The sequence below is a fragment of the Citrobacter sp. CK189 genome, assembly GCF_030333505.1.
Lineage (GTDB): Bacteria > Pseudomonadota > Gammaproteobacteria > Enterobacterales > Enterobacteriaceae > Citrobacter_B > Citrobacter_B koseri.
Map to the genome: position 1 here is coordinate 241,206 of NZ_JAOWFV010000036.1, position 57,671 is coordinate 298,876.

The following is a 57,671-nucleotide window of genomic DNA, read 5'->3' on the forward strand; positions in this document are numbered from 1 at the left end:
GAAGAACAAAAAGGGCAGAACGCACCGCAACTGGCGACCAAAGTGGTGGCGGATGAGGAGACGAATAGCCTGGTCATTAGCGGCAGTGAAGAAGCGCGGGCGCGTACCCGCACGCTGATAGCGCAGCTTGATCGCGAGCAGAATAACGAGGGGAATACCCGCGTCTTCTACCTGAAATATGCTAATGCCGCCAAAGTGGTGCCGGTGTTAACGGGCATTGGGGAGCAGATGAAGGACAAGCCGGGCACGGCGAAAAGTAAATCGCCGGTTGCCGCGACCGATCTGAATATTACTGCCGACGAGTCGACAAACTCGCTGGTGATCACCGCGCAGCCGAACGTGATGAACTCGCTTGAGAAGGTGATCGACAAGCTGGACATTCGCCGTCCCCAGGTACTGGTGGAAGCCATTATCGCTGAAGTGCAGGATGGTGCCGGAACCGATCTCGGCGTGCAGTGGACGAGTAAACACGGCGGCGTACAGTTTGGCGCAACCGGTCTGCCGATCGGCCAGGTTAAGAACGGGACGATAAAAGGCGTGAATTTTACCGGTATGGCGACAGGTTTCTTTAACGGCGATTTCGGCGCGCTGATGACGGCGCTGTCGACCAACGGCAAAAACGACATTCTCTCCACGCCGAGCGTGGTGACGCTGGATAACAAAGAAGCGTCGTTTAACGTTGGTCAGGATGTGCCGGTGCTTTCTGGTTCGCAGACGACGACGGGCGACAACGTCTTTAACACCGTTGAGCGTAAGACGGTGGGGACGAAGTTGAAGATCCTGCCGCAGATTAATGATGGCGACATGATCCACATGAAGATCGAGCAGGAAGTTTCCAGCGTGGACGCCAGTTCGACGGAGGATTCGTCTTTAGGCCCAACCTTTAACACCCGCACGATCAATAACGAAGTGATGGTTCACAGCGGGCAGACGGTAGTGCTGGGAGGGCTTATCGAAAATGTCACCAAACAGAATGTGTCGAAAGTGCCGCTGCTTGGCGATATTCCTCTGGTGGGGCAACTGTTCCGCTACACCTCGCAGGATACCACCAAGCGAAACCTGATGGTCTTTATCCATACCACCGTTCTGCGCGATGACGACAACTACAGCGCCGCGTCGAAAGAGAAATACGACCAGGTGCGCGCGCGCCAGCAGCAGCGTATGGAGGAGAAAAAAATGGGCATCCTGGAGCCGGGTGATAACGCCATTCTGCCCGCGTTCCCGTCGCCCGTAAACACCAGCACTGCTGCGCCAGCCACGGCGTCGCGCAATCCGTTTAAAGAGTAAGCCGGGGTGTCGCGTGGATGAATTAAGCAAAAACTTGTGCAGCAGCAGCTTCGCAAAAGACAACGGTGTGCTGCTTTATCACAACGACGTATATATCCGTGAGGATGCGCCCGCGTTTGCCCTGCTGGAGATGCGTCGCGTGCTGGGGCGTGCCTTTACGCCGGTAACATTAACGCCAGAAGCGTTTGAAGAGATGCTGGCTAAAATCTGGCAGCAGAATAGCGGTGTTTCGCAGCAGCTGGTTGATGATATGGATGCCAATATCGATCTGATGGCGTTAACCGAGGAGATCCCCGATAACGAGGATTTGCTGGATAACGATGAAAACTCGCCGGTTATCCGTCTGATTAACGCCATTCTTGGCGAGGCGGTGAAGGATGGCGCGTCGGATATCCATATCGAAACCTTTGAGCGCACGCTGAGTATCCGTTTTCGCGTTGACGGCGTGCTGCGTCCTGTATTGCAGCCCGCGCGTAAGCTGGCGCCGCTGCTGGTATCGAGGATTAAGGTGATGTCTAAACTGGATATCGCCGAAAAACGCCTGCCGCAGGACGGTCGCATCTCCCTGCGCATTGGGCGTAAGGCGGTGGATGTGCGTGTCTCAACCATCCCGTCGCAGTATGGCGAGCGGGTGGTCATGCGTCTGCTGGATAAAAGCAACCTGAAGCCGGATATCAATAAGCTGGGGCTGATCGACGAAGAACTGGAACAGCTCAAAGGACTGATTGGCCGCCCGCATGGGATTATCCTGGTGACCGGGCCGACCGGGTCCGGTAAGAGCACGACGCTTTACGCCATCCTCTCGGCGCTAAACGGCCATGAACGCAATATTCTTACCGTTGAAGATCCGATCGAATATGAACTGGAAGGCGTGGGGCAGACGCAGGTTAACCCGCGAGTGGATATGACGTTTGCCCGAGGCCTGCGCGCGATCCTCCGTCAGGACCCGGATGTGGTGATGATCGGTGAAATTCGTGACGGCGAAACCGCGCAGATTGCGGTTCAGGCGTCGCTTACCGGCCATCTGGTTATGTCTACGCTGCATACCAACAGCGCGGCGGGAGCGATTACCCGGTTGCGCGATATGGGGCTGGAGTCGTTTTTAATTGGTTCATCGCTGCTTGGCGTCATTGCCCAGCGTCTGGTTCGTCGGCTGTGTCCTCACTGCCGTGCCGTCAGTCCGCTGGATGATAATGAAAAACCGCTGTTCAGCTTTATGGAGAGCCCCCCCGACGTGATTTATCGCGCCGTGGGGTGTGAACAGTGCCGCCAGAGCGGTTACCAGGGACGCGCCGGTATTCATGAGTTTCTGCTGGTGGACAGCGCGATGCGCCGCGCTATTCATGAAGATAAAGACGAAATGTCGATTGAAACTCAGTTGTTTAAGCAGGCATACAGCCTGCGGGAAAATGGTTTGTTGAAGGTGATCTCCGGCGTTACCTCGCTGGAGGAAGTGATGCGTGTTACCGCCGAGCGCGGAGGTGACGAATAATGGCCTGGTTCGCATGGACGGCTACGGATGCCGCCGGGAAAACCCGGCGCGGCGCTTTGCAGGCTGAAGGCCCAAAGCAGGTGCGTCAGACGCTACGCGAACAGAAGCTGATACCGATCAGCATTACGCTCACCCGCGAGCGCGCCGCCGGAAAGGGGGCTCAGAAAGGCGCAAAACTTTCGACACCGGTGCTCTCAATGTTTACCCGCCAGCTGTCGACGTTGGTTAATGCCGCACTGCCGCTGGAGAGTGCGCTGAAGGCGATTTCTAAGCAGACGGAAGACAAAAAGCTGGCGGTGATGGTCGGTGAGATCCGCGATAAAGTGGTGGAAGGGCACACGCTTTTCGACGCTTTCAGCCAGTTTCCGCGTACTTTCGACAAGCTCTATTGCACGCTGGTGATGGCAGGGGAAAAGACCGGGCATCTCGGCGGCGTGCTGGAAAAGCTGGCTGAATACAACGAACAGCGACAGAAAATGAAAAGCAAGCTGTCGCAGGCGATGGTCTATCCCATCACCCTGACGGTGGTGGCGATTGCGGTTATCTCCATTCTGCTGGTGGCGGTGGTGCCGCAGGTCATCGAACAGTTTGTGCATATGAAGCAGCAGTTGCCCGTCACCACCCGTACCCTGATTGCGGTCAGCGATTTTTTGCAGGCTTACGGAATGGTTATCGGCGGCGGCCTTGTCGGATCGTTTATCGCTTTTAACGCCTGGCTTAAAAAAGAGCGTCATCGTTTTGCATATCACCGCTGGCTGGTGAACCGTTCGCCGCTGAAAAAACTGGTCTGTGCAATAAACAGCGCCCGTTACATCCGCACCCTGAGCATTTTACAGGCCAGTAGCGTGCCGCTGCTGGAAGGTATGTATATCGCGATGGACGGTATTGAGAATCTGTATGCGCGTCAGGTGCTGGAACAGGCGGCGGATACCGTGCGTCAGGGCGCGTCATTATATAACGCACTGGAGCAGGCCAGGTTATTTCCGCCAACCATGCTTTATATGATTGCTTCTGGCGAAGAGAGTGGCGAACTCGGTTCATTAATGGATCGTGCCGCCGAAAACCAGGAGTCGGCATTACAACATCGCATTACATTAACGCTGTCGGTATTTGAACCGGCGCTGGTGGTGACGATGGCGACGGTCGTTTTATTTATCGTACTGTCAATATTACAACCGCTTCTTCAGCTCAATAATATGGTGGGTTAATTATGTCTGTGAAAAAAAATAGCCTGAAAGGTCAGGCCGGGTTTACTTTGCTCGAATTAATGGTGGTCATCGTTATTCTTGGCGTTCTGGCCAGTATGGTGGTGCCGAATCTGATGGGGAATAAAGAGAAAGCGGATGCGCAAAAAGCGACCAGCGATATTGTCGCACTGGAAGGCTCGCTGGATATGTATAAGCTCGATAACCATCGCTACCCAACCACCGAACAGGGGTTGCAGGCGTTGGTGACGAAGCCGGAGATCGCGCCGATTCCCAACGGCTATCGTGCTGACGGTTATATTCGCCGTCTGCCGCAGGACCCGTGGGGAAATGATTACATTCTGGTTAGCCCTGGCGAACATGGCGCGGTAGATGTTTTCTCCTCCGGCCCGGATGGTGAAGCGAATACCGCCGATGATATAACGAACTGGTCTTTAGATAAAAAAGATAAGTAATGAATAAGCAACGTGGATTTACATTGCTGGAAATTATTCTGGCGCTGGTTATTTTTGCCAGCTGCGCCATGATGGTGGTTTCGACAATACCCTCACGCAGCGGCGCAGATATATTAGGCCAGCAATTACAATCCCTCGTTGAATATGGTTCTGATCGGGCAGTGATGGACGGAAATATAGTCGGGCTGGTGATGACGCCAACGGAATATCAGCTGGTGAAGTGGGCCGGGGAAAACGGCGGGCGTCATTGGGCGCCGCTGACAGCCGGGCGTATTTTCACCCACGGACAGTTTCCTGAAGAGATGCACGTTTCGCTCGCTCCCCAGCGTCTGGCGGCCACGCCTGATGCCGATCCGCAGGTGCTCTTTTTACCGGATGGGGAAATTAGCCGATTCACGCTGACGTTGCAGAGCTATGACAAACAGCACCATTTCCGCGTGGTGTCGCAGGGCGCTTCACCCGTTTTGGTAGAGAATAATGACTAAACCGGAAGCGAAAGAACAGGGCATGACGCTGTTGGAAGTCATGGTGGCGCTGGTGATCTTTTCTACCGCAGCGCTGGCGTTGATGAATTCCGTCTCGCTGAATGTGCGTTTTACGCACGGTCTTGCCGATACGCTACAGGCCAGTTGGATTGCGGAAAACCAGCTCGCGCAAGCGCAGCTTGCAAAAAGCGTTTTTCCCGATGTCGCTGAAGAAGGCAGTGAAACGATGGGCGGACGCAGCTGGAACTGGCGCAAACAGAGGGTGAAAACCGATGACAAGGCGTTTGCCGATGAAGTCCAGGTGTATGCCGAAGGCGAAGAGAGCCAGCCGGTCATCACGCTGCGGGTTGTCCCGCCGAAGGAGCGCAAATGAATACGCCACTCCGTCGCCAGCAAGGTTTTACGCTGCTGGAGATCATGATTGCGCTGACGATTTTTGCCGTGATCAGCACCCTTGCCTGGCAAATCCTTGACGGCGCGATGCGCACCACCACGGCAACGGATGCTGCGGCGACGACGCTTAATCAGCTTCAGCGAGCCTGTAACCTGCTGGAGCGCGATTTCTCTCAGCTCCAGCCGCGCGCGCCGCGCAATGAAACGGATGTGTTCCGTCTGGATCAACATGCCGTTGAGCTGACGACGGTAAGCGGCGTCAGTGGGCAAATTCAGCTGGAACGCGTGCGCTGGCGGCTGGAGGCGCATCGCCTGTGGCGTGATATCTGGCCTGACATTGATAGCCCGGCTGACGTGAGTCCAGAAGAAGTACCGATTTTAAGCAACGTTAAAGCGATGAAGTGGCGATTCTGGCGACAGGGCTGGCAGACGACATGGCTTGAAACCGCCCATCAGCCGGAAGGCGCCGAACTGACGCTGACGATGGAAAACGGGGATACCTGGCGCTGGGTGTTTATGACGCCGGGAGACATGCCGGAAATCCAGGGAGAAAAGAAAGATGAAAACGCTGAGGCTGCACAACCCACGCCTGCTGACGTTACGGCATCGGTTCCGCCAGCACGCGGTGGAGAACAGCAATGAATACGCAATCGGCGCAAAAACAGCGCGGCGTCGCGCTGCTGGTGGTGTTGATTTTGCTGGTGATGATGTCAGCGCTGGCGGCAAAGATCGGTCAGCAGTTTTGCCGAAATTTGCAGAAAACCCGCTATCAGGTCAGTCAGCAGCAGCTGCGTTGGGCGATGCAAGGCCAGGCTGCGGCGATAAAAGATCGTCTGCAAACCGACGCCAGCGGTGAGAGCAATGGATTATCGCCAGAAGGCGCGTGGCACGAACCGCTGGAAACTCAGGGTGAGAACTATACCGTCGTGAGCCAGATTGAGGACGCCCAGACCTGCTTTAACGTGAACAGTCTGCTGGCCATTGACCCTGCGCCTCCTGCGGATAGCGCCGCCGCGCAGCCGACAAAGCCGGTGAAAGAGCCGATCGTTGAACAGTTGCTGATCGACAGCGGCATCAGTACGGCAGCGGCGGAAGAGGTTTATCAACAACTGGTGGATTATCTGGACGCTGACAGCACAACCGCAAAAGAGGCTCTGGAAAGCGACGCCTGGGCGGGTGTGACGCCGCAGCGCCTTCCTGCGAATCAGATGATGCGCACCATCAGCGAGATAAAACGGTTGCCGGGTTTTCCGGTGGCGGCTTATCCCCGCGCCAGCAGGGTGCTGTGCGCGCTGCCTGATACGGAGAGCAAAGTGGATGTGAATACCCTGAAGCCCGGGCAGGCGCCGCTGTTGTCTGCGCTGTCTGCGGGGACGTTAAGTGAGGATGACGCAGCACGGCTGATTGCCTCGCGCCCGGAAGAAGGGTGGGCGTCGGTTGACGCGTTCAGTAAAACGCTCGAAACAAACTATCCGCAGAGCAAAGCGATCCTCGCGCAGATGCAGGCGTTTGTTGCGGTGAACAGTCACTATTTCCGGGTCGAGAGTACCGGTAATACTGATGATTTAACGCTGCGCGTTGTCAGCCAGATTCATGTCGATCGTGACTCTGGCGAGGTGAGAACCTGGCAACGCCGTTACCGAATGATTGAATAAGAAAAGTCATAGTCTATGAAACAGGTACTTTTTATTCGTCCCGATGCAAACGTGGACGGGAAAATCGAGTGGTGCGTCTCCGGTAGCCAGCAGGTAGCAACGCTGGAAAGTCGGGATGCGCTGAAAACGCTTGCCGTACATCCCCTGGCGACACGCGTTTGTTTGCTGTTGCCCGCCAGTGAGATGGTGTTCCGTCATTTTACCCTGCCCAAAAAAGGGTTATCGACGGCCTCCACACCGTTTTCATGGCTGGCGGAAGAGACGCTGATCGGCGATGTGGACTCGCTGCACTGGACGGTATTGCGGAAAAAAGGGCGGGAAGTGGATGCCGTGGCCATTGACGCCACCGGCTTTGAGCGCTGGCTTGCGCTGTGCGAAGAGGCCGGACTGAAGGTGATTCAGGTATTGCCAGACGCCATTCTGCTGCCGGTAAACGAAGGCGGCAGTACGCTGGTTTCCTGTGACGAAAGCTGGTGGCTGCGCTTTCCGCCGTTCGGCGCCTGCGAAGCGGATGCTACGCTGCTGCCGCTGTTGCTGGCGCAAGGCGGCGATGGCGAAGTGCGCTGCTACGGCGAAGCGCCTGCGGGTATCGATGTCGCTGAACAACTGCCGTGGCAGCATCCGCTGGTGTTGATTCAGCCGCAATGGAAAGCGTGTCGCGCCAATATGCTGCATGGCGCATTTGCCGCCTGCGGCAAAGAGGTGGGGCGATTTCGTCATCTGAGGACAGCAATGGCGGTGTCTGCGCTGCTGTCGATGGGGTTGCTGATTGGCCCGCGCGTGGCAATGGCATGGATGTTGGTTCAGCAGGAAAATCAGGTACAGGCCGAGATTGCCCAGGTCGCTCAACACTATTTCCCGAGTCTGCGGCAGAAAACCAATATCAAATACCATTTTGGTCAGAATATTAAAAAACAGAGCAAAGGTATTTTTCTGCAACTTGAGGCGCTGGAGCAGGTTAAACAGTCTGTGCCTGCTATTGAGATAAATGAAGTGGAATATGACAACGCGCAGAATGTGTTGACGCTGAACGCGGCCTCGCCGAACGCGCAGGCGCTACAGGATTTCGTTACACAGGCCACTCCCCATTTTGACTTTGCGTTACAACCGGTTTCGGACCAGTCACCCTATACGGCGATCGTGACGGGGAAATATAAATGAAAGAGCGAATTGCACAATTAAAAGCGCGCTATCAAAACTACAGCGATCGCGAGCGTGGTCTTATTACGCTATGTGCGGCGGCGATGTGCTGCGCGGTAATTTATTACGGCGGCATTATTCCGCTGGATCATATGATTCAAAACAGTCAGTCCACGTTAATGCGGCAAAAAGAGACGCTGCGCTGGATGCGGGACGAAATCGATAAAAATCATTTACAGGCGAAAGTCTTAAAAACGAACAACCCGCGAACGGTTATTGAAGAGAGTGCGAAAGAGATCCATCTCGCGTTGTCTGATATTCGTCAGGATGAACGCTCACTCTCTTTTGTTGTTGAACAGGTCAATATTTATGAACTGAAAAACTGGCTACGTGAAGTGAATGTCACGTCCGGCGTTCAGTTGCAAAAAATGGATTTGCAGCCGGTCGATCGTCAAAGCGACGTGAAAGCCAATATTACGCTGAGCTGGAATAAAAACGCATGAATACGATCATGTTGTTTCGGGAAAGCTGGCCGATTGGGTTTTGCATAATGAGCGCCTGCCTGGGCGGAATCCTCGGCAGTTTTCTTGGCGTAGTCAGCGAGCGCGTTCCCGCAATGGTGATGGAAAAGGAAGGGGCGGGGAATTTACTTTTTCCTGCCTCGCACTGCGCGGACTGCGGGCATCAACTGGCCTGGTGGGAAAATATTCCGTTATTGAGCTGGTGCTGCCTGCGCGGTCGCTGCCGTCATTGCCAGTCTGTGATTCCCCTGCGCTTGCTGTTGGTGGAGTTAGCCAGTGCGCTTTTTTTTGCGGCAACGGCGGCGGCGCTCCCTTCCTTTGTCACGCTGATCGCGCTGTGGGTTTTATGGTGCGGTTTGCTGCCGCTCACGATGATTGATGCGAAATATATGCTGTTGCCGGATTGTCTCACGCAGCCGCTGCTGTGGGCTGGGCTGCTGCTGCATTGCGTTTTCCACACGATGCCGTTGGCGAGCGCGCTATATGGCGCCGTTGCGGGGTATCTCATTCTGTGGCTGGTGTACTGGAGTTTTCGCCTGCTGACGGGGCGGGAAGGCCTTGGACAGGGCGATTTTAAGCTACTGGCGGCGCTGGGGGCGTGGTGCGGCTGGCAGGCGTTACCGTTATTAATTCTGGTTGCGGCATTAAGCGGTATTGTTCTGTATGGACTTTTTTACTCTGGCGTAAATAAAGCGGGGCAAATTCCTTTTGGTCCCTGTCTGGCCTTTTCGGGAATGGCGATGTTTATCTTCCAGACATTGCAATTCACATTCTGACGCGGCTGGTCAAGTGTTTTTTTAAATTCTTTCGCCGAGGGAATAAAGGGAACTTATTTATTTTCCAGATTATCATTGTCGCATAAGTTAATAGAATTAATGCTTATGCCATTTTAGGGAGGAGAGTAAAGCGAAATAGATTATTTCATTTTTATAATGGGTTGGTTTCCGTTGTCTTAAATAAATTACTGTTTGCAATTCGTCCATGCTCTAAGGAATGCATGGCTGTTAAATATTCACGAATAAAATTATCAGGAATTAATAATGAAATTTATGAAGCCTAAATATCTGGCACTTTTTGTGGCAGCAGCGACAAGTCCGGTTTTTGCCGCTGCGCCGGGTACGCCGTCTATTACCAGCGGCAATGATAAATTCGCCATTGTGGAAGTGGATCAGGCTGCGCAGGATTATAACAACCTGGTGAAAGTTCATAACGATGGCGTGGACGTCAAGGTGGAATGGAACGTCTGGAGCGGCGATGCGCCGACCTCCGCGAAAGTGCTGTTGGATGGTAAGACCGTATGGTCTGGCGCAGGTAGCGCTGCCGGTTCTGCGACCTTCAAAGTCAAAAAAGGCGGTCGTTATCAGGAGCAGGTTGAGTTATGTAATACCAGCGGGTGTACGAAAAGCGCCAGCAAGCTGATTATTGTGGCGGATACCGACGGTAGCCATCTGCTGCCGCTGAATACCACCATGAAGGAAAACAATAAAACGTTTGCTCAGCATACCGATAAAGTGGTGGGCGCGTACTTCCCGGAATGGGGCGTGTATGGACGTAATTTCCCGGTAGATAAAATCCCGGCGGCTAATCTGAACCATATCCTGTACGGCTTTATTCCCATTTGCGGCGGCGACGGCATCAATGACAGCCTGAAATCCATCGAAGGCGGCAACAGTTTTGAAGCGCTGAAACGCGCCTGCAATGGCCGACAGGACTATACCGTGGCGATCCACGATCCGTGGGCGGCGCTGCAAAAACCGCAGGCTGGCGTCTCTAACTGGGATGACCCGTATAAAGGCAACTTCGGTCAATTGATGGCGCTGAAAAAAGCGCACCCGGATCTGAAAATCCTGCCATCGGTTGGGGGATGGACGCTTTCCGATCCGTTCTTCCAGATGCATGACAGCGCGATTCGCGCGCGGTTTGTTGCTTCCGTTAAGGATTTCCTGAAGACCTGGAAATTCTTCGACGGCGTAGATATTGACTGGGAATTCCCGGGCGGCGGCGGTCAGAATGAAACGCTGGGCAACCCGCAGCAGGATAAAGCGACCTACACGGCACTGATGCACGATCTGCGCACCATGCTCAACGAACTGTCTGCCGAAACCGGTCGGACTTACGAGTTGACCTCCGCTATCGGTTCCGGTCAGGACAAAATTGAAGACGTGGACTACGCCCAGGCGCAGCAGTATATGGATCACATCTTCCTGATGAGCTACGACTTCTACGGCGGCTGGAGCAACACCGATCTGGGGCACCAGGCGGCGCTGCACGGCGCAGAGTGGAAACCGGACACCAAATACACCACGGAAAATGGCGTCAATGCGTTGCTGGCGCAGGGCGTGCAGCCAGGCAAGATCGTGGTGGGCGCAGGGATGTATGGCCGTGGCTGGACTGGCGTGCATGGCTATACCGGCGACAATCCGTTTACCGGTACGGCTACCGGCCCGGTGAAAGGCACCTGGGAGCCGGGCGTGGTTGATTATCGTCAGATTGTTAACGAATACAAAGGCAAACCAGGCTGGGAATACCGTTACGACGCTGCGGCGGAAGCGCCGTATATTTTCAATAAATCCACCGGCGACCTGATTACCTATGAAGACGCCCGCTCTGCGGCGGCGAAAGGTAAATACGTCCTGGCTAACAACCTCGGCGGCCTGTTCTCCTGGTCTATCGACTCTGATAACGGCGACATTCTGAACGCGATGAACGAAAGTTTGCTGGGTGGGGGTTCTACGCCGGTTGAGCCGGTTGTGACCAACCATGCGCCAGTCGCGACCGCAGTTGATCAGGTCGTAACCGGCCCGGCGACGGTCACGCTGGACGGTTCTGCCTCTACCGACCCGGATGGCGATGCGATCACCTATAAGTGGACGCAGATCTCCGGTCCGTCCGTAACGCTGAACAAGAGCACCAGCGCGAAAGCGAGCTTTAACGTCGCCGCCGTCTCCAGCAATCAGAATCTGGCGTTCCGTCTGACCGTTACCGATGCGAAAGGTCTGAGTAACGCCATTGACGTTCAGGTCGTGAACAAAGCGCCAAAAGCGAACCAGGCTCCGGTTGTGAATCCGCTGGAAACGGTGTCGCTTGAAGCAGGCGCAACCTACACGCTGAATGCGCAGGCTGCCGATCCTGATGGCGACGCGTTGACCTACGCCTGGAGCGTGCCGGGCGACATGAACGCGACGGGGACGGACACCTCCAGCGTGACCATCACCGCGCCGGAAGTGAGCTCCGCCTCGACTTACACCGTCAGCGTCGTGGTCAGCGATGGTAAAACCAGCGTGCAGTCCAACGTGCAGATTAACGTTACGCCAAAAGCAGCGCCGGTGCCGTCCGACGAAGGGACGACACCGCCTGATGAAGGCACTACGCCATCCGATGAGGGGACGACGCCGTCTGATGAAGGCGCGGCAACCGGCGGCTGCGACAGCCCGGTTGATGCCAATGCCAGCCACTACGCGGCATGGGACGCCAGCAAAATCTACAACAATGGCGATACCGTCAGTTTTGATCACCTGGTGTGGAAAGCGAAGTACTGGACGCAGGGCAATCAGCCAGGCTTTGGCGTGGACGCGTGGGAACTGGTCAGCCAGGTGAAATTCAACTGGCGTTCCGATGTGGTTTACAACGGCGGTGAGACTACCACCTATCAGGGGTCTGTATACCGCGCTAAATGGTGGACGCAGGGTGATAAACCCGGCAACAGCGACGTGTGGGTGAAAGAAGGCGCCGCCGCAGACTGTCAATAATCCTCTTACCTTAATAATGCGGATACGTTATCTATCCGCGAAGGGTAGCCGCCCCTGTCTGGGGGCGGCCATCTCTAAAAAATAATGTGCATAACGGACAAGGAGCAGATCACCCCGACAACCGGATGAAAATATGAAACGTTTAATTTTGTTATTATTGATGTTAAGCCAAAGTGCGTTTGCCAACTGCTGGGACAGAGCCGCAAATTATTATCATGTTGACCCTTATTTATTATTTGCCATTGCGCAAGTCGAGTCTGGCATGAATCCCTATGCGGTAGGACGAAATCACGACGGGACGAGAGATGTCGGGTTGATGCAAATAAATAGTTCGCATTTTTCAGCGCTGGAACGCCGTGGCATTGATGAGTATCGACTGATGCTGGAACCCTGTACATCTATTATGGTCGGCGCGTCGATCTTATCCGATATGATCAAAGTATATGGTTATAACTGGGAGGCGGTAGGCGCATATAACGCCGGGGTTAAAAAAGAGAATTACCCGCAGCGCATGATTTACGCGCATAAAGTCTGGGAAACATACCAGCGTATAAAAATGACCACGTAATATAAATAAATCCAGCCGCTTTTATTTTTTGAAGAATTCCTGCTGGTGTTCTTCGAAAAGTAAAACCCCAGGTTCTGACGTTTGTTTATTCGTGTTGTTAATGGACAACGCAGAATTTGAATTAATCACTATTGTACATAAAGGAAAAATTGAAATGAGCAAAAGGACATTATTGAGTGTACTCATTGCGGGTGCCTGTGCGGTGCCGTTTATGGCGCAAGCAAATACATTGCAGGCCAGCAGCAGTGAGCCTTACACCATAAAAGCCAGCGATCTGGCGAAAAAGGAGCAGGAGCTGACAAATTTCCCGTTGATGGCTTCGGTGAAAGAGACGATCCAGACGCTGGATAATGCCCAGGTAGAACTCATTGAACCCGGTCGCGCCGCCAACCCGGAAAACGTCAAACGCGTTGAGGGAATCATCAAAGCCAGCGACTGGGAATATCTTTTCCCGCTGCGTGCTAAAGAATATACCTACAGCAATTTCCTGAAAGCAGTCGGTAAATTCCCGGCGCTGTGTAAGACCTATAACGATGGTCGCGACAGTGATGCGATTTGTCGCAAAGAGCTGGCAACAATGTTCGCCCACTTTGCGCAGGAAACCGGCGGCCATGAGAGCTGGCGTCCAGAGGCCGAATGGCGTCAGGCGCTGGTATATGTGCGTGAAATGGGCTGGAGCGAAGGGCAGAAAGGCGGCTATAACGGCGAATGTAACCCGAGCGTCTGGCAGGGGCAAACCTGGCCGTGCGGCAAAGACAAAGATGGCGAATTCCTGAGTTACTTTGGCCGCGGTGCGAAACAGTTGTCCTATAACTACAACTACGGGCCGTTCTCCGAAGCGATGTATGGCGACGTTCGCACGCTACTGGATAAACCGGAGCTGGTTGCCGATACCTGGCTGAACCTGGCGAGCGCTATTTTCTTCTTCGCCTACCCGCAGCCGCCGAAACCTAGCATGTTGCAGGTCATCGATGGCACCTGGCAGCCGAACGCGCATGATAAGGCTAATGGTCTGGTGCCCGGCTTTGGCGTCACCACCCAGATTATCAACGGCGGCGTTGAATGCGGCGGCCCGACGGAAATCGCGCAGTCGCAGAATCGTATCAAATACTACAAAGAGTTCGCTAACTACCTGAAAGTACCGGTTCCGGCAGATGAAGTGCTGGGCTGCGCCAACATGAAGCAGTTCGATGAAGGCGGCGCGGGCGCATTGAAGATCTACTGGGAACAAGATTGGGGATGGAGCTCGGATACGCCGGACGGCAAAACCTATGCCTGCCAACTGGTGGGTTATCAGACGCCATTCAGCGCGTTTAAAGAGGGGGATTACACGAAATGTGTACAGCATTTCTACAATGTGAACATCATTAATGATGACGGTTCTTCGACTAAACCGGATGAAGAGCCCGTAACGCCAACACCGGCTGATGATACGCCTGCACCTGCGCCAGTGCCAGATGAAACGCCAGCAGAGCCGACCACCGTTAACCATGCGCCGGTAGCCCATATCGCAGGGCCGATTGGCGCGGTAGATGCGGGGGCGCAGGTCTCTTTGAGCGCGGAGGGTTCGACTGACGAAGACGGCAACAAACTGACCTACACCTGGCGTGCTCAGGATGGTCAGACCGTGTCTGGCGAAGACAAAGCGGTCGTAACCTTCGCCGCGCCGGAAGCGGCGACCGCTCAGCAGTACGAGGTGAGTCTGACCGTCAGTGATGGTGAACTGAGCAGCACCACCTCTTATCTGCTCAACGTGAAAGCGAAAGCGGCAACGCCATCTCAGGACGACGGCGCTTCGGGTTCGTATCCGGCATGGAGCGCGAACAGCAAGTACAATGCGGGCGATATCGTGAATAACCACGGTAAGCTGTTCCAGTGCAAACCATTCCCGTATAGCGGCTGGTGTAATACGGCGCCGGCCTATTATGAACCCGGCGCGGGTCTGGCATGGTCTGACGCGTGGAGCGCGCTGTAATGACAATATAAAACGACAACGCCTGAAATGCCCGATGGCGAAGGCTTATCGGGCCTGCGGCGGGTGAGTCGTATCTATTGTGCCATCCGGTACAACAACAATCTGACGGCAACCTGATGGTTGCCGTTTTTTGTGTTCACTGTGCGCCGGTCAGCGCGGTAGCTTGCCGTGATCGCGCAGCCAGGCGGCGGTACGCTCAATGCCTTCATCCAGCGTGACGATGGGCTGATAGCCCAGTTCTTCCTGGGCGCGCGTGGTGTCCAGCGTAAAATCGAAATTCAGCTTGGAAACGCCGTAGTGCGTCAGCGTCGGCTCTTTCGCCGATTTATTGCCGAAACGCTCCATGCTGCGGGCGATCATATCCAGCATCGGATACGGAACCGAACGGATTCGACAATCAATGTTTAATTCATCAATCAGCTTTTGCACAATGCTGCGCAGCGTCCGGTGTTCACCGTTTGTGATGTTATAGACCCGACCAGAAGGCAGCTTGTCACTGCTTTTCTGGCTTGCCAGCCACATTGCATGGACGGCATTTTCATAATAAGTCATATCCACCAACGCGCTGCCGCCGTGCGGCAACAGAACGCTGCCGTAGTGGTGCATCATATGCGCCAGACGCGGAATAAAGACTTTATCGTGTGGGCCAAACAGGCTTTGCGGGCGCAGGACGGTAAAACGCGTCTGCGGGTTGGCCTGCGCCAGCAGGTTAATCACCTCTTCACCGGCCGCTTTGCTGCGTGCAAATTCGTTGGCGAAGCGGTGCGGGCGAAAATCCTCTTTGATATCGCGATGGTGGTGATAATCAAAATAGAGTGACGGAGAGGAGATATGAATAAAGTTACGTACGCCCCAGGCGACGGCCCATTCGCCGAGGCGTCGGGTGGCGCGGACGTTCGCCAGATCGAAGGCTTCCTGGGTTCCCCACGGCGAGGTGAAACTGGAGCAGTGCCACAGCGTATCAATGCCTGCGAGCATCACTTTTGCCTGCGAAGAGACCAGCTCGGTCAAATCCGCATGGACAAATTCCGCTCCCATTTTTTGCAGCAGCTTGCCCATCGCTTCATTGCGACCGGTAGCTCTGACGCTGATGCCTTTATTGCGCAAAAACTCAACCGCGTTTCGACCTAAGCCGCTGGTGGCGCCGGTAACCAGTACCTTCATATCAATCCACTGTGGTTAATAGAACTTCGTGCGCATTCTTCCGTGAATTACGTCGGTATGCAATGGGAAACATGAAAGAATACAGTATGTTTTTATGATTAATCTGTGATTTGTTCTGCAAGCCGGGCAATTCGCTTTGCCATACCCCGGAAAATAAAGAGATGCGCCGGGATCATCAGCAGCCAGTAGAAAAGGCCGGGCATCCCGTGCGGGTGCCACCAGGCGCGCACGTCAATTTGCCGGTGATCGCCTTTATCTTCAAGGGTAAAGCTCAGACGGCCAAGACCCGGCGCTTTCATGCCAAACAGTAAGGTCAGCTGCTTTTCCGGCTCGACAATGATGACTTTCCAGCTGTCCACCGTGTCGCCAGTCTGAAGAAGCGCGTGTTCAGGTCGGCCTTTTGCCAGTCGATGCCCCACCAGCAGATCCATTGCCGCACGCGTTTTCCAGAGAATATTGCCAAAGAAATAGCCTTCTTTGCCGCCGAGACGGTTGATCACCTGCCACAGGGCTTTCCGGCTGGCGGAGGTTTTAACCGTGAATCCGGCCTGTTTGGCAAAATAGCCATACTCTGGTCGCCAGCGGGCAAACGCCTGGGCGTCGTATCCCCAGTCGCTGGAGTTGACTAGTTTTTCTTCCTCCTTCAGCGTGCGACGCACGGCATCGTCAAAGGTGATAAGCGTCTGGGGAACCAACGTCCGCAGTTCGGTATCATCGGCCAGCAGGTCATGTTTCAGCCCCTGGATCAGCGCTTTTGCCGTGGTCGGCGGAACGGACGTAATGACATTTAAAAACCAGACTGAAATCCAGCGGGTCGGAAAAGGGATGGGGATCAGCAGGCGATGTTTGCCGCTGACGGCCATAAAGTGCTTGAACTGCTCCTGATAGCTTAAGACCTGCGGCCCGGCGGCTTCGAGAACCCGGTGCTCGCAGGCAGGGTGATCCAGCAACGCCACCAGATAGTGCAGCAAATTTTCCAGCGCGATGGGCGTGGTTCGGGAGCGCACCCAGCGAGGCGGCGTCAGCACCGGCAGGTTGTAGACCATATCGCGCATCACTTCGAAGGCGGCTGAACCTGCGCCGACGATAATGCCGGCGCGCAGTTCAGTCACCGGCACGCCGGATTCGCGCAGCGTCTCCGCAGTTAACTGCCGGGCGCGCAAATGGTCAGACTGCTCATGTTTCGGCGCCTGCAACGAACTGAGGAATATGAGCTGTTTGACCGGTACTTCACGCAGCGCATCGCGCACGTTCATCGCAACCTGGCGCTCATGGGCAATAAAATCGCCGCCTTCGCCCATGCCATGCACCAGATAATAGACGGTGTCGACCTCGCGGAGCAGCGCGGGCAGATTATCCGGCCAGTTGAGATCGACTTTATGACAACTGACGTTAGCCAGTTGCTGTTTTTCCAGCCGTTCAATGCGACGTGCCGCCGCCAGAATCTGATGCCCTTGCGCGCTGAGCGCCCGCACCAGATGTTGACCAATGTAACCACTGGCGCCAAGAACCAAAATACGTTGCGGCACGTCCGTCTCCTTAGCGGGTTAAAAAGGCGCGCCAGTGGGCGGCGACTTCAGCAAGCTGTTCACGCGATACGTCCAGATGCGTCACCAGACGCACGATTGGCGACGCGTTGATCAGCACGTCACGCGCCTTCATGTATTCGCCCATCGCCGCCGCGTTCTCTTCACCAACGCGGACAAACAGCATATTGGTGTCGTGACGCATAACATCCGCACCAGCTTCACGCAGTTGCTCCGCCATCCAGGCCGCGTTGTCGTGATCGTCCTGTAAACGTGCGACGTTATTCTTCAACGCGTACAGCCCGGCAGCAGCCAGAATACCCGCCTGACGCATACCGCCGCCGGTCATTTTGCGCCAGCGGATGGCGCGCTTAATGTAGTCCTGGTTGCCGACTAACAGTGAGCCTACCGGCGTCCCCAGACCTTTTGACAGGCAAATGGTGAATGAATCGCAGTATTGAGTAATGTCTTTCAGTTCGCAGCCGTAGGCGACGACCGCGTTAAAAATACGCGCGCCGTCAACGTGTAACGCCAGACCGCGCTCGCGGGTAAATTCCCACGCCTGTTTTAAATATTCGCGCGGCAGCACTTTACCGTTGTGGGTGTTTTCCAGACTGAGTAAGCGAGTGCGGGCAAAATGGATATCATCCGCCTTGATCTTCGCGGCGACCTTATCCAGCGGCAACGTACCGTCTGCGGCGGCATCAATGGGCTGCGGTTGAATGCTGCCCAGCACCGCCGCGCCGCCTGCCTCGTACAGATAGTTATGCGCGCCCTGACCGGCGATATACTCTTCGCCGCGTTCACAGTGGCTGAGCAGAGCGACCAGGTTAGCCTGAGTGCCGGTGGGTAAAAAAATCGCCGCGTCTTTGCCGGAAAGCTCAGCGGCGTATTGCTGGAGGGCGTTGACAGTTGGGTCATCTCCGTACACGTCATCCCCGACCGGGGCGGCCATCATCTCTTCGAGCATGGCACGACTCGGCCGGGTAACGGTATCACTACGTAAATCGATCATTGCACATCCCTATAGTTTAAAAGGCGATGTGCATTGTTTTACCTTAGCCAGTTGGTTTTCGCCAGTTCGATCACTTCATCACCGCGCCCGCTGATGATCGCGCGCAGCATATACAGGCTAAACCCTTTGGCCTGCTCCAGTTTGATTTGCGGCGGAATGGCCAGTTCTTCTTTCGCCACGACCACATCGACCAGTACCGGACCGTCGATAGACAGCGCGCGTTGCAGCGCCTCGTTGACGTCGGCGGCTTTTTCAACGCGGAGCCCTGTAATGCCGCAGGCTTCAGCAATGCGAGCGAAGTTCGTGTCGTGCAGTTCGGTGCCGTCGGTGAGGTAGCCGCCCGCTTTCATCTCCATTGCCACAAAGCCCAGCACGCTGTTGTTGAAAACAACAATTTTTACCGGCAGCTTCATCTGTACGACAGAGAGGAAATCGCCCATTAGCATACTGAATCCCCCATCGCCGCACATGGCGATCACCTGACGGCCCGGTTCGGTGGCCTGGGCGCCTAACGCCTGCGGCATGGCATTGGCCATTGAACCGTGGTTAAACGATCCCAGCAGACGGCGCTTACCGTTCATTTTCAGATAACGCGCCGCCCATACGGTCGGCGTGCCGACGTCGCAGGTAAAGATGGCGTCATCTGCGGCGAAATGGCTGATCTGCTGCGCCAGATATTGCGGGTGAATCGCTTTCTCGCTCGGTTTGGCTAAATCGTCCAGCCCTTTGCGCGCGTCGCGATAGTGCTCCAGCGCTTTATCAAGGAATTTACGATCGGTTTTTTCTTCCAGCATCGGCAATAACGCGGCGAGCGTGGAGCGAATATCGCCGACCAGCGCCATATCGACTTTACTGTGCGCGCCAATGCTTGCCGGGTTGATATCGATTTGAATGATTTTGGCGTTGGTCGGGTAAAAGGCGCGATAGGGAAACTGGGTGCCGAGCAGGATCAGGGTGTCAGCATTCATCATCGTATGGAAACCGGATGAGAAGCCGATCAATCCCGTCATGCCCACATCGTAAGGGTTGTCGTACTCTACATGCTCTTTGCCGCGCAGCGCATGAACAATTGGCGCTTTAATTTTGGCGGCGAATTCCACCAGCTCTTTATGCGCGCCCGCGCAGCCGCTGCCGCACATCAGGGCGATATTGCTGGAGTAACGTAATAGCTGTGCCAGTTTTTTCAGCTCTTCTTCGGCCGGGGTCACGATCGGCAGCGGGGCATGATACCAGTGGGTGCTGGCGCTTTCCGGCGCCGGTTTCAGCGCAACGTCGCCCGGCAGCACCACGACGGAGACGCCACGGTTAAGCACCGCTTTGCGCATGGCGATCGCCAGTACCTGCGGGATCTGCTCCGGGGTGGAAACCAGCTCGCAATAGTGGCTGCATTCGCGAAACAGCTCTTGTGGGTGGGTCTCCTGAAAGTAGCCGCTGCCGATTTCGCTGGAAGGAATGTGGGCGGCGATAGCCAGAACCGGGACGTGATTACGGTGGCAATCGAACAGACCGTTAATCAAATGCAGGTTGCCAGGCCCGCATGAACCCGCGCACACCGCCAGTTCACCGGTGAGTTGCGCTTCCGCGCCAGCGGCAAAGGCGGCGACCTCTTCATGGCGCGTCGACATCCAGTCAATCGTCCCCATCCGGTTCAGGCTGTCGCTCAGGCCGTTCAGGGAGTCGCCCGTCACGCCCCAGATACGTTTCACGCCAGCCTGTTCAAGTGTTTTTGCAATGTAAGCGGCAACGGTTTGTTTCATGGTTTTCCATCTCCTGTAATGTGATACCGGTTACAAGTTTAGATGAAGATAATCGTTACGCTTTGTCATCACCCCTTATTTTCAGCAGCTATATTTCAACCGACAGAACGCGTAATTTAATGGCAAACCAGTCGGAACCAGGAGTCAATTCAGATGGTTACAACGTTATTAAATGCAGTGAACCGTATGCTGACGCATGAAGATTTTGGCAAGTTTCTGTTACGCCTCGCGGTAGGGGGGCTGATGCTGTTTCACGGCCTGCATAAACTGTTCGACGGTATTGATGGCATTAGCAATATGCTGATTGCAAAAGGATTGCCCGGGTTTATCGCCTATGGCGTGCTGGTGGGCGAGGTGATTGCGCCTTGCCTGATTGTGCTGGGTATTCTTACGCGTCCTGCCGCGCTGGTGCTGGCATTGACGATGGTGGTGGCGTGGTTAATGGTCGGCACCGGGAAAACCTGGCAACTGGATGCCGTCGGCGCATGGGCGATAGAAAGTTTAGTTTATTTCTTTATTGGCGCGCTGGCGGTGGCGTTTCTGGGGGCGGGGCGGTTCTCTGTTGCGGGAAATTCGGCCTGGCGGTGAAGAATTGCCGGATGGCGGCGTAAATGCCTTACCCGGCCTGCCGAAAAATGGCAGGCCGGGTAAGCGAAGCGTCATCCGGCAATGAGAGCTTATGCCAGAATTAAATCGCCCTGCGGATGGCAGGAGCAGGCCAGCACATAACCGTCGGCGATTTCCGCATCGGTCAGCGTCATGGTGCTGCTGACCGTATATTCACCGGAAACCACTTTGGTTTTGCAGCAGCCGCACACGCCAGCACGACATGCCACGGTCACCGGAACTTTATTGCTTTCCAGCGCCTCCAGCAGCGTGGTGCCGACAGGCGCGTAAAACTCCTGCGCCGGTTGCAGTTTGGTGAACTTCAGACCCTCCGTTGCCGCTTCGGCAATTGGTGTAAAGAACTTCTCTTTAAAGAAGCGCGTTACGCCGAGCGCTTTCACTTCCTGCTCAACCATGTCCATATACGGCGCCGGGCCGCAGGTCATGACGGTGCGCGATGCCAGGTCCGGCACGTTTTTCAGTAATTCAGTGGTCAGGCGACCCGCCACGAAACCGTGGGTCGCATTGTTCTCCGCCACCAGCGTGACCGGGTACTGACGCCATTCCTCAGCGAAAATCACATCCTGCGGCGAACGCACGTTGAAGATCACCTGCACATCTGCCTGCGGGCGGTATTTTGCCAGCCAGCGACGCATCGACATAATTGGCGTGACGCCGCAACCGGCCGCCAGCATCAGGAACTTGTCTTCGGCTTTGTCTTCACAGATAAAGTCGCCCATCGCATCGGACAGCCAGATATAGTCGCCGCGTTTCACCTCGCGGGTTAACCACTGTGAACCTGCGCCTTCATCAATGCGACGGATCGTCAGCGTAATGTACTCGCTCACGCCCGGCGTGGACGAAATGGTGTAGGCCCGCAGCGTATCCGCAGAGTTGCGAACGCTGACCAGCGCATACTGACCGGCACGGTACGGATAGTGATCGTGACACAGTAATGAGAGAGTCCACACATCCGGGGTTTCCTGATGGATGTGATGTACCTGCATCCGCCACGGACACTGAGTGGTTGGCATCGTCATTCTAAAACTCCTTACGCGCTCAACAGTTGCTGCATATCTTCTTCAACGGTGGTGACCTGACGCAGGCCAAATTTCTCGTTGAGGACAGCCAGCAGATCCGGGGTGAAGAAACCTGGCGCAGTCGGCCCGGTTACGATGTTTTTCACGCCCAGAGACAACAGCGTCAGCAGGATGACGATCGCTTTCTGTTCGAACCAGGAGAGCACCAGAGACAGCGGCAGGTCGTTCACGCCACAGCCCAGTTTTTCTGCCAGCGTGACGGCCAGAATGATGGCGGAGTAAGCGTCGTTACACTGACCGGCGTCAACCAGACGCGGCAGACCTTCGATGTCGCCGAATTCCAGTTTGTTGAAGCGGTATTTACCACAGGCCAGCGTCAGAATCAGGCAGTCATCCGGTACGCTGGTCGCGAAATCGGTGAAGTAGTTACGTTCGCCACGCGCGCCGTCACAGCCGCCCACCAGGAAGATGTGACGCAGTTTTTCGCGGCTGACCAGGTCGATCAGGCTGTCTGCTGCGCCCAGCAGCGTCTGGCGACCGAAACCAACGGTGATCAGATGCGGGATTTCGCTGTATGGGAAACCTGCCATCTGCTGCGCCTGAGCGATAACCGGAGAGAAATCTTCGCCTTCCAGGTGGTTTACGCCCGGCCAACCGACGATGCTGCGCGTCCAGATACGGTCGTCATACGCGCCAACGGTCGGGTCAATGATGCAGTTAGAGGTCATCACGATAGGGCCAGGGAAGCGGGCGAATTCAACCTGCTGGTTCTGCCAGCCGCTGCCGTAGTTACCGACCAGGTGTTTGAATTTACGCAGTTCCGGGTAACCGTGCGCGGGCAGCATTTCACCGTGGGTATAGACGTTCACGCCAGTCCCTTCGGTCTGCTCCAGCAGGTTGTACAGATCTTTCAGGTCGTGACCGGAGATCAGGATGCACTTACCTTCAACCGCTTTCACGTTAACCTGAGTTGGGGTCGGGTGGCCGTATTTGGTGGTTTCACCGGCATCCAGGATGCTCATCACTTTGAAGTTCATCTGGCCGATTTCCATAGAACATTCCAGCAGAGCGTTCATATCGGAAGGCCAGGTGCCCAGCCACGCCATGATTTTGTGGTACTGCGCGTAGATGTCGTTGTCATACTGACCCAGAACGTGGGCGTGCTCCATGTACGCTGCCGCACCTTTCAGGCCATACAGGCAAAGCAGACGCAGGCCGAGGATGTTCTCGCCAATAGCGGCTTTGTCTTTGTTCGGGGTGAACTCGGCGGCCTGACGTTGCAAATCGCCCAGATCGTCGCTGACCAGTTGCAGGTCGGCCATCGGGTTGTTTACCGTAGCGCTTGCATCGATGTTCTGGCACTGCGCTTTCAGCGATTCGCGCAGGGCGATCGCTTCACGGGCATAGCCGACGATACGCGGAGAGTCGAAGTTAACGTTGGTCAGAGTGGAGAAAAATGCACGCGGGGCAAAGTTGTCAACGTCATGATCGATGATGCCATATTCACGGGCTTTAACAGCCCATGCAGACAGACCTTGCAGGGACGCAATCAGCAGATCCTGGAGATCGGACGTTTCCGCTGTTTTACCGCACATACCCTGCGCGTAGGAGCAGCCGTTCCCCGCCGGAGTACGGATGGTTTGTTCACATTGCACACAAAACATGGTCACACCTTTTTTAAAGTTATATTTAATATACATGTTTAAGGTTATGCCTGCGCGCAAAGGGATAAAAGTGATTTCTTACATAATTTACAGGGAGATTGATTTAGCGCAATTTTGGCGGCAGGGTTCTACCGCCAGGGAGGTATCAGGCTGAGAAAAAGGCCATCAGGATCGGCACCAGCAGGCTGAGGATAAAACCGTGAACGATGGCGGCAGGCACCATCTCCAGACCGCCTGTACGCTGAAGCACCGGCAACGTGAAGTCCATCGACGTGGCGCCGCATAACCCTAACGCGGTGGAGCGACTGCGACGAACCAGACCGGGGATCAGCATAATCGCTATCAGCTCGCGCGCCAGATCGTTAAAGAAAGCGGCGCTGCCAATTACCGGGCCGAACGATTCGGTCAATAAAATGCCGGACAGGGAATACCAGCCGAAACCTGATGCCATTGCCAGCGCGGTTTTGATCGGCAGGCCGAGAATGAGCGCATTGATGACTCCGCCGAGCATAGAGCTGGCGACCACCACCACGGCGACAATCATCCCCCGGCGATTCAGCACAATCTGTTTTAAGGTCATGCCATTGTTTCGCAACTGGATGCCGATCAGGAATAATAAGAAGATCAGCGTATATTCGCTGGCTTCCGTAGCGTGTTTGAGAAATGCCAGCCCGCTGAGGCCAAGCAGAAAACCCAGCACCACGACGCCGCATAATTTAAGTGACTCAAGCGCCATCGCGATACGTGAAGGTAATTTCTCCTGCTGGTGGTTGTGTCGCCACGGTAGCGAACGTTCCAGCCAGAATAATGCCGCGATGTTGCACAGCAAAATAACGGTAATACTGACAGCGGAATAATGAAAAATAGCGAGCAAATTACTGGCGAGATTATCCAGGAACGCCAGGCTGATCCCCATAAAAAAGAGAATGACGTAGACAATCCAGCTTAACAGCCGGTTGATCAGTTTTAATGCGGCCTGATGCTGAAGCGGAATGAGGTAGCCCACAATCAGTGGAACCAAAATGATTAAAAGTCCTGAAAACATGAACAACCGGGTCCTTTATATGCGAGACAGCGCAATGACACTACCCAATAAAGGCGGTCAGGTAAAGGAGCAAAAAAAGCCGGGTGGCGCTAACGCTTACCCGGCCTGCTTATTGTACTGTACCGCAGGTCGGGTAAGGCGTAGTCGCCACCCGACACCACGGACTTCACTCAATTAATCGCGTTTTTCAAGCAGCGTGCGGTACAGCACGCCACCCAGAATACCGCCGATAATCGGCATCACCCAGAACAGCCACAGTTGTTGTAATGCCCAACCGCCCTGGAAGATCGCAACCGCGGTGCTGCGCGCCGGGTTCACAGAGGTGTTGGTGACCGGAATACTGATCAGGTGAATCAGGGTTAACGCCAGACCAATGGCGATCGGGGCAAAACCCGCCGGGGCGTGTTTGTCCGTCGCGCCATGAATGACCAGCAGGAAACCGGCGGTCAGCACGATTTCAATGACGATGGCGGAAAGCATGGAATAACCGCCAGGGGAATGTTCGCCGTAACCGTTAGAGGCAAAACCGCTGGCAGCGGCATCAAAGCCTGCTTTACCGCTGGCAATCAGATACAGCACCGCCGCAGCAATAATACCGCCGACAACCTGAGCGATAATATAGCCAATGACCTCTTTTGCCGGAAAACGACCGCCAGCCCATAAACCTAATGTCACTGCCGGGTTAAAATGTCCGCCGGAAATATGACCTACGGCGAATGCCATTGTCAGTACGGTCAGACCAAAAGCCAGCGCGACACCCGCAAAACCAATTCCCAGTTCAGGGAATGCCGCAGCCAGAACGGCGCTTCCGCAGCCACCGAAAACGAGCCAGAATGTACCGAAACATTCGGCTGCTAATTTTCTAAACATAACCACCTCAAATAATAAAATTAACCACATTGAATATGCGGCTGTTTTTTTATCGTCATAAAAGGGTGACGACATAATGCAGGAAACTATATTTTAAGAACGAACGTCACCCAATCACCAGTTAAAAAAATTCAGTTAGTTTGATTTAGGGCAATGTGGTGTGAATCCTTGTTCTGATTTGTCTTAATAAAGAGTGTAGTGCACGGACTTAATGCTGCAATTATCACGCCATGCAACGGATTTTGTCGTTATACTGCGGAAAGGATAAGTTGTTCATTTCTGGAGGATACATGATTCTCGAACGCGTTGAGATTGTGGGTTTTCGCGGGATCAATCGATTATCGTTGATGCTGGAGCAAAACAACGTGCTGATTGGGGAGAACGCGTGGGGGAAATCCAGCCTGCTGGATGCCTTAACTCTGCTGCTGTCGCCAGAATCGGAACTGTATCATTTCATCCGCGAGGATTTCTGGTTTCCCCCCGGAGATATTCAGGGACGTGAACATCATCTGCATATTATCCTCACTTTCCGTGAATCTCAGCCTGGCCGCCATCGGGTGCGTCGATACCGCCCGCTGGAGGCATGCTGGTCTCCCTGTCAGGATGGTTTTCACCGTATTTTCTACCGCCTGGAGGGGGAGAGCGCGGCAGATGGCAGCGTGATGACGCTGCGCAGCTTCCTTGATGGCGACGGCCACCCGCTACCGATCGATGATATTAATCGCCAGGCACACCATCTCATTCGTTTGATGCCGGTACTGCGCCTGCGCGATGCGCGCTTTATGCGACGCATCCGTAATGGTACGGTGCCCGATGTTCCCGATGTTGAAGTTACCGCCTGCCAGCTGGACTTTCTGGCGCGAGAGCTGGCGACCCGTCCACAGAATTTAACGGACGGGCAGATCCGCCAGGGGCTTTCGGCGATGGTACAGCTGCTGGAGCACTACTTTTCCGAGCAAGGCTCGGGGCAATCCCGTCATCGGTTGATGCGTCGCCGTTCGAACAACGAGCAGCGTAGCTGGCGCTATCTGGACATTATTAACCGGATGATCGACAAACCCGGCGGCCGCACGCATCGCGTGATCCTGCTGGGGCTGTTCTCCACGCTGTTACAGGCAAAAGGGACGCTGCGGCTGGATAAAGATGCCCGACCATTATTATTGGTTGAAGACCCGGAAACGCGTCTGCATCCGATTATGCTGTCGGTGGCATGGCAGTTGTTGAATCTTTTACCGCTGCAACGTGTGGCAACGACCAATTCCGGCGAGCTGCTGTCGCTGACGCCTGTGGAGCACGTTGTTCGTCTGGTGCGTGAATCTTCACGGGTCGCGGCCTGGCGACTGGGGCCTGGCGGGCTGAGCGCGGAAGATGGTCGCCGCATCGCCTTTCATATTCGTTTTAACCGGGCCTCGTCGCTGTTTTCCCGCTGCTGGCTGCTGGTGGAGGGCGAAACGGAAACCTGGGTTATCAACGAACTGGCGCGCCAGTGTGGGCACCACTTCGATGCCGAAGGGATTAAAGTGATCGAATTCGCCCAGTCTGGCCTGAGACCGCTGGTAAAATTCGCCCGCCGGATGGGGATTGAGTGGCATGTGCTGGTGGATGGCGACGAAGCCGGGAAAAAATATGCCGCAACGGTGCGCGGTTTGCTGAATAACGACCGGGAAGAAGAGCGTGAGCACCTGACGGCATTGCCTGCTCTGGATATGGAACATTTTATGTATCGGTCAGGATTTGCTGATGTCTTTCATCGGGTGGCGCAAATACCGGAAAACGTTCCAATGAATATGCGGAAAATTATCTCGAAGGCGATCCACCGCTCGTCAAAGCCTGATTTAGCCATTGAAGTGGCGATGGAGGCAGGGAGACGCGGCGTTGACGCGGTGCCGACGCTGTTCAAAAAAATGTTCTCCCGCGTACTCTGGCTGGCGCGCGGGAGAGCGGATTAACGGCGAAACAGCCGCGACATCTGTGGCGGAATGCAGTCCAGCAATGGATAGCGACGGCGATATTCGGCGCGTTTTTCAGTGTTTGTTTATTTACCGTTAAGGTTTATCTTCCCACTCTGGTGGATATCTCGGGGAATGTTGGATCGTTATGAAGCTCAAGGGAAAAATGAAAAAGCGCTATCTTCTCATCGCCCTCATTATCATCGTGGCGATGTTTACGCTCTGGCGAACGTTAAATGCGCCGCTACCCCACTATCAAACGCTGATTGTCCGTCCGGGCGACCTCCAGCAGAGTGTGCTGGCGACGGGGAAACTGGATGCGCTGCGCAAAGTGGATGTTGGGGCGCAGGTCAGTGGCCAGCTTAAAACGCTGTCGGTCGCAATTGGCGACAAGGTGAAAAAAGATCAGCTGCTTGGCGTTATCGATCCTGAACAGGCGGAAAACCAGATCAAAGAGGTGGAAGCCACGCTGATGGAATTACGCGCTCAGCGCCGACAGGCTGAAGCCGAGTGGAAACTGGCGCGCGTCACCCTGTCACGCCAGCAACAGCTGGCGAAAACCCAGGCGATTTCGCGACAGGAACTGGATACGGCCGCGACGGAAATGGCCGTCAAACAGGCGCAGATCGGCACGATTGACGCGCAGATTAAACGTAATCAGGCTTCTCTTGATACGGCAAAAACCAACCTGGATTACACCCGCATTGTCGCCCCGATGGCAGGCGAGGTGACGCAAATCACCACCTTGCAGGGACAGACGGTGATTGCCGCTCAACAGGCGCCAAATATCCTGACGCTGGCGGATATGAGCACCATGCTGGTGAAGGCGCAGGTTTCCGAAGCGGACGTTATTCACCTGCGTCCCGGACAAAAAGCCTGGTTTACCGTGCTGGGCGACCCTCAGACCCGCTATGAAGGCGCGCTGAAAGATGTCCTGCCCACGCCTGAAAAAGTGAACGACGCTATTTTCTATTACGCGCGTTTTGAAGTTCCTAACCCGAAAGGGATTTTGCGCCTGGACATGACCGCACAGGTGCATATTCAGCTCACAGACATTAAAAACGTGCTGACGATTCCGCTGGCGGCGCTTGGCGACCCGGTCGGCAATAACCGCTACAAAGTCACGCTGTTGCGTAACGGCGAAACCCGTGAACGTGAGGTGTCGATTGGCGCGCGTAACGATACCGACGTGGAGATCGTCAAGGGACTGGAAGAGGGCGATGAGGTGGTGATCAGCGAGAGCAAACCTGGAGCCGCGCAATGACGGCATTGCTTGAGCTGAGCAATATTCGCCGCAGTTATCCGTCAGGTGAAGAACAGGTCGAGGTGCTGAAGGGCATCTCCCTGCAAATTCATGCCGGAGAGATGGTGGCGATTGTCGGCGCGTCCGGCTCCGGTAAATCGACCCTGATGAATATCCTCGGCTGTCTGGATAAACCCACCAGCGGCACCTATCGGATTGCGGGGCGGGATGTCTCCACGCTCGACAGCGACGCGCTGGCGCAACTTCGCCGCGAACATTTTGGTTTTATCTTCCAGCGTTATCATTTGCTCTCACATCTGACGGCGGCGCAAAACGTTGAGGTACCCGCCGTTTATGCCGGTACGGAGCGCAAACGACGGCTGGAGCGGGCCGAAGAGTTGCTGCAACGGCTGGGGCTGGGCGATCGGGTGGATTATCAGCCTTCGCAGCTCTCCGGCGGGCAACAGCAGCGGGTGAGTATTGCGCGCGCGCTGATGAACGGCGGGCAGGTGATCCTCGCCGATGAACCGACGGGGGCGCTCGACAGCCATTCCGGTGATGAAGTGATGGCGATTCTGCATCAACTGCGCGATCGGGGGCATACGGTCATTATCGTGACCCACGATCCGCAGGTTGCCGCTCAGGCCGAACGGGTGATTGAAATCCACGATGGCGAGATCGTGCGTAATCCGCCGTCGCAGAAAACGCAAGCGGGGCAAGGTATCGCGGCGCCCGTCGTCAAAACGGCCTCCGGCTGGAGCCAGTTTGTCAGCGGATTTCGTGAGGCGCTCACGATGGCGTGGCTGGCGATGGCCGCCAATAAAATGCGCACCTTGCTCACCATGCTGGGGATTATTATCGGGATTGCGTCGGTGGTGTCGATCGTGGTGGTCGGCGATGCGGCAAAACAGATGGTGCTGGCGGATATTCGCGCCATTGGCACCAATACTATCGATATTTACCCCGGTAAAGACTTCGGCGACGACGATCCGCAATATCAGCAGGCGCTGAAATATGACGATCTGAACGCGATTCAGAAGCAGCCGTGGGTAACGTCCGCGACGCCTGCCGTATCGCAAAATCTGCGGCTTCGCTACGGCAACATCGACGTGGCCGCCAGCGCCAATGGCGTCAGCGGCGACTATTTTAACGTCTACGGCATGACCTTTAGCGAGGGGAACACGTTCAACAGAGAGCAGTTGAATGGCCGGGCACAGGTGGTGGTGCTCGACAGCAACACGCGGCGTCAACTTTTCCCCAATAAAGCGAAAGTGGTGGGCGAAGTGATCCTGGTCGGTAATATGCCTGCAACGGTGATCGGCGTGGCCGAAGAGAAACAGTCTATGTTCGGCAGCAGTAAGATCCTCCGCGTCTGGCTGCCGTACAGCACGATGTCCGGGCGGGTGATGGGGCAGTCATGGCTGAACTCCATCACCGTTCGGGTGAAAGAGGGATTTGACAGCGCGCAGGCTGAGCAGCAGCTTACCCGCCTGCTGACGCTGCGCCACGGGAAGAAGGATTTCTTTACCTGGAATATGGACGGCGTCTTGAAAACCGCCGAAAAGACCACACGTACTCTTCAACTGTTCCTGACGCTGGTTGCGGTGATCTCATTGGTGGTTGGGGGGATCGGCGTAATGAACATTATGCTGGTTTCCGTCACTGAACGAACCCGGGAGATTGGCATCCGTATGGCGGTAGGCGCGCGCGCCAGCGATGTGCTGCAACAGTTCTTAATTGAAGCGGTGCTGGTGTGTCTGGTCGGCGGCGCGTTGGGGATCGGGCTGTCGATGCTGATCGCCTTTACGCTACAGATGTTTTTACCCGGCTGGGAAATCGGCTTCTCGCCCGTCGCGCTCCTGACGGCGTTCTTGTGCTCGACGTTTACCGGGATACTGTTTGGCTGGTTGCCCGCACGTAATGCGGCACGACTCGATCCGGTAGATGCGCTGGCGCGGGAGTGAATCTTGCCGGATGTTTGTCCGCCGGGTAAGGCGCGTCAGCGTCGCCATCCGGCAAAAAGCAATGGCGCAGAAATAAAAATGCCAGCCGATCGGACTGGCATTTTGACTGCGGGATGTACACAATGAGACAGAAGAGCTATGCAACGGCTTCTGCTTCGATGGGCACGATGACACTGGCATGATTGCCTTTTGGCCCCTGGTGGACATCAAACCGGACAGACTGCCCGGCTTTAAGCGTTCTGTAACCATCCATTTGAATGGTGGAGTAATGGGCGAAAATATCTTCGCCGCCGCCTTCAGGGCAGATGAAACCAAACCCTTTGGCATTGTTGAACCACTTTACAGTACCCGTTTCCATGCTTCGACATCCTTCGTAAATCTTATATAAGTAAGATGGAATGAACCGGTGGCGGAGTGGGGGCTGTTCAAAACCTCGCCAACTCTCGAAACTACAATTTAGAGAAATCAGGCGGGGCGTCAAGCGCCAGGCGGGGTGGATGGGGTAAAAATGAATCAAAAATTTGAAGCAGTTAACGCTATTGCCGGTAATGTGACAGATGTCGCGGATGACAGAGATAGATGATAGTTATCTATTAATTGGGGTAGATTGATTGTGTGCATAGGCTCTTGTCAGCGGCAGTACGTTCTGCCGGTAACCGTAACCGAAGATGACGACTGACAATGGGTAAGACGAACGATTGGCTGGATTTTGACCAGCTGGCGGAAGATAAGGTGCGCGACGCGCTAAAACCGCCATCTATGTATAAAGTGATATTAGTCAATGATGATTACACTCCAATGGAGTTTGTTATTGACGTGTTACAAAAATTCTTTTCTTATGATGTAGAACGTGCAACGCAACTGATGCTTGCGGTTCACTATCAAGGTAAAGCTATCTGCGGCGTATTTACCGCCGAGGTCGCGGAGACCAAAGTGGCGATGGTGAACAAGTATGCGAGGGAGAACGAGCATCCGTTGCTGTGTACGCTGGAAAAAGCCTGAATGCAGGCGTAAAAATTGGGGGAGGTGCCTATGCTCAATCAAGAACTGGAACTCAGTTTAAACATGGCTTTCGCCAGAGCGCGCGAGCACCGACATGAGTTTATGACCGTCGAGCACTTGTTACTGGCGTTGCTCAGTAACCCATCGGCCCGCGAAGCGCTGGAAGCGTGCTCCGTGGATTTGGTGGCGCTCCGTCAGGAACTTGAAGCCTTCATTGAACAAACCACACCCGTACTGCCTGCCAGCGAAGAAGAGCGCGACACACAGCCGACGTTGAGTTTTCAGCGCGTGCTGCAACGTGCGGTCTTTCACGTTCAGTCCTCCGGGCGCAGTGAGGTAACTGGCGCGAATGTGCTGGTGGCTATCTTCAGCGAACAGGAATCCCAGGCGGCCTATCTGCTGCGTAAGCATGAAGTCAGCCGCCTCGACGTGGTGAACTTTATTTCTCATGGGACGCGAAAGGACGAGCCGAGTCAGTCTTCTGACCCCGGCAATCAGCCAAATAGCGAAGAACAAGTTGGCGGGGAGGAACGTATGGAGAACTTCACGACTAACCTTAACCAGCTTGCTCGCGTGGGCGGAATCGATCCGCTGATTGGTCGTGAAAAAGAGCTGGAGCGTGCCATTCAGGTGCTGTGTCGCCGCCGGAAAAATAACCCGCTGCTGGTGGGTGAGTCCGGCGTCGGTAAGACGGCGATTGCCGAAGGTCTGGCCTGGCGTATTGTCCAGGGCGATGTGCCGGAAGTGATGGCGGATTGCACCCTCTACTCGCTGGATATCGGCTCGCTGCTGGCGGGCACCAAGTATCGCGGCGATTTCGAAAAACGTTTTAAAGCGCTGCTCAAACAGCTGGAACAGGACACCAACAGCATCCTGTTTATTGATGAGATCCACACCATTATCGGTGCGGGTGCGGCGTCGGGCGGCCAGGTGGATGCCGCAAACCTGATTAAACCGCTGCTCTCCAGCGGTAAGATCCGCGTGATTGGTTCCACGACGTATCAGGAATTCAGCAACATTTTCGAGAAAGACCGCGCGTTAGCGCGTCGCTTCCAGAAAATTGATATCACTGAGCCGTCCGTGGATGAGACTGTGCAGATCATCAACGGTCTGAAACCGAAGTACGAAGCGCACCACGATGTTCGCTACACGGCGAAAGCGGTGCGTGCGGCGGTAGAGCTGGCGGTGAAATACATCAACGACCGTCATCTGCCGGATAAGGCGATTGACGTCATCGACGAAGCCGGTGCGCGTGCTCGTCTGATGCCGGTCAGCAAGCGCAAGAAAACCGTCAACGTGGCGGATATTGAGTCCGTTGTGGCGCGCATCGCGCGTATTCCTGAGAAGAGCGTCTCGCAGAGCGATCGCGATACGCTGAAAAACCTCGGAGACCGCCTGAAAATGCTGGTCTTCGGGCAGGATAAGGCAATTGAAGCGCTGACCGAAGCGATCAAAATGAGCCGTGCGGGTCTCGGTCATGAACATAAACCTGTCGGTTCGTTCCTGTTCGCGGGGCCTACCGGGGTAGGGAAAACCGAGGTAACGGTACAGCTTTCCAAAGCGCTGGGTATTGAGCTGCTGCGGTTTGATATGTCCGAGTATATGGAACGCCACACCGTAAGCCGCCTGATCGGCGCGCCTCCGGGATATGTCGGTTTCGACCAGGGCGGTCTGCTGACCGATGCGGTTATCAAACATCCACATGCAGTTCTGCTGCTGGATGAAATTGAGAAGGCGCATCCAGATGTCTTTAACCTGCTGTTGCAGGTGATGGACAACGGCACGCTGACGGACAACAACGGGCGTAAAGCGGATTTCCGCAACGTGGTGCTGGTGATGACCACCAACGCCGGTGTGCGTGAAACTGAGCGTAAATCGATTGGCCTCATCCATCAGGACAACAGTACGGACGCGATGGGTGAAATCAAGAAAGTGTTTACGCCGGAGTTCCGTAACCGTCTCGACAACATTATCTGGTTCGATCACCTGTCTACTGAAGTGATCCATCAGGTTGTCGATAAGTTTATTGTCGAGTTGCAGGTTCAACTGGATCAGAAAGGCGTTTCCCTGGAAGTGAGTCAGGAAGCGCGTGACTGGCTGGCTGAGAAAGGCTATGACCGCGCGATGGGCGCACGTCCAATGACGCGCGTCGTCCAGGACAACCTGAAAAAACCGCTGGCAAACGAGCTGCTGTTCGGTTCGCTGGTTGGCGGCGGCCAGGTGACCGTTGCGCTGGATAAAGAGAAAAATGAGCTGACGTATGGCTTCCAGAGTGCGCAAAAGCACAAACCGGAAGCCGCGCATTAATCTCGTAACCGGTAAAATCTGAACGCCAGTCGCGTTCAGATAAACTCGCTAAAATCCGTAATCTCTTTTGAGGTTACGGATTTTTTTTGCCGCCATGCCCCGGATACCTGGAAACCCTTTTTTTGAGTGTTTTTTAACGCTATGATTTTTATGTGTTTATATTAGGTGGCGATAAAAGGGTATTTAATCATTTCGTTGATATTTTTCTTTATTAACACCATGATAGCGACGAACAGATTCAGTTCACTGCCGTACAGGCAGCTTAGAAATCAGCAGAATCAATAAGGTTCTGGTCACGAAACGTTCACTGCCGTACAGGCAGCTTAGAAAGTTGCGAAGAACGTCTGGCACTGGCTGTTAAAGTTCACTGCCGTACAGGCAGCTTAGAAAACAATTAACAACGACAGGCCAGCCTCCTCTTTGTTCACTGCCGTACAGGCAGCTTAGAAACATACAAGACGGTAGGGAACTGAAAAGAAGAAAGTTCACTGCCGTACAGGCAGCTTAGAAATGAAAGCATGGCGTTCACTTTCCGGTAACATTGTTCACTGCCGTACAGGCAGCTTAGAAAAATATCTGCAGATGATCCGGATCTGGCCAGATGTTCACTGCCGTACAGGCAGCTTAGAAAATTTAGCGAGCGCACCAGCGCTGGCCATGATGGTTCACTGCCGTACAGGCAGCTTAGAAACGGACGAGCCGCTGGCAAATTTTGGCGTAGTTTGTTCACTGCCGTACAGGCAGCTTAGAAATGAAACCGACAGACAGCAATGGCGCGTTAGTTGTTCACTGCCGTACAGGCAGCTTAGAAAGCTCGTTATTAAAAGAGATTAATTTTGAGACCGTTCACTGCCGTACAGGCAGCTTAGAAATCTTCGTCATCACTTTCATCATCAGGAAAAGAAGTTCACTGCCGTACAGGCAGCTTAGAAATCAACCGGCGGTATCGCGTCCGGGTCTGCTGGGTTCACTGCCGTACAGGCAGCTTAGAAAGAGATGGCCGGGGGAATCGGACACCAGTTTAAGTTCACTGCCGTACAGGCAGCTTAGAAAACCAACAAAGGGTGATATCGATACCGGAAGCCGTTCACTGCCGTACAGGCAGCTTAGAAATGGCGCGCGTGACTGGCCCATCAAGGCAGACTGTTCACTGCCGTACAGGCAGCTTAGAAATGATCGTCAACCCTGCTGTAAAAGGTGAATGAGTTCACTGCCGTACAGGCAGCTTAGAAAAGTAAGATGACCGTCAGCCAAATGCGCGACCTGTTCACTGCCGTACAGGCAGCTTAGAAAAGCGACAAGCCGACAGAAGATGATATTTGGGCGTTCACTGCCGTACAGGCAGCTTAGAAAGGAAAATTCCTTATCGAGGGTGTAGAACGGAATGTTCACTGCCGTACAGGCAGCTTAGAAAACGATGAAATTCTGTAGCACCGGGCTGACGCGAAGTTCACTGCCGTACAGGCAGCTTAGAAAAACAGGCGTGGAGAACCACGGCGGCACTTTGCGTTCACTGCCGTACAGGCAGCTTAGAAACGTCAGAATCTGGCGGGGATCCGTCAGTAAAAGTTCACTGCCGTACAGGCAGCTTAGAAATCAAAAGTCAGATAACCTCTTTGCCTGATTTTGTTCACTGCCGTACAGGCAGCTTAGAAAAGATAAAATGCCCCGGCCACAGGAACCGGATCGTTCACTGCCGTACAGGCAGCTTAGAAATGGCGTAACAAGCAACGAACCGGCCTCCGCTAGTTCACTGCCGTACAGGCAGCTTAGAAATTGCTGTGAAAGTACGGTGCGTTTCGAGGTAAGTTCACTGCCGTACAGGCAGCTTAGAAAGTATCGCCGACTGCGTCCCGATGCGGGAGAAAGTTCACTGCCGTACAGGCAGCTTAGAAAGCAACTCAGGATGATCCTTGTTCCGGGTTCACGTTCACTGCCGTACAGGCAGCTTAGAAATGATGCGAGAGCGTGACAAGCGCACTCACAAGGTTCACTGCCGTACAGGCAGCTACCACACCACAAATGTAATTATTTATTTTGAAAGCTCTTTTGTTGATTTTTATCATTTCATCTGCCGGAGCCTCATCAGTACTATCGATAACACATAAAATGACGGGGTTTAAATAGATATGTCTGCAAATTCAATTATGCCTTCGGATTTAAAAACCATTCTGCACTCTAAACGCGCCAATATATATTATCTTGAAAAGTGCCGTGTGCAGGTAAATGGTGGGCGAGTTGAATACATTACGAGTGCAGGTAATGAATCATATTACTGGAATATTCCTGTCGCGAATACTACGGCGGTGATGCTGGGTATGGGCACGTCAGTGTCACAGGCGGCGATGCGGGAGTTTGCAAGGGCTGGCGTGATGGTTGGCTTCTGTGGCACTGATGGTACGCCGCTTTATTCCGCAAATGAAGTTGATATTGATGTGTCATGGCTGTCACCGCAAAGTGAATATCGGCCGACTGAATATTTACAGCATTGGGTCTCTTTCTGGTTTAAAGAAGAAAAAAGACTGATCGCGGCAAAGATGTTTCAGAAAATAAGATTGCAGCAAATAGAAAAATATTGGTTAGCTCCATCATCACAGAAAATATTTCAGCCAGACCGGGAACGATTAAATGATATTATTACGCGCGCGGATGCGTCTATGGCGCAAGCAGAGGATCATACTCATTTAATGCTCAAAGAGGCGCAATTAACAAAATCGCTGTATAAACTGGTGAGCCAGACCGTTGGATATGGCGATTTTACCCGAGCAAAACGGGGCGGTGGTCTGGATATGGCGAATCGGTTTCTGGATCAGGGTAATTATCTGGCATACGGATTAGCGGCTGTTGCGGCATGGGTTACAGGGCTCCCACACGGTCTGGCGGTTATGCACGGTAAAACGCGTCGCGGCGGCCTGGTCTTTGATTTGGCCGATCTTATCAAAGACGCGCTTGTCATGCCGCAAGCGTTTATCGCGGCAATGGAGGGGGAGGATGCACAGGCGTTCCGCCAGCGCTGTATTAATAGATTTCAGCAGTCTGATGCTTTAGATTTAATGATCACCACGCTTCAGGACACGGCGCGACAGCTGGCTGAGGATAGCGAATGAATGTGCTGATTATCTCTCGCTGCAACAAACGCGCTCGCGAGGAGAGTTGCCGTATACTCGATCAGTTTGCTGAGCGAACGGGAGACGCGGCCTGGCAAACCATCATCACCTTAGAAGGCGTTAACACGCTGCGCCGTTTATTACGGAAAACCGCAAGGCGTAATACTGCGGTTGCCTGCCACTGGTTGAAGAAAAACGGGCAAATGGAATTGCTATGGATTGTCGGCAATATACGTCGTTTTAATGCGCAAGGGCGTGTTCCTACCAACCGAACCACACAAACGCTTATCACGAACACCGATGAACATCGGTGGCGATGTGCGGAAAGCATTGCGCTGTTAGCAGCGATTGCGGGCTTGTTTCATGATTTTGGTAAGGCAGGGTTCTGTTTTCAGGAAAGCCTGACGAAAAAAACAGCTAAAAGTTATCAACCTTATCGCCATGAATGGGTTTCGGTACGCCTGTTTCAGGCGTTTATCGGTGAGCAACATGATGAACAGTGGCTGGCAAAACTCGGTGAGTTGTCTGCGGATGACGACGCTGAACTTCTGGCTCGATTGCGCAAGGATAACCCCTGCTATTCTGACAGCCCTTTTCGTACGCTTCCACCGCTCGCCAGCGTCGTCGCCTGGCTGATTTTGTCTCATCACCGTCTTCCTGAAAACCTGCGCGGCGACAACGTGCTGGAGGGATGTCAGAGCTGGCTTGAAAATCAGCTTAATGCAGACTGGAACGCCGTGAATCATATAAAAGAAGGGTGGCGAGACGTCGATTTTCGCAATGTCTGGGTTTTTCCATCAGGTACGCCTGTACAAAGTCGCGTCTGGCGGGAGAAAGCTCGTCAGATCTCCCGGCGCGCTAAGAATGCCGCGGCATTAAAACAGTGGGGACAGATGGATCAACTGTTCACGCTGCATATGGCGCGTTTTTGTCTGATGCTGGCCGATCACTTCTACTCTTCCAGCCATCCTCACCCAACGTGGCAAGATCCTGATTATTGTGTATGGGCAAACAGCGATCGGAAAAATGGCACGCTAAAACAACGGGTTGATGAGCATCTGACCGGTGTTGCGCATCACGCATTGCTTCTGGGGAGACAACTGGCGCGTGTGCGTTCGTCGCTTCCGGCGATTGCAAGGCATAAAGGTTTTCGTGAGCGTTCAGGTAATCCGCTTTATCACTGGCAAAATAAAGCCTGGGATGTAGCTGCCGCGCTGCGTGAGCGGAGTCGGGAAGAGGGTTTTTTCGGCGTCAATATGGCCTCGACGGGCTGCGGGAAGACGTTTGCCAATGCACGAATAATGTATGCGCTGGCTGATGAGCAGGAAGGCTGTCGCTTCACCGTGGCAATGGGATTACGCACGCTGACGCTGCAAACTGGCGATGCGTTGCGTAATCGACTGAAGCTGGACGACGACGACCTGGCGGTACTGATTGGCTCGGGTGCGGTGAAGCAGTTGTGGCAGAAGGAAAAAGAACCGGAACCAGACAGGGATAGCGCCTCGGCGAAGGCCTTGTCTGAAGAACAGCAATATGTTCATTATGAAGGCAGTGTGCAAACGGGGGCGCTGGAAAAATGGTTGAGCGGCGACAGGAAATTGTCGGCGTTAGTCAGTGCCCCTGTTTTAGTGACAACCCTCGATCATTTGATTTCGGCGACGGAAGGCGTGCGTGGCGGAAAGCAGCTACCGGCGATGTTGCGCTTGCTGACCAGCGATCTGGTGCTGGATGAACCTGATGATTTTGATATTGCCGATCTGCATGCCGTTTGCCGCCTGATGAACTGGGCCGGGATGCTGGGAACTCGCGTGCTGCTCTCGTCGGCAACGCTGCCGCCGGATCTTATCCAGGCAATGTTTGCCGCCTGGTTTGCCGGGCGCAAAATATGGCAGGCGTCCTGCGGCGCGTCAGAGAAACCGATGAATATTTGCTGCGCATGGTTCGATGAAAAAGGCGCGAAGGTGGAGCACATCGCGGATGGACGCAGCTTTAGCATTGCGCATAAAACATTTGTTGAGCAGCGGGCGGCAATACTGGCGGCAAAACCTCGTCTGCACTTTGGGCGTATTTCGCCCGTATCTCCGGCGTCGCCAGAGGTGAGCGATGTCATTACCTGCGTGGCTCGCGCCGTGCATACGGAAATGCAGGTTTTACATCACGCGCATAAAGAGACACATCCCGGTGGTAAGACCGTGTCATTGGGTTTAGTCAGGTTCGCGAATATCGATCCGCTGGTCGCTGTCGCAAAAGCGTTAATGGCGATCCCTTCGCCGCAGGATGTCTGTATCCATTATTGTGTCTACCATGCCCGGCACCCGCTGGCGGTGCGTTCAGCCATCGAAAAATGTCTGGATAGCGCATTTACTCGCCATCAGCCCGATACGCTCTGGCAACATCCAGATATTGCAAAAGCCCTCAATCTCCGCCCGGAGAAGCATCACCTTTTTGTCGTGTTAGGGACTTCCGTCATGGAGGTTGGCAGGGACTGGGACAGCAGTTGGGGCATCATCGAACCCAGCTCTATGCGATCCATTATTCAGTTCGCCGGGCGTATACAGCGCCATCGACGCGTCGTTCCAGAGAATGAAAACCTGGTGATTCTCAGCAGTAATATTAAAGCGCTGAGAAAGCGCTCCCCCGCGTTTTGTAAGCCGGGATTTGAAAATAAGGATCATCCATTAGCCAGTCACGACCTGCGTGAATTACTACCACCGCAGGATTATCAGACGATCACTGCATTGCCACGTATTTTGCCTGCAAATGGTGAAAATAAACTGGCGGAACTGGAGCACATGCGGCTCAGGGAAGAATTACTCAGCAGTAAGAGCCGGCAGATTATTGCCGCAAACTGGTGGCGTAAACCGCTCACCTGGAATGCCTGGCTACAGCGTAAGACACCGTTTCGTCAGTCGCAGCCGGAAGCCAGATTTTTTCTGCATATGGAAGAGGAAGAGAGTGAGCCTTATTTCGCATTTCATACCGAAAACGGCAACATCAAGGCTTCCGATAAATTTGTTCTTCAGGACGTTGAGTATGCAGAGGGAACAGACCATTGGGGATGTACGGACTACCGTCAGGTATTGCTGGCGTTGGCCGATGCCCAACAGACTGAGATTAACCGCGTAGGTGAAATTTTCGGTGAGATCAGCGTACCTGTAAATGAAGAGGATGTGACGAGCGACTGGCGTTACCACCCGTGGTTGGGTGTTTACAGGGATATTAATTAAGAACGTCGGGAGCAGTTATGACAACCGAAGCACTGACCCATTTTATTACCGATTACATTGCCTCGCGAAGGCAGCCAAAGCTGGAAGCCTTTGAAAAAGAGGCTGCAAAGCGACTGGCGCAGGGAGAAGATGCCAGTACCATCGCCCTGGAACGTCAGACGCTTGAGGCACGCTATCAACCGCAAAATTGGTTGACGGATGCGGCAAGGCGAGCAGGGCAAATTAGCCTGGTGACGCATGCAGCTAAATTTACCCACGGGGATTCAAAAAGCAGCAGCATATATCGCGATACCGTGGGTGAAGAGGGGTATTTAAGCACTGCGTCGCTTAAGAACCTCCCGACGGATGCCGTTGGAAACGCCGCCGCGCTTGACGTCGCGAAATTGTTACAAACCGACGTCGAGGATGACTCGCTGTTGGCCTGCCTGAAACGGGGTGAACATCAACCGCTTCACGCTTTTGCTGAGAATGACGCTCAACTGACGCAGTGGGTGGAAGGGTTTAATCGTGCGTTAACGCCCACTCAGCCGACATCGCATAAACTCGCTAAACAGGTCTATTTCCCCGTAGACAATGATTACCATCTGTTGTGTCCGTTGTTTGCTACCTCGCTGGCGCAGGTGTTGCATGAAAAACTCGTCGCATCTCGCTTTGGAGAAGAGGCGAAAGCGGTACGCGATGCGCGCAAAGCGGGTAAATGGCATCCGCAGCCCGATGTTCGTTATCCAGACATGGCTGAAATGCATTTTGGCGGTACCAAGCCACAGAATATTTCTGCGTTGAACAGCGCGCGCGGTGGGCGTATCTGGCTGCTGCCGTCGCAGCCGCCTCAATGGTTGAATCTGGATAAAGCACCGCAAAATATGCGCAATCTCTTTGCGTTGCGCGGCGCGTTTAATCGGGCCGCGTCAGGTATTGTTTCCCGTATGGTGTTTCTGCTGAAAGAAAATACTGAGAAGAATAATCACGCTATTCGCAATGCGCGAGCAGCGTATGTTGATGAGCTTATCGACCTTCTTTTCATGCATGCCGCCACTTTCCAGCAGGCGTCCTGGCAAGGCTGGACGCGAAATAATACCGATCTCCCCCTCCATCAGCAGCTGTGGCTCGATCCCTGGCGCGGCCAGACGGATGAAACTTTCCGTCTTGAACGTGACAAAGACGACTGGCAAATAAGCGTTGCGGATGATTTCGCACGCTGGCTGAACTATCGGCTGAATAAGGCGCGTCTGGATGTGGGGCTTGTTGAGCGCCGGGAATGGCGGACGCAATCGCTGTTTCGCCAGCGGATGCGGGAAATGGAAGCGATTTTGCGGGAGGCGCTGAAATGCGTTATCTGATTTTATTGCCCCATATCCGTATTGAAAATGCGAATGCCGTTGCCGGGTTAACCTGGGGTTTTCCGGCGATAAGCCATTTCCTGGGGTACGTGCATGCGCTTTCCCGTAAAGTGCGCGCCACGCATGGCGTGCATTTTGATGGCTGCGCGGTGATCAGCCATCATTCTCATGTTCAGGCATATTCCTCGGGGCGTGACTATCAGTTTGCGCTTACGCGTAACCCTTTGACTAAAGAAGGGAAAACGGCCTCGTTCAATGAAGAAGGGAGAATGCACCTTACCGTCTCCCTGGTGATTGAGTGCCAGGGTGAAATCGTGAATGGCGAATACGGCAAAGAGGCGTTTTGTTCGCGGTTGAAAATGCTGTGTCAGAGTCAAAAGCTGGCGGGCGGAAGTATTGTCAGTCTGCGCGATCCGCAGGTATTTCCTGCGCCGGATGATGAAAAACAGCTCCGTCAGATCCTCTGGCGGCTGATGCCGGGTTTTGCTCTTTGCGACCGCAGCGAATGGCTGACAACGCATTATCACCAGCGTCGGCAACAACAGCCGGAAAGCACATTACTGGATGCCTGGTTAGATTTTGCCGCAATCCAGTACCGCGCTATACCACCGGAAGAGGGGGACAACGCTCAATGGGAATATCAGCCTAAGCCGATGCCTGGTTATCTGGTGCCGCTGATGTGCGGCTATCAGCGTATTTCTCCGCTTTATTCCCCCGGAGAGGTTGCCAGTGCGCGCGATAATTCGACGCCGTTTGCGTTTACCGAGGCGGTGTATGGCGTAGGAGAATGGCGTGGGTTGCATCGTGTTACGGATATTCAGCCGCTTCTCTGGCGCTACCGCACAACCGACACGGGCTACTATTGCTCTGCAATGCCTGTCGCAGACGACTTTACGTTTAACGAAGACGACGATTTAGAATAAGGACATGACTATGGCAAAGGCTCCTGTATCTGTAAAAACCGCTTCTGTACTGGCATTTGAGCGCAAACTCGCTACGTCCGATGCGATGATGTATGCGGGTAACTGGCAAAGCGATCATTGGCAACCGATTGAAATTCAGGAAAAGGCGGTTCGAGGAACGATTTCCAATCGGCTGAAAAATGCGATTTCCAGCGATCCGGCGAAGCTGGATGCGGAAATTCAAAAAGCGAACCTGCAACGTGTGGATATTGCGGCCTTACCGGCAGATGCCGACACCTTGAAAGTGGTGTTTACGCTGCGCGTGTTGGGTAATTTATCTACGCCATCGGTATGTAATGATATGGCATACCAGGATGCGCTTCAGCAGGTTATTGATGGCTATATCAATGAGTATGGATTTGGTGAACTGGCGCGCAGGTACGCCACGAATCTGGCGAACGGACGTTTCCTGTGGCGCAACCGCATTGGCGCTGAGCAGATCCAGGTGAATGTCGCGGCCAGTGGGCAGGAATGGATTTTTAACAGTCACAACTATTCCCTGCGTGAGTTTAAGCAGGAAGATGCTTCGCTGAGCCAACTGGCGGCGATAATCGAAAAAGGATTAAGCGGTCAGGAATGGGTCATGCTGACTGTCGAAGCGCAGGTGCGTCTGGGCGCCGGGCAGGAGGTTTTTCCTTCGCAGGAACTGGTGCTGGACAGTAACAGCAGTAAAAGCAGGGTGTTATACCAGGTCAGTGGTGTTGCGGGCATTCACTCGCAGAAAATCGGCAACGCTTTGCGTACCGTCGATACGTGGCACCCAAAAGTAGAAGAATTGGGCGCGATTGCGGTAGAACCCTATGGCTCAGTAACCAGTCGTGGCGTAGCGTGTCGCCAGCCGAAGGATAAAATGGATTTTTATACCTTACTGGATAACTGGGTCACTAAGGGTATGAAACCGGATGTCGCTCAGCAGCATTATGTGATGGCGGTACTGGTTCGCGGCGGCGTATTTGGTGAGAAAAGCGAATAAGGAGCGATGATGGATCACTATCTTGATCTCCGTGTCCTGCCAGACCCCGAATTTAATACTGAAATGCTGATGGCGGCGTTATTTGCCAAACTGCATCGTGCGTTAGGCGCAAGGGGAAAGGGGGATATTGGCGTTAGCTTCCCCCAGTTTGGCGTGACGCCAGGATCGTGCTTGCGTCTTCATGGTTCGTTATCGGCGTTACAGGAACTTGAGGCCGGTTCATGGCGTAAGGGGCTGAATGATTATTGCCAGTGTATGGCGATAACGCCTGTTCCGGCTGTAAAAGGCTGGCGCACGGTGAGTCGGGTGCAGGTGAAAAGCAGCCCACAACGGTTATTGCGGCGTTCCGTCAGGAAGGGATGGTTAACGGAGGAGCAGGCGCAGCAGCGCCTGGTGGAGTCAACCGAACAGCATAGCGATTTGCCTTACCTGAACGTTAAAAGCTTGTCGAATCAGCAACAATTTCGAGTGTTTATTCGCCACGGTGAACTGCGTTCTGAACCTGTTAGCGGGACATTCACAAGCTATGGATTAAGTTCTACGGCGACCATTCCCTGGTTCTGAGAAGCCTGATGGCGCTTCGCTTATCAGGCCTACAGAGCGCCACTCGTAGGCCGGATAAGGCGCGAGCGCCGCCATCCGGCGATGTGCAAAATGCGAAAAAAAAGCCCGTACTTTCGTACGAGCTCTTTTTCTGAATATGGCGGTGAGGGGGGGATTCGAACCCCCGATACGTTGCCGTATACACACTTTCCAGGCGTGCTCCTTCAGCCACTCGGACACCTCACCATATTGTATTGCTGCCTGACCGCTTGGGGGGCAACGGGGCGCTACTATAGGGAGTTGCGCCAAAACGGTCAAGCAGAATTTACGCTTTAATTATCGTTTGGTTACGCAATGAACATATTCCCTGCCCTGGGGGAGCAGGGAATACGATTAGCGCTGTGAATCCAGTATCTCACCGTTTTTCACCACTTCCTGCGCTTTGCTGTAACTCTCGATCAGCAACTGATACGCCGGGAACACTTTGGTGTAGACCTCAGCCCACTCAGCTGCGTCTTCACGGTTCCAGGTGCCCTGCAACTCGGAAGCCACTGCGGCGGTATCCATCGGTACGACGCCCGCCTGAACAACGCGTGCCAGCGTGATTTCCTGGGCCATTTTGCTGTAGGTGCCGGAAGCATCAATGACAGCAAACACTTTATAACCTTCCGCGACTGCGCTAATCGCCGGGAATGCCATGCAAACGCTGGTAATCGTACCGGCGATGATCAGCGTTTTACGGCCGGTCGCTTTTACCGCCTGGACGAAATCAGCGTTATCCCAGGCGTTGATCTCGCCTTTACGGGCAATATACTGCGCGTGCGGTGCATTGGCGTGGATCTCCGGGATCAGCGGGCCGTTCGGTCCCTGCGGTACAGATGCCGTCGTAATGACCGGCATCTTCGACAAGGTTGCCATTTTGGCCAGCGCGGCCGCACGGGCGCGCAATTCAGGCATCGGCATATCGCCAACGGTCTGGAAAAGCCCGCTCTGGTGGTCGATTAACAGCATAACGGAATCGTTAACGTCAATTACCGGGCGCAAACCATTAAAATTAGCAGGACTGGACATATTGTGTACTCCTCAATGTTTTCAGATTTGGCCAAAACGGCCGGAGTTGAAATCGCGTACGGCTTCTGCGATTTCTTGTTTTGTGTTCATGACAAATGGGCCGTAACCGACAATGGGCTCATTCAGCGGCTCGCCCGACAACAGCAGAACGCTGGCATCGCTACTGGCTTCGAGATACAGGTTTTCACCTTCCTGGCTTAACACCACCAGTTGCGCTTCATTTACTGGTGTTGTGCCATTCACCGTAATACTTCCTTTCAGGACGACCAGCGCGGTGCTCCACCCTTCAGCGACGGGCAGCGTAAGATGACGATCGCGTTGCAGGCGCATATCCCAGACATTCAACGGTGAGAAGGTATGCGCCGGGCCTTTCACATCCTGATAGCGGCCCGCAATAATGCGCGCGGTTCCGGCTTCGTCAGGCAGCGTTACGGCAGGGATGAGATCGCTGCTGATGCTTTGATAACCCGGCACCGCCATTTTGTCTTTCGCGGGCAGGTTCACCCACAGCTGCACCATTTCCAGCTCGCCTCCCTGTTGGGTAAAGGCTGAAGAATGAAACTCTTCATGCAAAATGCCTGCGCCTGCGGTCATCCACTGCACATCGCCAGGGCCGATGACGCCGCCGCGGCCTGTTGAATCGCGGTGCTCAACTTCGCCGCTGTAAACAATCGTGACGGTTTCAAAGCCGCGATGCGGGTGTTCTCCCACTCCACGTTTTTCGTTTTCGGCGCCAGGGGCAAAGGTATGCGGCCCGGCATAGTCCAGCAGCAGGAACGGACTTAACTGCTCTGCATGGGACTGATAAGAGAATAGCGAACGAACCGGAAATCCATCGCCAACCCAGTGCGGGCGAGGTGCGGTATAGACGCCTGTAATCTGTTTCATGGTGGTCTCCTCGGTGGCGTTGTCTTGATGTAAATAAGCTTATATCTATGACAATGATCTGAGTAGTCGCTAAAATAGACCTTACCGTTCTATAAACAGGACAATGTAATGACAAAACCGGATCTCAATGATTTTGCGTGGTTTGTTCATGTCGTCGAGGAGGGGGGATTTGCGGCGGCAGGGCGAGCGCTGGATGAACCAAAGTCAAAGCTTAGCCGACGTATTGCGCAACTGGAGGAACGGCTGGGCGTTCGCCTTATTCAACGAACCACGCGGCAATTTAATGTCACTGAAGTCGGGCAGACCTTTTATGAACATTGTAAGGCAATGCTGGTGGAAGCACAGGCGGCGCAGGATGCGATAGCCGCCTTACAGGTCGAACCGCGCGGCATTGTAAAACTGACATGTCCAGTGACGTTGCTACATGTACATATCGGCCCAATGCTGGCGAAGTTTATGGCGCGTTATCCCGATGTGTCGTTACAACTTGAAGCAACCAACCGCCGTGTTGACGTGGTTGGCGAGGGCATTGACGTTGCAATTCGCGTCCGGCCGCGTCCTTTTGAAGACAGCGATCTGGTGATGCGCGTGCTGGCGGACAGGGGGCACCGTTTGTTTGCCAGCCCGGCGTTGGTACAGCGTATGGGGAATCCTTCTTCGCCAGCAGAACTGCATCACTGGCCCGGACTGAGCCTGGCTTCAGGTAAACATATCCACCGCTGGGAACTCTTTGGTCCGCAGGGCGCGCGCGCTGAAGTTCACTTTACACCGCGTTTGATCACCACAGACATGCTGGCGCTGCGTGAAGCGGCCGTTGCGGGCGTCGGCCTCGTTCAGTTACCTGTTTTAATGGTGAAAGACCAACTGGCTGCGGGGGAGCTGATTGCCTTGCTGGAAGGATGGGAACCCAGAAGAGAGGTAATTCATGCGGTATTTCCGTCCCGCCGTGGATTGTTGCCGTCCGTACGCGCGCTGGTGGATTTTTTGACAGAAGAGTATGCGCGGATGGTGGAAGATTAAAACAGAGCGCAATATACCCTTTTTTGTTTCATGTTACTAACTTATTGATTTTATTTTATATATACGACCTGAGTGAAAAAGGGGCTGACAGGAAGAAGTTGCGTTTTTCTTCAATAAATCAACGTGATTGTCTGATATTATTCCTGTTCACTGCCGTACAGGCAGCTTAGAAAGTTCAGTGATGCGAACTCCCTTCAGGCGATGTGTTCACTGCCGTACAGGCAGCTTAGAAATGACGCCTTTGCTGGGAGCGTCCAACGGTAAGGTTCACTGCCGTACAGGCAGCTTAGAAATTTTATGTAGCCGCCACAGGAGGAAGCGTAGCGTTCACTGCCGTACAGGCAGCTTAGAAATTATTCCGTACCGCTTGAAAACGGGCACTCAAGTTCACTGCCGTACAGGCAGCTTAGAAAAGCCCATTCCCGGCTGAGCATTGACGATCCAGGTTCACTGCCGTACAGGCAGCTTAGAAAGAATTGAGTGTGGGAAAATCGAGGTTGGGTTTGTTCACTGCCGTACAGGCAGTTCAGTATTGAATGTAGAAGGAAGGGACGCTGCGGGGAATAAAAATAACGTTAATTCGCATCAACGGTATTCATGCAGGAAAGGGACAACAAAAAGGCCGGATAAACCGACCTTTTTTTATCTTTACGCCACCCGGGCGTGAAAACAATCAGCGACTACGGAAGACAATGCGGCCTTTGCTCAGGTCGTACGGGGTCAGTTCAACAGTCACTTTGTCGCCCGTCAGGATGCGGATGTAGTTTTTACGCATTTTACCGGAGATGTGTGCAGTAACCACGTGACCGTTTTCTAATTCTACGCGGAACATGGTATTAGGTAACGTTTCGAGAACGGTACCCTGCATTTCAATATTGTCTTCTTTGGCCATCTAATCCTCTGGGGTATCACTACCGTAATTTGAACCGGCAAGATAATGCCGAAGTTCTTTAAATAAGTAAAGATTTGCGCGTTTAAAACGCAGCAAATCAGGTTTGGCGCATTACTCCGAAAAACACGGCAAAGCCGCACTTGAAGCGCAACGTATAAGGGAGCGATGAGATAAACGATGGGCGTTACCTGACGCGAACGGTTCCTTAACGGCGGCGGGGTAATGGGCATAACCTGCTCTGCGGCACAATTATAACACCCTGACAAAAAATGTGCCGAAAACATTCACGCCTGAGGCGAAAATAACGTGCGCGGCACCCAGAAATGACCCGGTAACCGCTGTTGCCGTAATGATCCCAGATGCTCAAGGTATTGCCTGCGGGGAATTTCGACAGCGCCAAGCGATGCCGTGTGGCTATTCAGCACCTGGCAGTCGATTAATTTTCCACCCTGACGAATAAATTCAGCGCAAAAAACAAGCAGCGCGGTTTTGGAGGCGTTCTCCTGGCGACTGAACATCGATTCGCCGCAAAACAGGGTGCCTTGCGAAACGCCATACATGCCGCCGACGAGCGCGTTGTGTCGCCATACTTCGATGGAATGCGCATGCCCCAGCTCATGTAAGCGGTGATACGCTTCCACCACATCGCGCGTGATCCAGGTTCCTTCGTCACGATCGTTGGCGCAGCCTTCAATAACCTGACCAAACGCATAATTAAGCGTGACGCGATAGGGCGATCGTTTGTGAAAACGCTTCATGCTGCGGCTGATGTGTAATGTTTCAGGCTGCAAAATAGCGCGAGGATCGGGTGACCACCAAAGAATCGGGTCGCCCGGTGAAAACCACGGGAAAATACCCCGCTGATAGGCCATCAATAAGCGGGCAGGGCTGAGATCGCCACCAAGCGCCAATAAACCATTGGGTTCACGTAACGCGCCTTCCGGCGAGGGGAAGGCGATTGAGTGGCGAGAAAGCTGAACCAGGCGCATGACCGCAGAACTCCAGTACGCAAGTCGGATCGTTCAATAATAGCTTACAGACGTTGCTTAAACTGGTAATAACGACCCTGCCTGGCTAACAGATCTGCGTGATTACCTTGCTCAATAATTTGCCCGTTGTCCATCACTATTATTTGATCAAAACGCGACAGCCCGCGCAGACGGTGCGTGACCATTAAAACGGTTTTCCCGCGCATAACCTCTGCCAGCAATTCAAGCATCTGGCTTTCGGTTGTCGCGTCCAGCCCTTCAGTGGGTTCATCGAGCAGCATGAGCGGCGCATCGTGCAGCAGGGCACGGGCGATAGCCAGACGACGAAGCTCGCCGCCTGACAGCTGACGTCCGCCTTCGCCTAGCCAGCTGTTAAGTCCGCCATCCTCCAGCAGCTTTTCCAGCCCGACACGGCGCAGCATCTCTGAGAGCGTATCGTCGTTTGCGTCTGGCGCTGCCAGCAGCAGGTTGTCACGCAATGTGGCGCTGAACAGGTGTACTCGCTGCGACACCACGCTAATGGTGCGACGCAGGGCCGCTTCATCCAGCGTTGAAATTGGTTGATCGTTAAGCAGAATATCGCCGCTCTGCGGGTCCCAGGCGCGGGTGAGCAGTTGCAGCAATGTCGATTTCCCGCAGCCGGTACGTCCGAGAATAGCGATATGTTCTCCAGGCGCGACTTGCAGAGAAAGGGCATCCAGCGCCTTTTGTGGCTGCTCCGGGTAACTGAATGAAACGTCACGCAGCGTCAGCGTTACCTGCCGGGGAGCCGCTGCTTCGCCATCCGGGAATGTCACTTCAGGCTGCTGCTCGGTCAGTTCGGTAATACGCAGCGCAGAGGCGATGACCTGGCCAAGATGTTGAAACGCGCCGGTAACGGGGGCAAGCGCTTCAAATGCCGCCAGTGCGCAAAAGACAAACAGTGCTATCAGCGCGCCAGGCTGGCTGTTATTGCCGACGCCGCCGGAAGCCATCCATAACATTAGCATTACCGCCAGTGCGCCAATCAGCAGCATTAAGGCCTGGGATAGCGCCGTTAATTCAGACTGACGTCGCTGGGCTTCATGCCACTGTAATTCCGTGGCTTCCATTTGTGCCCGATAGCGCGAGCTGGCGCCAAATATTGTCAGTTCCGCCTGACCCTGTAGCCAGGCGGTTAACTGCTGGCGATACTGACCGCGTAAATGGGTTAAGTTCTGCCCGGTGCTTTTTCCGGCGCGATAGAAGAGCGGAGGCATAATAAACAGCGTCAGCAGCATAATGCCACCCAGCGTAATCGCGAGGGTGAAATCGAGAACACTCAGCCCCAGCGTGACCACCATAATCACCACAAACGCGCCAACCAGCGGAGAAATAACGCGCAGGTAGAGGTGATCCAGCGTATCGACATCGGCGACGACGCGGTTCAGCAGCTCGCCCTGACGATAGCGGGCAAGACCAGCAGGGGAGAGCGGCAGCAGCTTGCTGAACGTATGAATACGCAAATGTTGCAATACGCGGAAGGTGGCGTCATGGCTGACCAGACGCTCGAAATACCGGCCCGCAGTACGGGTGATCGCCGCACCGCGCACGCCAGCAGCCGGCAGCATGTAGTTAAAGCTATAGATACCCGCCACACCGACTACGGCTGAGGCGGAGAGGAACCAGCCAGAGAGCGTCAGCAAACCGATACTGGCCAGTAGCGTGACGATGGCCAGGATAATACCGAGCGTTAACATCCACTTATGACGTTTATACAGCGTCAGATACGGTAGCAAGGCACGCATTTAAATGTCCTCCTGACGATGAGCCAATAGTGTCGCAAACGCGCCGTTGGCGCTGCTGAGTTGGGCATAATCACCTTGCTCGATGATTTGCCCGTCCTGCATAACCCAGATCACGTCCCAGTCGGCAAGATCTTCTAACTGATGCGTTACCATCAGCGTGGTCTGGCGTTTTGATGCGGCATTCAGCGCCTGCATTACACGCTGTTCGCTGTGGGCATCCAGACTGGCGGCGGGTTCATCCAGCAACAACAATTTGCAGGGATTCAGCAGGGCGCGGGCAACCGCAACCCGCTGCGCCTGACCGACGGAAAGGCGACCAGCGTGATCGCCAGTTGGCGTGTCTACGCCTTGCGGCAACAGAGGTAAAAACTCACTGACCCAGGCGCTGTCGAGAGCCGCCTGTAGCGCTTGCTCACTGGCATCCGGGTGGGCAAGCAGGACGTTTTCACGGAGCGTGCCAGCCGGTAATTGTGGGTTTTGCCCCACCCAGGAGAGATGTTTTCGCCAGGATTCCGGGGATAAATCACGAAGTTCAACGCCGTTAATGCACAGGGAACCCTGATAAGAGAGAAAGCCTGACAGCGCGTTTAACAGCGAACTCTTTCCTGAACCGCTGCGGCCAACCAGTACGGCGCGCTGACCTGCGGCCAGTGTGAAATTCAGCGGTCCGACAAGCGTTTTACCTTCCGGCGAGGTAATTATCAGATCCTGCGCTTCAAGGGTTACCGGTTCTTTCCCGGAAAGTTCGACATCACCGCGTTCCGGGTGAGCGAGAGGTGTTTCCATAAAGGTTTTCAGGCTGTCAGCCGCACCTACCGCCTGCGCTTTGGCATGGTAAAAGGTGCCCAGATCGCGCAGTGGCTGGAAAAACTCCGGCGCCAGAATCAGCGCCAGGAAGCCGGCGGCAAGCGTGACGCCCGTCCCGTAATGGCCGAAATTAAGTTCGCCGAGGTAGGAGAAACCGAAATAAACCGCGACCAGCGCAATGGACAGCGACGTGAAGAACTCCAGTACCCCGGAGGATAAAAAGGCGAGACGCAGGACTTCCATTGTGCGCTGGCGAAAATCTTGTGAAGCGACACGAATGCTTTCCGTTTCTGCTTCACCGCGCCCGAAGATGCGCAGCGTCTCCATTCCGCGTAAGCGGTCGAGGAAATGCCCGCTCAGGCGGGCAAGCGCCTGGAAATTACGGCGGTTAGCGTCGGCGGCGCCCATTCCCACCATCGCCATAAATAATGGGATCAGCGGTGCGGTGCCGAGCAAAATCAGCGCGGCGGCCCAGTTTGACGGGAAAATCGCCGCCACAATCAACAGGGGAACGCAGACAGCAAGCGCCATTTGCGGCAGATAGCGGGCATAGTAATCATGCATATCGTCAATCTGCTCCAGCACCAGCGTCGCCCAGCTACCAGCCGGTTTACCCTGAATCCAGGCTGGCCCTGCCTGTTGCAGGCGATCCAGCACCTGGCGGCGGATCTCAAATCGGATATGCTGCCCGGCATGAAAACCCACCCGCTCGCGCAGCCAGACCACCCAGGCGCGCAGGACAAACACCAACATCAGTACGATGAAGGGGAGCAGGAGGGCTTCGCGGGGAATATTGTCCATGATCATATGCTGGAGAATGCGAGCCATGATCCAGGCCTGAGCGACAATCAGTACGCCACTCACGAAACCCAACAGGCGTGAAATGTTCAGCCAACGTTGGGAAATTACACTTTGCTGTTTTAACCAGCGGGTCAATTCTTTTTGACGGGTTTTATTCATTGCACGCTTAGCAGGTGAGTTATCGGAATTTTTGGCACGGCAATGTTACAACGGGGCAAAAATAAAGGCGACTTATAGTCGCCTTTTTTACTTTTGTTACTGATTTGTAAAAACTATTTGCACGCGTCAGCCAGACCATCAAGGTAGCGTTCAGCGTCCAGCGCCGCCATGCAACCTGTGCCCGCTGAGGTGATTGCCTGACGATAAATATGGTCCATCACGTCGCCTGCGGCGAACACGCCGGGAACGCTGGTCTGCGTGGCGTTACCGTGGATGCCGGACTGGACTTTGATATAGCCGTTTTCCAGTTCAAGCTGACCTTCAAAAATCGCGGTGTTCGGGCTGTGGCCGATGGCGACAAACAGGCCTGCAACGTCAAGGGATTCGATGTTGTCCGGGTTTTGCGTATCACGCAGACGCAAACCGGTAACGCCCATCTGATCGCCGGTCACCTCTTCCAGAGTGCGGTGGGTATGCAGCACGATGTTGCCGTTTTCCACTTTATCCATCAGGCGCTTGATCAGAATTTTTTCGGCGCGGAAGCCGTCGCGACGGTGAATCAAATGCACTTCAGCGGCGATGTTCGCCAGGTATAACGCTTCTTCAACTGCCGTGTTGCCGCCGCCGATGACCGCGACCTTCTGGTTGCGGTAGAAGAAACCGTCGCAGGTGGCGCAGGCAGACACGCCACGGCCTTTAAATGCTTCTTCAGACGGCAGGCCGAGGTAGCGTGCGGAAGCGCCGGTTGCGATGATCAGCGCATCGCAGGTGTATTCGCCGCTGTCGCCGGTCAGACGGAAAGGACGGTTTTGCAGATCCACGCTATTGATGTGATCGAAGATGATTTCAGTATCAAATTTCGTCGCATGTTCGTGCATGCGCTCCATCAACAGCGGGCCGGTCAGATCGTTCGGATCGCCAGGCCAGTTTTCCACTTCCGTCGTGGTGGTTAGTTGACCGCCTTTCTCCATACCGGTAACCAGAACCGGTTGCAGGTTTGCGCGCGCAGCGTAGACCGCAGCGGTATATCCCGCCGGTCCAGAACCCAGGATAAGCAGTTTACTGTGTTTGGTCGTGCCCATGAGATCCCCATAGTTGTTGGCAGACAATGGGCAGGATTGTAGGGAATTTGCAGACGTAAAAAAAGAGTATAGCGATTTTGTTAACAATATGTGTAATAGCAGGAACCGATGAATGGGCGGATTTAGGGCTGCGATATAACGCTTTCTACTTAAAATCGGCCAGTTATAAGGTGATAAAATGACGATTTAGCGCCGCTCTTAATGAATAACTGGCATGTTGTACTAAAAATCGATGTTTTGCTTTGACAATCCCCTGCTGTTTTGCGAAAACATCTTCTGGAAGAAAAAAACAGTGTTATGTGTGTGCTGCATAATCATGCATATAAGCACCATGTTTACCGGGCTAGTGAAATCTACGCATGGCGTGGACAGACGCCATTCGTGATGTCGATAGCTGCCATCCGGCAACGGTCTTCTCACCATAGGCCCTGGCATTGCGCGCCGTTAATCCCTCTGGGTTCGGTCTATTGTGATGGGCATCGACTCTGAACAGTGATGTTAGTAGAGTCAGGCAGGAGTAGGGAAGGAATACAGAGAGACAATAATAATGGTAGATAGCAAGAAGCGCCCTGGCAAAGATCTCGACCGTATCGATCGTAACATTCTTAATGAGTTGCAAAAGGATGGGCGTATTTCTAACGTCGAGCTTTCTAAACGAGTGGGACTTTCACCGACGCCTTGCCTTGAGCGTGTCCGTCGGCTGGAAAGACAGGGTTTTATTCAGGGCTATACGGCGCTGTTAAACCCGCATTATCTGGATGCATCACTTCTGGTTTTTGTTGAGATTACTCTGAATCGTGGCGCTCCAGATGTGTTTGAACAATTTAACGCCGCAGTACAAAAACTTGAAGAAATTCAAGAGTGTCATTTAGTTTCCGGTGATTTCGACTACCTGTTGAAAACACGCGTGCCGGATATGTCAGCGTACCGTAAGCTGCTGGGTGAAACCCTGCTGCGTCTGCCTGGCGTGAATGACACACGTACTTACGTGGTAATGGAAGAAGTCAAACAGAGCAATCGTCTGGTAATTAAGACGCGCTAACACGGAACAGGTGCAAAATCGACGTAGTTTGATTACACTCCTGTTAATCCATACAGCAACAGTGCCGGGGCAACCCGGTGCTGTTGTCCGTTTTAGCATCGGGCAGGAAAAGCCCGAAACCTGGAGAGCCTTTTTTGAGCCAGGAATACACTGAAGACAAAGAAGTCACATTGAAAAAGTTAAGCAGCGGGCGCCGACTTCTGGAAGCGTTGCTGATCCTTATTGCCCTTTTTGCCGTCTGGTTGATGGCAGCCTTACTTAGCTTTAACCCTTCAGATCCCAGTTGGTCGCAAACCGCATGGCATGAGCCTATCCATAATTTGGGCGGCGCGCCGGGCGCGTGGCTGGCTGACACGCTGTTCTTTATCTTTGGCGTGATGGCCTACACCATCCCGGTGATTATCGTTGGCGGCTGCTGGTTTGCCTGGCGGCACCAGAGCAACGACGATTACATCGACTATTTTGCCGTGTCGCTGCGTATTATCGGCGTCCTGGCGTTGATTCTTACCTCCTGCGGATTAGCCGCAATTAATGCTGATGATATCTGGTACTTCGCGTCCGGCGGCGTCATTGGCAGCCTGTTAAGCACCACGCTTCAGCCTCTGCTGCACAGCAGCGGGGGAACGATTACGCTGCTGTGCGTCTGGGCAGCCGGTCTGACGCTCTTCACCGGCTGGTCCTGGGTGAGCATTGCAGAAAAACTGGGTGGCTGGCTGCTGAATATTCTCACCTTCGCCAGCAACCGTACTCGCCGCGATGACACCTGGGTCGATGACGACGAGTATGAAGATGATGACGAATACGAAGAAGATGAAGTGGTGGGCGCACAGCGCGAATCCCGACGTGCGCGCATCCTTCGTGGCGCACTGGCGCGCCGTAAGCGGCTGGCAGAGAAGTTCAGCAATCCGCGTGGGCGACACACGGATGCGGCGCTTTTCTCCGGCAAGCGTATGGATGATGAAGACGATATCGAATACAGCGCGCGTGGCGTGGCTGCCGATCCTGATGATGTGCTGTTCTCCGGCCATCGTGCGACGCAGCCGGAATATGAGGAATACGATCCTCTGCTGAATGGGCATTCGGTCACGGAGCCTGTTGCCTCCGCTGCTGCGGCGACAACGGCAACGCAAGCCTGGGCGGCGCCTGTTGATCCGGTTATGTCTGCACCGTCGGTGCCAGGTGCTGAAGCCGCGCCTGCGCAACCGGTGGTGGAATGGCAGCCTGTGCCGGGGCCGCAAACCGGCGAACCGGTCATTGCGCCCGCGCCGGAAAGTTATCCGCCGCAACCACAATATGCGCAGCCGCAAGCGCCACATCATGAACCGTGGCAGCAGCCTGCGCCGACCGAGCCGCAAGCGCAGGAACCTGCGGCGGAACAACCCTGGCACCCTGAGCCGGTTTATCCGCAAGAGCCTGTTTATCAACACGAGCCGACTTTCGAGCCGCAGCCGGCTTACCCGCAGGAACCGGTTCAGGATACGTATTACCAGCAGCAGCCTGCTGTTGAGCCGCCGTCTGCGGTGGAGCCTGAGCCTGTAGCAGAAGAAATTAAACCCGCCCGTCCGCCGCTCTACTACTTTGAAGAAGTGGAAGAGAAACGCGCGCGTGAGCGTGAGCAACTGGCTGCATGGTATCAGCCGATTCCTGAGCCAGCGAAAGCTCCGGAGCCGGTTAAACCATCGGCACCGACAGCTTCTTCTGTGCCGCCTGTTGAATCCGTTGCCGCGGTTGCGCCGTTGGCAGCAGGCGTCAAAGATGCAACGCTGGCCGCAGGCGCGGCGGCGGCATCCGCTGCACCTGCGTTTAGCCCGGTAAGCGGTGGTGCGCCACGCCCGCAGGTTAAAGAGGGGATTGGCCCGCAACTGCCTCGTCCTAACCGCGTTCGCGTTCCGACCCGCCGTGAGCTGGCCTCGTATGGCATAAAATTACCGTCTCAGCGTATCGCGGAAGAGAAAGCGCGTGCGGCGGGGCGTCATCAGTATGATGCCGAAACGCAGTATACCGATGATGAAATTGATGAGATGCAGCAGGATGAGCTGGCACGTCAGTTCGCCCGGTCTCAGCAGCATCGTTATGGTTCCGAATATCAACATGACGCTCCTCAGGCAGAAGATGAGGATGCAGCAGAAGCTGAACTGGCTCGCCAGTTTGCCTCTTCACAGCAGCAGCGCTATGCCGGGGAACAGCCTGCGGGAGCCCATCCGTTCTCGCTGAATGATTTTGAATTCTCGCCGATGAAAGCGCTGGTGGATGAAGGCCCACATGAGCCGTTGTTTACTCCCGGCGTGATGCCTGAGCAGCCTGTTGCGCCGCAGCAGCCCGTCGCGCCACAGCAGCAGTATCAGCAGCCGCAACAGCCGGTTGCGCCACAGCAACAGTATCAGCAGCCGCAGCAGCCGGTTGCGCCGCAGCAACAGTATCAACAACCGCAACAACCGGCCGCGCCACAGCCGCAGGAAAGCCTGATCCATCCGTTGTTGATGCGTAATGGCGACAGTCGTCCGTTGCAGAAACCTACCACGCCGTTGCCGTCGCTGGATCTGCTGACGCCGCCGCCGAGCGCAGTGGAACCGGTCGATACTTTCGCGCTGGAACAAATGGCGCGCCTGGTCGAAGCGCGTCTGGCGGATTTCCGCATTAAAGCTGACGTGGTGAACTATTCCCCAGGGCCTGTTATTACCCGTTTTGAGCTGAATCTGGCGCCGGGCGTGAAAGCCGCGCGTATTTCTAACCTGTCACGCGATCTCGCGCGTTCACTGTCAACCGTTGCGGTACGCGTGGTAGAAGTGATCCCTGGTAAGCCTTACGTGGGCCTCGAACTGCCGAACAAAAAACGTCAGACCGTCTACCTGCGTGAAGTGCTGGATAACGCTAAATTCCGCGAGAATCCGTCGCCGCTCACCGTGGTGCTGGGTAAAGATATCG

46 protein-coding genes, 1 tRNA gene and 2 CRISPR repeat arrays (2 of these 49 cut by a window edge) are annotated in these 57,671 nt (G+C 54.3%); of the genes, 30 read left to right on the forward strand and 17 right to left on the reverse strand.

What is annotated here, in order from left to right; genetic code table 11:
* The 14 genes from gspD to OGV83_RS07635 form a co-directional block, all read left to right on the forward strand.
* Positions 1-1,287 carry the 3' portion of a type II secretion system secretin GspD gene (gspD, locus tag OGV83_RS07570; RefSeq protein WP_286463363.1) on the forward strand. 636 nt of this gene lie to the left of the window's left edge, so 1,287 of the gene's 1,923 nt are visible here — the last part of the coding sequence; the start codon falls outside the window, past its left edge; it ends in the stop codon at positions 1,285-1,287.
* 13 nt (positions 1,288-1,300) lie between these two features.
* Positions 1,301-2,779 carry a type II secretion system ATPase GspE gene (gene gspE / locus OGV83_RS07575; protein WP_012133077.1) on the forward strand — a complete coding sequence of 493 codons (1,479 nt, stop codon included), beginning with the start codon at positions 1,301-1,303 and terminating at the stop codon, positions 2,777-2,779.
* On the forward strand, positions 2,779-3,987 hold the full coding sequence (gspF, locus tag OGV83_RS07580) for a type II secretion system inner membrane protein GspF (protein WP_153258337.1): 1,209 nt from the start codon (positions 2,779-2,781) through the stop codon (positions 3,985-3,987). The genes gspE and gspF overlap by 1 nt, the downstream gene beginning before the upstream one ends.
* A 2-nt stretch (positions 3,988-3,989) precedes the next feature.
* Positions 3,990-4,439, forward strand: coding sequence for a type II secretion system major pseudopilin GspG (gspG, locus tag OGV83_RS07585; protein WP_012133075.1), 450 nt, complete (start codon positions 3,990-3,992; stop codon positions 4,437-4,439).
* Entirely contained in the window at positions 4,439-4,924 is a 486-nt protein-coding gene (gspH, locus tag OGV83_RS07590; RefSeq protein ID WP_012133074.1) for a type II secretion system minor pseudopilin GspH, read from the forward strand. Before gspG ends, gspH begins: the two co-directional genes overlap by 1 nt.
* Positions 4,917-5,297, forward strand: coding sequence for a type II secretion system minor pseudopilin GspI (gene gspI / locus OGV83_RS07595; protein WP_115614910.1), 381 nt, complete (start codon positions 4,917-4,919; stop codon positions 5,295-5,297). Before gspH ends, gspI begins: the two co-directional genes overlap by 8 nt.
* Positions 5,294-5,959, forward strand: coding sequence for a type II secretion system minor pseudopilin GspJ (gene gspJ, locus OGV83_RS07600; RefSeq protein ID WP_286463365.1), 666 nt, complete (start codon positions 5,294-5,296; stop codon positions 5,957-5,959). Before gspI ends, gspJ begins: the two co-directional genes overlap by 4 nt.
* The gene (gene gspK, locus OGV83_RS07605) at positions 5,956-6,972 is read left to right on the forward strand and encodes a type II secretion system minor pseudopilin GspK (protein WP_286463367.1); all 1,017 of its coding nucleotides are present in this window, start codon (positions 5,956-5,958) and stop codon (positions 6,970-6,972) included. Before gspJ ends, gspK begins: the two co-directional genes overlap by 4 nt.
* Positions 6,973-6,987: 15 nt before the next feature.
* Positions 6,988-8,133 carry a type II secretion system protein GspL gene (gene gspL, locus OGV83_RS07610; protein WP_198448312.1) on the forward strand — a complete coding sequence of 382 codons (1,146 nt, stop codon included), beginning with the start codon at positions 6,988-6,990 and terminating at the stop codon, positions 8,131-8,133.
* Positions 8,130-8,615, forward strand: a complete 486-nt coding sequence (locus tag OGV83_RS07615) for a type II secretion system protein M (protein WP_115609441.1) — start codon at positions 8,130-8,132, stop codon at positions 8,613-8,615. The genes gspL and OGV83_RS07615 overlap by 4 nt, the downstream gene beginning before the upstream one ends.
* On the forward strand, positions 8,612-9,409 hold the full coding sequence (locus OGV83_RS07620) for a prepilin peptidase (protein ID WP_114848464.1): 798 nt from the start codon (positions 8,612-8,614) through the stop codon (positions 9,407-9,409). The genes OGV83_RS07615 and OGV83_RS07620 overlap by 4 nt, the downstream gene beginning before the upstream one ends.
* A 264-nt stretch (positions 9,410-9,673) precedes the next feature.
* Complete coding sequence (locus OGV83_RS07625; protein WP_200075431.1) at positions 9,674-12,382, forward strand: glycosyl hydrolase family 18 protein; 2,709 nt, start codon at positions 9,674-9,676, stop codon at positions 12,380-12,382.
* A 133-nt stretch (positions 12,383-12,515) separates the two neighbouring features.
* Complete coding sequence (iagB, locus tag OGV83_RS07630; protein ID WP_286463369.1) at positions 12,516-12,950, forward strand: type III secretion system invasion protein IagB; 435 nt, start codon at positions 12,516-12,518, stop codon at positions 12,948-12,950.
* Between the two features lie 154 nt (positions 12,951-13,104).
* Complete coding sequence (locus OGV83_RS07635) at positions 13,105-14,925, forward strand: glycoside hydrolase family 19 protein (protein ID WP_024130491.1); 1,821 nt, start codon at positions 13,105-13,107, stop codon at positions 14,923-14,925.
* Positions 14,926-15,075: 150 nt separating this feature from the next.
* Here OGV83_RS07635 and OGV83_RS07640 read toward each other — a convergent pair whose 3' ends face one another.
* The 4 genes from OGV83_RS07640 to poxB form a co-directional block, all read right to left on the reverse strand.
* Positions 15,076-16,089 (reverse strand): 3-beta-hydroxysteroid dehydrogenase, encoded by a 1,014-nt coding sequence (locus OGV83_RS07640; RefSeq protein WP_286463370.1) that lies wholly within the window; start codon positions 16,087-16,089, stop codon positions 15,076-15,078.
* Positions 16,090-16,187: 98 nt separating this feature from the next.
* Entirely contained in the window at positions 16,188-17,618 is a 1,431-nt protein-coding gene (locus OGV83_RS07645; protein WP_104868851.1) for an SDR family oxidoreductase, read from the reverse strand.
* A gap of 10 nt (positions 17,619-17,628) precedes the next feature.
* Positions 17,629-18,630 (reverse strand): low-specificity L-threonine aldolase, encoded by a 1,002-nt coding sequence (ltaE, locus tag OGV83_RS07650; RefSeq protein WP_047457837.1) that lies wholly within the window; start codon positions 18,628-18,630, stop codon positions 17,629-17,631.
* Positions 18,631-18,668: 38 nt separating this feature from the next.
* On the reverse strand, positions 18,669-20,387 hold the full coding sequence (gene poxB / locus OGV83_RS07655) for a ubiquinone-dependent pyruvate dehydrogenase (protein WP_286463371.1): 1,719 nt from the start codon (positions 20,385-20,387) through the stop codon (positions 18,669-18,671).
* Positions 20,388-20,540: 153 nt separating this feature from the next.
* On the opposite strand from poxB, the gene OGV83_RS07660 reads away from it, so the two are divergent.
* The gene (locus OGV83_RS07660) at positions 20,541-20,975 is read left to right on the forward strand and encodes a DoxX family protein (protein ID WP_024130489.1); all 435 of its coding nucleotides are present in this window, start codon (positions 20,541-20,543) and stop codon (positions 20,973-20,975) included.
* Between the two features lie 89 nt (positions 20,976-21,064).
* Here OGV83_RS07660 and hcr read toward each other — a convergent pair whose 3' ends face one another.
* The 4 genes from hcr to aqpZ form a co-directional block, all read right to left on the reverse strand.
* Positions 21,065-22,033, reverse strand: coding sequence for an NADH oxidoreductase (gene hcr, locus OGV83_RS07665; protein ID WP_286463373.1), 969 nt, complete (start codon positions 22,031-22,033; stop codon positions 21,065-21,067).
* 11 nt (positions 22,034-22,044) lie between these two features.
* A complete protein-coding gene (gene hcp / locus OGV83_RS07670) occupies positions 22,045-23,697 on the reverse strand; it encodes a hydroxylamine reductase (protein ID WP_071260105.1) in 1,653 nt (550 codons plus the stop codon).
* A gap of 145 nt (positions 23,698-23,842) precedes the next feature.
* Complete coding sequence (locus OGV83_RS07675; protein WP_012133055.1) at positions 23,843-24,742, reverse strand: LysO family transporter; 900 nt, start codon at positions 24,740-24,742, stop codon at positions 23,843-23,845.
* Positions 24,743-24,916: 174 nt separating this feature from the next.
* The gene (aqpZ, locus tag OGV83_RS07680; protein WP_024130486.1) at positions 24,917-25,612 is read right to left on the reverse strand and encodes an aquaporin Z; all 696 of its coding nucleotides are present in this window, start codon (positions 25,610-25,612) and stop codon (positions 24,917-24,919) included.
* A gap of 290 nt (positions 25,613-25,902) precedes the next feature.
* Between aqpZ and OGV83_RS07685 the strand changes: the two genes are divergently transcribed.
* The 3 genes from OGV83_RS07685 (at position 25,903) to macB (ending at position 30,768) form a co-directional block, all read left to right on the forward strand.
* Positions 25,903-27,561: an ATP-dependent endonuclease gene (locus OGV83_RS07685; RefSeq protein WP_275166482.1), complete on the forward strand. Its 1,659-nt coding sequence runs from the start codon at positions 25,903-25,905 to the stop codon at positions 27,559-27,561.
* A gap of 166 nt (positions 27,562-27,727) precedes the next feature.
* Positions 27,728-28,825 carry a macrolide transporter subunit MacA gene (gene macA / locus OGV83_RS07690; protein WP_371417097.1) on the forward strand — a complete coding sequence of 366 codons (1,098 nt, stop codon included), beginning with the start codon at positions 27,728-27,730 and terminating at the stop codon, positions 28,823-28,825.
* A complete protein-coding gene (gene macB / locus OGV83_RS07695) occupies positions 28,822-30,768 on the forward strand; it encodes a macrolide ABC transporter ATP-binding protein/permease MacB (protein WP_286463377.1) in 1,947 nt (648 codons plus the stop codon). Before macA ends, macB begins: the two co-directional genes overlap by 4 nt.
* Before the next feature lie 136 nt (positions 30,769-30,904).
* Here the strand turns inward: macB and cspD are convergent, their stop codons facing one another.
* The gene (gene cspD / locus OGV83_RS07700) at positions 30,905-31,126 is read right to left on the reverse strand and encodes a cold shock-like protein CspD (RefSeq protein ID WP_000447499.1); all 222 of its coding nucleotides are present in this window, start codon (positions 31,124-31,126) and stop codon (positions 30,905-30,907) included.
* A 150-nt stretch (positions 31,127-31,276) separates the two neighbouring features.
* Between cspD and OGV83_RS07705 the strand changes: the two genes are divergently transcribed.
* The 9 genes from OGV83_RS07705 to cas6f all read left to right on the forward strand — a co-directional run bounded on the left by OGV83_RS07705 (position 31,277) and on the right by cas6f (position 44,250).
* Positions 31,277-31,351: a hypothetical protein gene (locus tag OGV83_RS07705; RefSeq protein ID WP_213164981.1), complete on the forward strand. Its 75-nt coding sequence runs from the start codon at positions 31,277-31,279 to the stop codon at positions 31,349-31,351.
* 98 nt (positions 31,352-31,449) lie between these two features.
* Entirely contained in the window at positions 31,450-31,770 is a 321-nt protein-coding gene (gene clpS / locus OGV83_RS07710; protein WP_012133050.1) for an ATP-dependent Clp protease adapter ClpS, read from the forward strand.
* Positions 31,771-31,800: 30 nt separating this feature from the next.
* Positions 31,801-34,077 carry an ATP-dependent Clp protease ATP-binding subunit ClpA gene (gene clpA / locus OGV83_RS07715; RefSeq protein ID WP_012133049.1) on the forward strand — a complete coding sequence of 759 codons (2,277 nt, stop codon included), beginning with the start codon at positions 31,801-31,803 and terminating at the stop codon, positions 34,075-34,077.
* Positions 34,078-34,318: 241 nt separating this feature from the next.
* Positions 34,319-36,093: a CRISPR direct-repeat array (repeat unit 28 nt; unit sequence GTTCACTGCCGTACAGGCAGCTTAGAAA).
* A 113-nt stretch (positions 36,094-36,206) separates the two neighbouring features.
* Positions 36,207-37,184 carry a type I-F CRISPR-associated endonuclease Cas1f gene (gene cas1f / locus OGV83_RS07720; RefSeq protein ID WP_114848458.1) on the forward strand — a complete coding sequence of 326 codons (978 nt, stop codon included), beginning with the start codon at positions 36,207-36,209 and terminating at the stop codon, positions 37,182-37,184.
* Entirely contained in the window at positions 37,181-40,411 is a 3,231-nt protein-coding gene (cas3f, locus tag OGV83_RS07725) for a type I-F CRISPR-associated helicase Cas3f (RefSeq protein WP_286463379.1), read from the forward strand. Before cas1f ends, cas3f begins: the two co-directional genes overlap by 4 nt.
* A gap of 17 nt (positions 40,412-40,428) precedes the next feature.
* On the forward strand, positions 40,429-41,751 hold the full coding sequence (gene csy1, locus OGV83_RS07730) for a type I-F CRISPR-associated protein Csy1 (RefSeq protein WP_286463380.1): 1,323 nt from the start codon (positions 40,429-40,431) through the stop codon (positions 41,749-41,751).
* A complete protein-coding gene (gene csy2, locus OGV83_RS07735) occupies positions 41,739-42,674 on the forward strand; it encodes a type I-F CRISPR-associated protein Csy2 (RefSeq protein ID WP_115626545.1) in 936 nt (311 codons plus the stop codon). Before csy1 ends, csy2 begins: the two co-directional genes overlap by 13 nt.
* A gap of 10 nt (positions 42,675-42,684) precedes the next feature.
* The gene (gene csy3, locus OGV83_RS07740) at positions 42,685-43,686 is read left to right on the forward strand and encodes a type I-F CRISPR-associated protein Csy3 (protein ID WP_275375742.1); all 1,002 of its coding nucleotides are present in this window, start codon (positions 42,685-42,687) and stop codon (positions 43,684-43,686) included.
* A gap of 9 nt (positions 43,687-43,695) precedes the next feature.
* A complete protein-coding gene (gene cas6f, locus OGV83_RS07745) occupies positions 43,696-44,250 on the forward strand; it encodes a type I-F CRISPR-associated endoribonuclease Cas6/Csy4 (RefSeq protein ID WP_058668950.1) in 555 nt (184 codons plus the stop codon).
* 137 nt (positions 44,251-44,387) lie between these two features.
* Here the strand turns inward: cas6f and OGV83_RS07750 are convergent.
* From OGV83_RS07750 to OGV83_RS07760, 3 genes are all read right to left on the reverse strand, one after another.
* Positions 44,388-44,475 (reverse strand) — tRNA-Ser (locus OGV83_RS07750).
* Positions 44,476-44,622: 147 nt separating this feature from the next.
* Complete coding sequence (locus OGV83_RS07755) at positions 44,623-45,300, reverse strand: isochorismatase family protein (protein WP_012133047.1); 678 nt, start codon at positions 45,298-45,300, stop codon at positions 44,623-44,625.
* Positions 45,301-45,321: 21 nt separating this feature from the next.
* Positions 45,322-46,188: a pirin family protein gene (locus tag OGV83_RS07760; protein ID WP_058668951.1), complete on the reverse strand. Its 867-nt coding sequence runs from the start codon at positions 46,186-46,188 to the stop codon at positions 45,322-45,324.
* 108 nt (positions 46,189-46,296) lie between these two features.
* On the opposite strand from OGV83_RS07760, the gene OGV83_RS07765 reads away from it, so the two are divergent.
* A complete protein-coding gene (locus OGV83_RS07765; protein WP_200053976.1) occupies positions 46,297-47,208 on the forward strand; it encodes a LysR family transcriptional regulator in 912 nt (303 codons plus the stop codon).
* 145 nt (positions 47,209-47,353) lie between these two features.
* Positions 47,354-47,741: direct repeats of the CRISPR family, unit length 28 nt; unit sequence GTTCACTGCCGTACAGGCAGCTTAGAAA.
* A gap of 140 nt (positions 47,742-47,881) precedes the next feature.
* On the opposite strand, the gene infA is transcribed toward OGV83_RS07765, so the two are convergent.
* The 5 genes from infA to trxB all read right to left on the reverse strand — a co-directional run bounded on the left by infA (position 47,882) and on the right by trxB (position 53,704).
* Positions 47,882-48,100, reverse strand: a complete 219-nt coding sequence (gene infA, locus OGV83_RS07770) for a translation initiation factor IF-1 (RefSeq protein WP_001040187.1) — start codon at positions 48,098-48,100, stop codon at positions 47,882-47,884.
* Positions 48,101-48,384: 284 nt separating this feature from the next.
* The gene (gene aat / locus OGV83_RS07780) at positions 48,385-49,089 is read right to left on the reverse strand and encodes a leucyl/phenylalanyl-tRNA--protein transferase (RefSeq protein WP_012133041.1); all 705 of its coding nucleotides are present in this window, start codon (positions 49,087-49,089) and stop codon (positions 48,385-48,387) included.
* Positions 49,090-49,133: 44 nt separating this feature from the next.
* Positions 49,134-50,855, reverse strand: coding sequence for a heme ABC transporter ATP-binding protein/permease CydC (cydC, locus tag OGV83_RS07785; RefSeq protein WP_219935686.1), 1,722 nt, complete (start codon positions 50,853-50,855; stop codon positions 49,134-49,136).
* Positions 50,856-52,622 (reverse strand): heme ABC transporter permease/ATP-binding protein CydD, encoded by a 1,767-nt coding sequence (cydD, locus tag OGV83_RS07790; RefSeq protein WP_286463386.1) that lies wholly within the window; start codon positions 52,620-52,622, stop codon positions 50,856-50,858.
* A gap of 113 nt (positions 52,623-52,735) precedes the next feature.
* The gene (gene trxB / locus OGV83_RS07795; protein WP_049011457.1) at positions 52,736-53,704 is read right to left on the reverse strand and encodes a thioredoxin-disulfide reductase; all 969 of its coding nucleotides are present in this window, start codon (positions 53,702-53,704) and stop codon (positions 52,736-52,738) included.
* 547 nt (positions 53,705-54,251) lie between these two features.
* On the opposite strand from trxB, the gene lrp reads away from it, so the two are divergent.
* Together lrp and OGV83_RS07805 are read left to right on the forward strand one after the other, a co-directional pair.
* Positions 54,252-54,746 carry a leucine-responsive transcriptional regulator Lrp gene (gene lrp / locus OGV83_RS07800; RefSeq protein ID WP_000228469.1) on the forward strand — a complete coding sequence of 165 codons (495 nt, stop codon included), beginning with the start codon at positions 54,252-54,254 and terminating at the stop codon, positions 54,744-54,746.
* Between the two features lie 134 nt (positions 54,747-54,880).
* A protein-coding gene (locus OGV83_RS07805) for a DNA translocase FtsK (protein WP_286463388.1) crosses the window boundary here: on the forward strand, positions 54,881-57,671 show its 5' portion. The gene runs 1,073 nt beyond the window's last position; 2,791 of the gene's 3,864 nt are visible here — the first part of the coding sequence; it begins with the start codon at positions 54,881-54,883; its stop codon lies off the right edge, out of view.

Coding starts and splice junctions, on each gene's coding strand:
- gspK (WP_286463367.1), top strand. CDS start 5,956: ATGAATACGCAATCGGCGCAAAAACAGCGCGGCGTCGCGCTGCTGGTG.
- cydC (WP_219935686.1), bottom strand. CDS start 50,855: ATGCGTGCCTTGCTACCGTATCTGACGCTGTATAAACGTCATAAGTGG.
- clpA (WP_012133049.1), top strand. CDS start 31,801: ATGCTCAATCAAGAACTGGAACTCAGTTTAAACATGGCTTTCGCCAGA.
- OGV83_RS07760 (WP_058668951.1), bottom strand. CDS start 46,188: ATGAAACAGATTACAGGCGTCTATACCGCACCTCGCCCGCACTGGGTT.
- iagB (WP_286463369.1), top strand. CDS start 12,516: ATGAAACGTTTAATTTTGTTATTATTGATGTTAAGCCAAAGTGCGTTT.
- cas1f (WP_114848458.1), top strand. CDS start 36,207: ATGTCTGCAAATTCAATTATGCCTTCGGATTTAAAAACCATTCTGCAC.
- cydD (WP_286463386.1), bottom strand. CDS start 52,622: ATGAATAAAACCCGTCAAAAAGAATTGACCCGCTGGTTAAAACAGCAA.
- hcr (WP_286463373.1), bottom strand. CDS start 22,033: ATGACGATGCCAACCACTCAGTGTCCGTGGCGGATGCAGGTACATCAC.
- macA (WP_371417097.1), top strand. CDS start 27,728: ATGAAAAAGCGCTATCTTCTCATCGCCCTCATTATCATCGTGGCGATG.
- trxB (WP_049011457.1), bottom strand. CDS start 53,704: ATGGGCACGACCAAACACAGTAAACTGCTTATCCTGGGTTCTGGACCG.
- gspG (WP_012133075.1), top strand. CDS start 3,990: ATGTCTGTGAAAAAAAATAGCCTGAAAGGTCAGGCCGGGTTTACTTTG.
- clpS (WP_012133050.1), top strand. CDS start 31,450: ATGGGTAAGACGAACGATTGGCTGGATTTTGACCAGCTGGCGGAAGAT.
- cas6f (WP_058668950.1), top strand. CDS start 43,696: ATGGATCACTATCTTGATCTCCGTGTCCTGCCAGACCCCGAATTTAAT.
- hcp (WP_071260105.1), bottom strand. CDS start 23,697: ATGTTTTGTGTGCAATGTGAACAAACCATCCGTACTCCGGCGGGGAAC.
- ltaE (WP_047457837.1), bottom strand. CDS start 18,630: ATGATCGATTTACGTAGTGATACCGTTACCCGGCCGAGTCGTGCCATG.
- gspL (WP_198448312.1), top strand. CDS start 6,988: ATGAAACAGGTACTTTTTATTCGTCCCGATGCAAACGTGGACGGGAAA.
- infA (WP_001040187.1), bottom strand. CDS start 48,100: ATGGCCAAAGAAGACAATATTGAAATGCAGGGTACCGTTCTCGAAACG.
- OGV83_RS07660 (WP_024130489.1), top strand. CDS start 20,541: ATGGTTACAACGTTATTAAATGCAGTGAACCGTATGCTGACGCATGAA.
- csy2 (WP_115626545.1), top strand. CDS start 41,739: ATGCGTTATCTGATTTTATTGCCCCATATCCGTATTGAAAATGCGAAT.
- cas3f (WP_286463379.1), top strand. CDS start 37,181: ATGAATGTGCTGATTATCTCTCGCTGCAACAAACGCGCTCGCGAGGAG.
- aat (WP_012133041.1), bottom strand. CDS start 49,089: ATGCGCCTGGTTCAGCTTTCTCGCCACTCAATCGCCTTCCCCTCGCCG.
- OGV83_RS07755 (WP_012133047.1), bottom strand. CDS start 45,300: ATGTCCAGTCCTGCTAATTTTAATGGTTTGCGCCCGGTAATTGACGTT.
- aqpZ (WP_024130486.1), bottom strand. CDS start 25,612: ATGTTTAGAAAATTAGCAGCCGAATGTTTCGGTACATTCTGGCTCGTT.
- gspF (WP_153258337.1), top strand. CDS start 2,779: ATGGCCTGGTTCGCATGGACGGCTACGGATGCCGCCGGGAAAACCCGG.
- lrp (WP_000228469.1), top strand. CDS start 54,252: ATGGTAGATAGCAAGAAGCGCCCTGGCAAAGATCTCGACCGTATCGAT.
- csy3 (WP_275375742.1), top strand. CDS start 42,685: ATGGCAAAGGCTCCTGTATCTGTAAAAACCGCTTCTGTACTGGCATTT.
- csy1 (WP_286463380.1), top strand. CDS start 40,429: ATGACAACCGAAGCACTGACCCATTTTATTACCGATTACATTGCCTCG.
- cspD (WP_000447499.1), bottom strand. CDS start 31,126: ATGGAAACGGGTACTGTAAAGTGGTTCAACAATGCCAAAGGGTTTGGT.
- OGV83_RS07625 (WP_200075431.1), top strand. CDS start 9,674: ATGAAATTTATGAAGCCTAAATATCTGGCACTTTTTGTGGCAGCAGCG.
- gspH (WP_012133074.1), top strand. CDS start 4,439: ATGAATAAGCAACGTGGATTTACATTGCTGGAAATTATTCTGGCGCTG.
- OGV83_RS07685 (WP_275166482.1), top strand. CDS start 25,903: ATGATTCTCGAACGCGTTGAGATTGTGGGTTTTCGCGGGATCAATCGA.
- poxB (WP_286463371.1), bottom strand. CDS start 20,387: ATGAAACAAACCGTTGCCGCTTACATTGCAAAAACACTTGAACAGGCT.
- OGV83_RS07675 (WP_012133055.1), bottom strand. CDS start 24,742: ATGTTTTCAGGACTTTTAATCATTTTGGTTCCACTGATTGTGGGCTAC.
- macB (WP_286463377.1), top strand. CDS start 28,822: ATGACGGCATTGCTTGAGCTGAGCAATATTCGCCGCAGTTATCCGTCA.
- OGV83_RS07640 (WP_286463370.1), bottom strand. CDS start 16,089: ATGAAGGTACTGGTTACCGGCGCCACCAGCGGCTTAGGTCGAAACGCG.
- gspJ (WP_286463365.1), top strand. CDS start 5,294: ATGAATACGCCACTCCGTCGCCAGCAAGGTTTTACGCTGCTGGAGATC.
- OGV83_RS07615 (WP_115609441.1), top strand. CDS start 8,130: ATGAAAGAGCGAATTGCACAATTAAAAGCGCGCTATCAAAACTACAGC.
- OGV83_RS07765 (WP_200053976.1), top strand. CDS start 46,297: ATGACAAAACCGGATCTCAATGATTTTGCGTGGTTTGTTCATGTCGTC.
- OGV83_RS07620 (WP_114848464.1), top strand. CDS start 8,612: ATGAATACGATCATGTTGTTTCGGGAAAGCTGGCCGATTGGGTTTTGC.
- OGV83_RS07635 (WP_024130491.1), top strand. CDS start 13,105: ATGAGCAAAAGGACATTATTGAGTGTACTCATTGCGGGTGCCTGTGCG.
- gspI (WP_115614910.1), top strand. CDS start 4,917: ATGACTAAACCGGAAGCGAAAGAACAGGGCATGACGCTGTTGGAAGTC.